Below are 56982 nucleotides of genomic sequence, written 5' to 3'. Positions count from 1 at the left end.
ATGCCGGGTACCAGGCGCAGCAGCTCAGGGATGTCACGGGCACCGCTGGCGCGGATCAGCTCGCTGTCGAGGACCGTCATGCTGCCCGGGACCGCCGCCGGGGATTGTTTCAGGCGTGTGGCGGTCAGAACCTGTGGCAGGTCGGACGTGTCGATGAACAGGTCGTCGGCCACGGCTGGGCCACCGAGCAGGGCAGTCAGTATGAGCAGGCGCGGGTACGGGGGCGTGCCAGGGAACACGGAGCAGCCTTGTATCAGAGTTGAAACAGGCATGGTAACTGACCTTGGCGTATTTGCCAGTGATCTGGGTTACCTGTACTGGTTCTGTAGCAGGCGAGCCGTATAATGGCGGGGTCGCCACTTAACTTTTGGCTTTAACGGATTGGATATGACTGAACAGCAACCTGTTGCAGTTCTGGGAGGCGGCAGCTTCGGCACCGCCGTGGCGAACCTGCTGGCGGAAAACGGTGTACCAGTGCGCCAATGGATGCGCGACCCGGCGCAGGCCGAGGCCATGCGCGTCAATCGCGAGAATCCGCGCTACCTCAAGGGCATCCGCCTGCACGATGGCGTCGAACCGGTCAACGACCTGCTCGCTACCCTGCAGGCCAGCGAGTTGGTCTTCGTGGCCCTGCCATCGAGCGCGTTGCGCAGCGTGCTGGCACCGCATGCCGAGTTGCTGCGCGGCAAGGGCCTGGTCAGCCTGACCAAAGGCATCGAAGCGCAAAGCTTCAAACTGATGAGCCAGATACTTGAAGAAATCGCCCCCCAGGCGCGTATTGGCGTGTTGTCGGGGCCCAACCTGGCGCGCGAGATCGCCGAACACGCACTGACTGCCACAGTGGTGGCCAGTGAAGACGAAAAGCTGTGCCAGCAGGTGCAGGCCGTGCTGCACGGGCGTACCTTCCGCGTCTACGCCAGTGCCGACCGTTTTGGCGTCGAACTGGGCGGGGCGCTGAAGAACGTCTACGCGATCATTGCCGGCATGGCCGTGGCCTTGGGGATGGGCGAGAACACCAAGAGCATGCTGATTACCCGGGCCTTGGCTGAAATGACGCGCTTTGCTGTCAGCCAAGGTGCCAACCCCATGACCTTCCTCGGCCTGGCCGGTGTCGGTGACCTGATCGTCACCTGCTCCTCGCCCAAGAGCCGCAACTATCAGGTTGGCTACGCGCTGGGCGAGGGGCACAGCCTGGAAGAGGCGGTCAACCGCCTGGGCGAAGTGGCCGAAGGGGTCAACACGCTCAAGGTGCTCAAGGCCAAGGCTCAGGAAGTGCAGGTGTACATGCCGCTGGTGGCTGGCCTGCATGCCATTCTGTTCGAAGGGCGCACCTTGAACCAAGTGATCGAGCACCTGATGCGTGCCGAGCCCAAAACCGATGTCGACTTCATTTCCATCAGCGGTTTCAACTGAGCCCTTGGTGGCTCTGACACAAGCAAGGAGCAACACATGAACGATACGCCCGAACGCGCCCAGCGCGAGTCGATCATCCTGCGGGTCCTGTGGATGCTGGTGTTCCTGGTGGTCTGGCAACTGGCCGAACTGCTGCTGGGTGGCCTGGTGCTGGTCCAGCTGATCTACCGTCTGGTGTACGGCGCGCCCAGTGCCAGCCTGATGAACTTCGGCGATAGCTTGAGCCAGTACCTGGCGCAAATCGGCCGTTTTGGCAGCTTCCACAGCGACCAGAAGCCCTGGCCGTTCGCGGACTGGCCGGCCCCGCGTGCGCCCGAAGGTGAAGCCGCCCATGCCGTGGCCCCGGCCCCACACCCGGTGCGTGACGAGGAACCCAAGCTGTGAAACTGTGGGTGCTGCGCCACGGGGAAGCGGAGCCACGGGCCAATACCGATGCCGAGCGCCGGCTGACCGCCCATGGCCGCGAGCAGGTGCTGCACAGCGCCGCTCGCCTGCTGGGGCAACCGTTGCAGGCCATCATCGCCAGCCCTTACGTGCGCGCACAGCAGACGGCGGTGCTGGTGCATGACACCCTGGGCTTCGCCGAGCCGGTGCGCACCGTGCCTTGGCTGACGCCCGAGAGTGATGTGCAGCAGGTCATCGGCGAGCTCGAACGCCTGGGGCTTGAGCATGTACTGCTGGTCAGCCACCAGCCGTTGGTGGGCACCTTGGTCGGAGTGCTGGAGCATGGTCACAAGCAGCAGCCGGCAGCCATGAGCACTGCCAGCCTGGCGGAGCTGGAAGGGGATTGGCCACTGGCAGGGCTCATGACGCTTCGGGTGATCAGCTCACCGGGTTGAGCTTGGTGTTGCACGGTGGCCCTGGCCATCAAGAAGGCAACTGGTATTTTTGCCAGTTGCCGCGCTTTATGGCCTCTTGCTAGCGTTGCTCAAAGTCAATCAGGCAGGGAGCAGCGAATGAGCGGTGTGATGCGGGAGCTATTGAGCTCCCTGGACCTGCAACCCACCATAGACCAGGTTGATCAGGGTACTTCGCTGGATTTCGCGCAATACAGCCTGCTGCGCGAATCGGCCGACGCCAAGCTTTACCACCTGATGCACACGGTAAACGGCAACCTCGAACTGGAACCTGCTGTCAGGCAGCAAAGCGAGCTGGACCTGCGCGCCCTGCAGGACGCCTGCATACGTGTCTCCCACCTGTTGCAAACCAGTTGCCTGGCCTTGCGCCGGCTGCAACTGGACTATCACGACCAGCGCCTGGCCCGCGAAGCGCTGGAGAGCCAACTGGCCTACATGCAAGCCTGCCTGCGCCGTTCGCTGAGCAGCTTCGACCGCTCGGCATGACCTGATAGCCCTCGCCGATGACCTTTACGGACATTGCCGAACCGCACCGGGATGCCGACAATAGGCCATCACTCCCGTGCGGACCTGGCGCCATGTCGCAGCAGATCTTCTTCGCCCATGCCAATGGTTTCCCCTCGGCCACCTACGGCAAGCTGTTCGCAGCGCTGGCGCCGGACTATCAGGTGCAGCACCTGGCCCAGCACGCGCATGATCCGCGTTTTCCGGTGGACGAAAACTGGCAAAGCCTGGTCGATGAGCTGTTGCATCACCTGGCGCAACAGGATCAGCCCATCTGGGGCGTCGGCCATTCGCTGGGTGGGGTGCTGCACCTGCACGCCGCCTTGCGCTGCCCCGAGTACTACCGTGGGGTGGTGATGCTCGATTCCCCCGTGCTCACCCGTGCCGACCAGTGGCTGCTGCGCACTGCCAAGCGCTTGGGCTTCATCGACCGAATCACCCCCGCCGGGCGCACCTTGGGGCGCCGCGAAACCTTCAAGGACCGTGACAGCGCCCGGGACTATTTCGCCCGCAAGTCACTGTTCCGCCATTTCGATCCCGACTGCCTCGACGCTTATGTAGAGCACGGCCTGCAGGCCGTGGAGCAGGGCCTGCAGTTGCGCTTCGACCCGGCTACGGAAATCAGCATCTACCGCAGCATCCCTCATACCAGCCCGGCCCCCGCACGGCAGTTGCAGGTGCCGCTGGCCATGGTGCGTGGCGACCGTAGCAATGTCATTCGCCGCCACCATACCCTGGCAGTGCGCGGCATGCTCAAAGGTGAATACCACAGCGTACCGGGTGGGCACATGTTCCCGCTGGAGCGCCCGGCCGACACCGCCAGCCTGATCAAGGGGCTGTTTGACCGCTGGAGCCAGGCATGAGCGCACAGGTCGAGGAAATCCGCCTGAGCCTGGGCCATATCGAACTGGCTGCGCACTTGTTCGGCCCTGAAGACGGGCTGCCAGTGATTGCCTTGCATGGCTGGTTGGACAACGCCAATAGCTTCGCCCGCCTGGCGCCGCGACTGAAAGGGCTGCGCATCGTCGCCCTGGACCTGGCCGGGCACGGTTACTCGGAGCACCGCCCGCTTGGCGCCGGTTACGCCCTGGCCGACTATGCCCATGATGTGCTGCGCGTTGCCGAGCAGTTGGGTTGGCAGCGTTTCGCCCTGCTGGGCCATTCGCTTGGCGCAATCATTTCGGTACAACTGGCCGGTGCCTTGCCCGACCGGGTCAGCCACCTGGCGTTGATCGACGGTGTCATCCCCCCGACCGGCGCCGAGCAGGATGCAGGCGAGCGCTTGGGGATGGCACTGCAGGCCCAGTTGCGGCTGGATGGCAAGCGCAAGTCGGTGTACGCGACACTGGAGGATGGTGTGCATGCTCGGATGAAAGGCATGGTCGCGGTCAGCCGTGAGGCGGCCGAGCTGCTGGCCCAGCGTGGCCTTATGCCGGTGCCCGGTGGCTACAGCTGGCGTAGCGACAGCCGCCTAACACTGCCATCACCGGTGCGCCTGAGTGAAGCACAGGCCATGGCCCATGTGCGTCGGGTGAGCTGCCCGGCGCAGTTGCTGGTGGCTGCCGACGGCATGCTGGCGCGCCACACGGCGCTACTGGAGCAGCTACCCTTTGAGCAGGTGACGCTGCCCGGCGGCCATCACCTGCACCTGAACGATGAGCAGGGCGCGGCCCTTGTCGCAGACTGTATCAATCGCTTCTTTGGCTTTGCTTGACTTGCACCGGACAAGTGTCGAGGCTTGGCGGGTTGAACAGGGAGACAACCATGCAACTGCCAGACATCCTGGAGCTTCTTTCCGGCGCTAAGCGCCGCCTGGTTCGCCAATGAGCGCGCCTGTTGCCATCCGTAACGCCATCACCGCCTGCCTGGCGTTCGCCAGCCCCCTATTGTGGGCCGGCGGCTTGCCGGTACCGCAGGACGCCAAGGTTGTCGACCAGCGTCCGGCCGTGGAGCAGGAGCGCGTCTACCCGATGGGCCCGCTACGCAAGATCAGTGGTCGCCTGCGGGTCGACGACAAGGTCGAGAGCCGTGGCCAAGTCAGCTCGGTGACCTACGAGTTGCCCGTCGAGCGTACTGCCCGCGAAGCCTTCACCAGTGCCCGCGAAGAACTGCAGCGCGACGGTGGCTACCCATTGTTCTGGTGCCAGGGGCGCGATTGCGGTGAGGCTAGCCTGTGGGCCAACGACGTGTTCGCCAATGCCCGCCTCAACGGTGGCGACGAGCAGCAGGCGTTCATCCTGCTACGCCGCTCCGCGGACGAGGCCGACACCCTGGTTGCGCTGTACAGCGTTACCCGTGGCAACCGCCGTGCCTACCTGCATGTGGAAGAGTTCGTCGCCGGCAGCCCGCTGGGCGAGCTGCTGCCTACCGCCGCCACGGTGCTGCGCGAAATGCGCGACACCGGCAAGCTCGACTACCCTGACCTTGCTGCGCCGCAAGACACCTGGGTGAACCTGCTGGCCCGCAGCCTGAACCTCGACAGCACCTTGCGCGCCAGCCTCAGCGGCGCCCAGGCCGAAGCCTGGCGCGAGGCGCTGATCAAGGCCGGGGTGCGCAATGGCCGTCTTGAAGTCGGCAGTGCGCCTACAGACGGCCTGCACCTTGAACTGATCCGTTGAACGAGCGCCACCATGGTTAACAATGATCGCCTGCTGGTCCAGATTCTGCTGCTGGCGTTGCTGGGTGCCGGCCTTTGGGTGATGGCGCCCTTCATTTCGGCGTTGCTGTGGGGGGCCATCCTGGCCTTTGCCAGTTGGCCGTTGATGCGCCTGCTGACGCGCTTGCTGGGCGGACGTGAGACGCTGGCGGCCAGCCTGCTGACCACGGCCTGGATCCTGATCGTGGCACTGCCGTTGGTGTGGCTAGGGTTCAACCTGGCCGATCATATTCGCGATGCCACGGCGTTTGTACGTGACGTGCAGGTCGACGGCTTGCCCGAAGCGCCGGCCTGGCTGGGAGGCATTCCGTTCGTCGGTGAGCGCCTGGTCAACTGGTGGCAATCGCTCGACCAACAGGGCGCGGCCTTGCTCGCTTCGGCCAAGCCATACTTCGGGCAGGTGGGCAACTGGTTGCTGGCGCGCAGCGCACAGATCGGCAGCGGTGTGCTGGAACTGACCCTGAGCCTGGTGTTCGTGTTCTTCTTCTACCGCGACGGGCCACGCCTGGCGGCCTTCGTATTGCGCTTGCTGCACCGGCTGATGGGCGAGCGTGCCGAGTATTACCTGCAACTGGTTGCCGGCACCGTGCAGCGGGTGGTCAACGGGGTGATCGGCACGGCGGCCGCACAGGGCCTGCTGGCGCTCATCGGCTTCCTGATCGCCGGGGTGCCCGGGGCGATCGTGCTGGGCCTGGTGACCTTCATGCTCAGCCTGATCCCCATGGGCCCGCCACTGGCCTGGATCCCGGCCACCGGTTGGCTGGTGTGGAAGGGCGAGTACGGCATGGCGGTGTTCCTGGGTATCTGGGGTACCTTCGTCATCAGCGGCGTGGACAACGTGCTCAAGCCCTACCTGATCAGCCGTGGCGGCAACCTGCCGCTGGTGATCGTGTTGCTGGGCGTGTTCGGTGGCTTGCTTGCCTTTGGCTTCATTGGCTTGTTCATCGGGCCGACCTTGCTGGCGGTCGGTTACAGCCTGCTGCTGGACTGGAGCCGTAACGCCGCACAGCAGCCACCCCAGCAGTAAGCTTGTACCGGCCCCTTCGTGGATAACCCCGCGAAGAGGCCGGTACAGGTAGCCCAAAGAAGCTGATCTTTACGCATTCTTTATACCCACCCTTACCCCTCGATCTCGCCCCTTTACACCCCTCCCACGGACAATTTCCCCAAAGCGGCCCAAGCCGCATACGGGGAGAACGACACATGAACATGCTCGACGGGCTGTCACTGCTGCTGGCGGTGGCATTGGCGTTTTACCTGCTGGTGGCGCTGCTGCGCGCCGATCGCAGCTAGGGAGCGGCCATGCACAGTTACGATTTCGCCTTGCTCCTGGCATTCTTCGCCATCGTGCTGCTACCGGCACCTTGGCTCGGGCGGTTCTACTTCAAGGTCATGGAAGGCCAGCGTACCTGGCTTTCGCCGCTGCTGGGCCCGGTCGAACAGGTCTGTTATCGGCTGGCGGGTGTGAACGCCAGCCAGGAGCAGAACTGGCGGCAGTACACCCTGGCCCTGCTGGTGTTCAACCTGGCCGGCTTCCTGCTGTTGTTCGCCGTGCTGCTGTTGCAGGGCTACCTGCCATTGAACCCGCAGCACCTGCCTGGCCAGGAATGGTCGTTGGCGTTCAACACCGCAGTCAGCTTCGTCACCAACACCAACTGGCAAGCCTACAGCGGTGAGGCGTCGGTCAGCTACTTGAGCCAGATGCTTGGCCTGACCGTGCAGAACTTCGTCAGTGCTGCCACCGGCCTGGCCGTGCTGGTTGCCTTGTGCCGTGGTATTGCCCGGCGCAGCGCAACGACGCTGGGCAATTTCTGGGTCGACATGACCCGCGCTACCCTGTACGGCTTGCTGCCGCTGTGCCTGCTGTTGGCGCTGTTGCTGGTATGGCAGGGCGTGCCACAGACCTTTGCCGATTACGCCCACGCGCTGACCTTGCAAGGTGCTGACCAGACCATTCCGTTGGGCCCTGCCGCCAGCCAGATCGCCATCAAGCAACTGGGCACCAATGGTGGCGGCTTCTTCGGTGTCAACTCGGCGCACCCCTTCGAGAACCCCACGGCCTGGAGCAACCTGTTCGAAGTGGCGTCGATCATCCTCATTCCGGTGGCCTTGGTGTTCACCTTCGGCCATTACGTGAAGGACCTGCGCCAAAGCCGTGCCATCCTCGCCTGCATGCTGGCGCTGTTTCTGATCGGCGGCGGCACGGCGCTGTGGTCCGAGCACCAACCCAACCCGGCGCTGGAAAGCGCCCAGGTGCAGCAGGCAGCACCCATGGAGGGTAAGGAAAGCCGCTTCGGCACCACCGGTTCGGTGTTGTGGACGGTAACCACCACCGCTGCCTCCAACGGCTCGGTCAACGCCATGCATGACAGCCTCAACCCGCTGACCGGCATGGTGGCCATGGTCAACATGATGGTTGGCGAGGTGATTTTCGGCGGTGTTGGCGCCGGGTTGTACGGCATGCTGCTGTTTGTGCTGATTGCAGTGTTTCTGGCCGGGCTGATGATTGGCCGTACCCCGGAGTACCTGGGCAAGAAGCTGCAGGCCCGTGAGGTGCAGTTGCTGGTGGCAACCCTGCTGGTGATGCCGGTCGGCGTGCTGGTGCTCGGCGCCATCGCCGCCAGCCTGCCTGGCCCTGCGGGGGCGGTCAGCAACCCAGGCGCGCATGGCTTCAGCCAGCTGCTGTATGCCTACACCTCGGGCACCGCCAACAACGGCTCGGCCTTCGCCGGCTTTGCTGCCAACACGGTGTACCACAACCTGATGATCGGCCTGGCCATGCTCATCGGCCGCTTTGGCTACATCCTGCCAATCCTGGCTTTGGCCGGCAGCCTGGCGGCGAAAAAAAGCGCGCCGCAGGGGCAGAACAGCTTCCCCACCCACGGCCCGCTGTTCACCGGCCTGCTGCTGGTGACCATCCTGCTGGTCGGTGGCCTGACCTTCCTGCCGACCCTGGCCCTTGGGCCAATCGCCGAACACCTGAGCCTGGGTTTTTGAGGACCGATCATGAACATGCCCATTCCTGAAGTGAACACCCGGCACAGTGCCAAGGACCAGACCCGCTTCGCCGCGCTATGGCGCCCGGCGCTGGTGCAGGCATTCGTCAAGCTCGACCCGCGCCAGCTAAAACGTTCGCCGGTGATGCTGGTGGTGGCCCTGACTGCGGTGCTGACCACCGTGCTGTGCTTCGCCCCCGGTGGTGGCGTGAGTACTGGCGTTGCCGTGCAGATCGCCCTGTGGTTGTGGTTTACCGTGCTGTTCGCCAACTTCGCCGAAGCCCTCGCCGAAGGCCGGGGCAAGGCCCGCGCTGACAGCCTCAAGGCTGGCAGCCAAGGCCTGACCGCTCAGCGACGCCAGCGTGATGGCAGCTTTGAGACGGTCGCTGCCAGCGCGCTGCGCAAGGACGACGTGGTACGTGTGGTAGCCGGCGAGATGATCCCCGGTGACGGCGAAGTGTTTGAAGGCATCGCGGCCGTCAACGAGGCCGCCATTACCGGCGAGTCCGCGCCCGTGATCCGCGAATCCGGCGGCGACCGCTCGGCGGTGACCGGCAATACGCGGCTGGTCTCCGACTGGCTGCTGATTCGCATCACCAGCAACCCGGGCGAGTCGACCCTGGACCGCATGATCGCCCTGGTCGAAGGCGCCAAGCGGCAGAAGACCCCGAACGAAATCGCCCTCGACATCCTGCTGATCGGCCTGACCCTGATCTTCCTGATCGTGGTGGTGACCTTGCAGCCGTTCGCTCACTTCGTGGGTGGCAGCCTGCCGCTGATCTTCCTGGCCGCGCTGCTGGTGACGCTGATCCCCACCACCATCGGCGGCCTGCTATCGGCCATCGGCATCGCCGGCATGGACCGGCTGGTGCGGCTGAACGTCATCGCCCGCTCGGGCCGCGCGGTCGAGGCGGCCGGTGACGTGCACACGCTGATGCTCGACAAGACCGGCACCATCACCTTCGGCAACCGCCGCTGCAGCGCATTGCATGCTGCACCGGGCATTACCGCCCGCGAGCTGGGGGAGGGCGCTTTGCTGGCCTCGCTGGCCGACGACACTGCCGAAGGCAAGTCGATTGTCGAATACCTGCGCCAGTTGCATGACTTTGTCGAACCGCCTGCCGGGCAGTTCGAAGCCGTGGCCTTCAGTGCCGAGACCCGCCTGTCGGGCATCGACTTCCAGCAGCATCGCTACCGCAAGGGCGCCGTCGATGCGGTGCTGGCATTCGTTGGCATGCAACGCCTGGAAATGCCCCCGGCGCTGGCCCGCGAAGTGGAGCGCATCGCCCAAAGCGGCGGTACGCCATTGCTGGTGTGCATCGATAAACGCCTGCTGGGTGTCATTCACCTCAAGGACGTGGTCAAGCCTGGTATCCGCGAGCGCTTCGCCGAGCTGCGCAAGCTGGGCATTCGCACGGTGATGGTGACAGGCGACAACCCGCTGACCGCCGCAGCCATCGCCGCCGAAGCGGGGGTGGATGATGTGTTGGCCGAGGCCACGCCCGAGAAGAAGCTGGCGCGCATTCGCCAGGAGCAGAATGACGGCCGCCTGGTGGCCATGTGCGGTGACGGCGCCAACGACGCCCCGGCACTGGCCCAGGCTGATGTCGGCATGGCCATGAACGATGGCACCCAGGCCGCGCGTGAGGCGGCGAACATGGTCGACCTGGACAGCGACCCGACCAAGCTGCTGGACGTGGTGCAGGTTGGCAAGGAGTTGCTGGTCACCCGTGGTGCGTTGACCACGTTCTCCATTGCCAACGACGTGGCCAAGTACTTCGCCATCCTACCGGCGCTGTTCGCTGCCATTTACCCACAGCTGGGCGTGCTCAACCTGATGCACCTGGCCAGCCCGCAGAGCGCGATCCTGTCGGCCATCGTGTTCAACGCACTGATCATCATCGTGCTGATTCCACTGGCGCTGCGAGGTGTGCGGGTGCAGGCCGCCAGTGCGGCGCACCTGCTGCGGCGCAACCTGCTGGTCTACGGGCTGGGCGGCATCGTGGTGCCGTTTGCCGGCATCAAGCTGATCGACCTGCTGCTCAATGCACTGAACCTGGTCTGAGGAGGCCGCCATGAATGCTTATGTTCGCCCGGCGTTGAGCTTGGCTTTGTTGATGACGTTGCTGACTGGCGTGCTGTATCCGCTGGCGGTGACGGGTGTTGCCCAGGTCGCCTTCCCGAACCAGGCCAACGGTAGCCTGGTGCGCGATGAGCATGGCCAGGTGCGGGGGTCGGCACTGATCGCCCAGGATTTCCAGGGCGATGGCTGGTTCCATTCGCGGCCTTCGGCAGGTGCTTACGCTACCGTCGCCAGCAGCGCCAGCAACTTGTCGCCAAGCAACCCGGCGCTGGCTGAGCGGGTGAAGGGCGATGCGGCTACGTTGTTCCAGGCACAGCAGGTGCCCGTGCCGCAGGCGCTGCTCACCACCTCGGGCAGCGGCCTTGATCCACACCTGCCGCCGGAGGCTGTGGCCTACCAGATCCCGCGTGTGGCGGCGGCACGGCAGCTGCCGGTGGAGCGCTTGCAAGCCTTGCAGGAAGAGGCCACCCTCCACCCATTGATCGGCCCGCCGGTGGTCAATGTGCTGGCGTTGAACCAGAAGATCGAGCAACTGAGCCACTGATAATTGGGCCGCTTTGCGGCCCGGTTTTGGTCGACTGTGGCAAATCCTGAAGGATGAAACATGAGTGATTCCGCCCGCGCAGACGCGCTGTTGGCTAACCTTGCGCGAACCGGCCGGGGCCGGCTGAAGGTGTTCCTTGGCGCCGCCCCCGGTGTCGGCAAGACGTTCGCCATGCTCCAGGCCGCACACGCCCAGCAGCGTCAGGGCGTGCAAGTGCTGGCTGGCGTTGTCGAAACCCACGGCCGCGCCGAAACCGAAGCGCTGCTTGCCGGCCTTCAGCAACAGCCCTTGCTGCGCAGCCAGTACCGTGGCGTCACCCTTGAGGAAATGGACCTCGACGGCCTGCTCCAAGCCTCACCGGCCTTGGCCCTGGTCGACGAACTGGCCCACACCAACGCCCCCGGCAGCCGCCACGCCAAGCGCTGGCAGGACGTGCAGGAGTTGCTGGCCGCCGGTATCGACGTGTACACCACGGTCAACGTCCAGCACCTGGAAAGCCTCAACGACAAGGTGCGCGACATTACGGGCGTGCAAGTGCGCGAAACGCTGCCGGACTGGGTGCTGCAGGAAGCCTTCGAGTTGGTGCTGATCGACCTGCCCCCGCGCGAGCTGCTCGAACGCCTGCGCGAAGGCAAGGTGTATGTGCCCGAGCAAGCGCGTGCGGCCATCGACGCGTACTTCTCGCAAACCAACCTTACCGCCCTGCGCGAACTGGCCATGCAGACCGCCGCTGCTCAGGTCGACGCTGACCTGGCCCACGGCTATCGCCAGCGCGGCCAGGAAGCCCCGGCCTTGCGCGGGCGGTTGCTGGTAGGCGTGGACGGCGATGACCAGGCCGAACGCCTGGTGCGTCATGCCAGCCGTGTGGCTCAGCGCCGCCACCTGCCCTGGAGCCTGGTGCATGTGGACAACGGCCGCCTGCGTGACGAAACCGCGCGGCATCGTTTGCAGGCCGCGCAGCAACTGGCCGAACGTCTGGGTGGGGAGGTGGTGCTGCTGCGTGCTGGCGAAGTGGCGCGCACGTTGATCCAGCATGCTGCCGAGCGGCGGGCCAGTCTGGTGCTGGTCGGGCAGTCCCGCGACCGCCTGCGTCGGCGGCTGTTCGGGGCCGGTGTGGCGGCGCGGCTGCTGCGTGAAAGCCATGGCCTGGAAATCAACGTGCTGGACCGCGACGTGCAGCCGCCAGCGCCGCGTTCGGCGGTGCGGCGGGTATGGGTGTGGCGCCATTACCTGCTGGCGCTGCTGGCCACCGTGATGGCGGCGGGCCTGGCCTGGGCAGTGTCGAGTGTGCTGGCGTTGCCCAACATCTCTCTGGTGTTCCTGGCGGCGGTGCTGCTGGTGGCGGTGCGCAGCAGCCTGGGGCCTGCATTGGCCTGCGCCGCGCTGTCGTTCCTGACGTACGATTTTCTGTTCATCCCGCCCAACTTCTCGTTCAGCATCCAGCGCGAAGAAGACGTGCTGACCTTGGTGTTTTTCCTGCTGATGGCCGCGCTCACCGGCAACCTGGCCGCGCGCCAGCGCCGCCAGCTGCAGGCATTGCGCGAGACCCAGGCGCAGACTGGCCAGTTGCTCGACCTGTCGCGTCGGCTGACGGTGGCCACCGATCGCCAAGCCGTGTTCAACGCCGCTGGCCAACATCTGGACGGTTGGCAGGACATGCAGGTGTGCCTGCTGGAGCGCAACGCCGAAGGCCAACTGCAAGTGGCCAGCGGCGAAGCCCACGCCTTCAGTGACACCGAACGGGCCGCCGCCGATTGGGCCTGGCAGCATGGCCAGGCCGCTGGCCACGGCAGCGACACCCTGCCCAATGGCCGCTGGTGGTGGTGGCCGCTGGCGGTGGACGAACAACCTCTGGCGCTGCTGGGCGTGCGCCCGCGCAACGGGCAGCCACCCAGCGACCCACGCCGGCGCCTGCTCACCGCCCTTGGCCAGCCACTGGCCCAGGCCCTGGCCCGCGCTCGCCTGGCCGAACAACTGGAAGCCGCGCGTCTGCACGGCGAAACCGAGCAACTGCGCAGCGCCTTGCTGGCCTCGGTATCCCATGACTTGCGTACACCGTTGACCGCCATGCGTGGCAGCATCGACAGCCTGCTGGCGTTGGGCGAGGCAATCCCGGCTGAAGACCGCCGCGAGCTGTTGGAAGGCACCCGTAACGAGGCCGAACGCCTTGACCGCTACATCCAGAACCTACTGGACATGACCCGCCTGGGCCACGGTGGCCTCAAGCTGGCCCGCGACTGGGTAGCCCCGGCGGACATCGTCGGTAGCGCGCTTAACCGCCTGCGCGTGGTGCTGGCACCGCTGCGGGTGCACACCGACGTACCGGCCGAGCTGCCGTTGCTGTTCGTACATGCGGCGCTGATCGAACAGGCGCTGGTCAACGTGCTGGAAAACGCCGCACGCTTCTCCCCGACCCAGGGTCGCCTAGAGCTGCAGGTGGCCGTGCAGGATGACCAGTTGCGCTTTATCGTCCGCGATCAGGGCCCCGGCATTCCCGTCGCCGACCGCGAGAAGATCTTCGACATGTTCTACACCGCTGCTCGGGGCGACCGGGGCGGGCAGGGCACCGGGCTGGGCCTGGCGATCTGTCAGGGCATGATCGGCGCACATGGCGGGCAGATTCTGGTGGGCGAAGGCATCGATGGCCAGGGCACCGGCATCACTCTATGCTTGCCGCTACCTCCTCAACCTGAAGCCGAAAGCGAAACCCCATGAGCCAGTCCGCCACGCTGTTGGTCATCGACGATGAACCGCAGATCCGCAAGTTCCTGCGCATCAGCCTGGCTTCGCAAGGCTACAAAGTGCTCGAAGCTGCTACCGGCGAGGAAGGGCTGGCCCAGGCAGCTTTGGGCAAGCCGGACCTGGTGGTGCTCGACCTTGGGCTGCCGGACATGGACGGCCAGCAGGTGCTGCGTGAGCTGCGCGAGTGGAGCGCGGTGCCGGTGATGGTGTTGTCGGTGCGTGCCAGTGAAGTGCAAAAGGTGGATGCGCTGGACGGCGGCGCCAATGACTATGTGACCAAGCCGTTCGGCATCCAGGAGTTTCTCGCGCGGGTACGGGCCTTGCTGCGCCAGGTGCCACAGGCCGGCGGCTCGGAGGTGGCGGCGAGCTTTGGGCCGCTGACCGTGGACTTCGCCTTTCGCCGGGTGACTATTGACGGTGTGGAAGTGGCGTTGACGCGCAAGGAGTATGCCTTGCTGGCGCTGTTGGCCGGGCACCCTGGGCGGGTGATCACCCAGCAGCAACTGCTCAAGGATATCTGGGGGCCGACGCATGTGGAGGACACTCATTACTTGCGGATCGTCGTAGGGCATTTACGGCAGAAGCTGGGGGATGACCCCACGGCGCCAAGGTTTATCATCACCGAAGCGGGAGTGGGGTACAGGTTGGTGGCGCCGACCGCATAAACCGAAATTATGCGGACAGTGCCAATTCAGGGCGCTGTTCTCGACTCCAGGGCCAAGGAGCGTCGGCTTCCTAACGAGTTGTAGGATATTTCGCTTTAGCACGAGGCAACCCCTGGCATGCGCTACCCGAACAACTCGTTCACCGCACGTGACGCTTCATCAATAGCCGCATGCGCATAGGCCTCCCAGGCCGCATCAGAGTTGGCTATGGCCACATTGCCGACCTTCTGGCGGGCGAGGTTCATCAGCTTTTCACTCTCTTCTTCGTCATCGAACAGGCTGTTGGCGAAGTACGAGTAACCGTGTGGCCAACGGTTGATGGTAATGGCCTGAACATCCTTGTGATAGTCAAAGCCGGCCGGCCCCAGCATGGCCTGTAGCTGGTCACGCACCATGCCCTCCATCTGCTCGAAGTTCATGGCGTACAGCTTGCTGCGGCCGACGCGGGCCTGGCTACGAGCATCCATGCTTGCGTTGGGCGTGGTCGGTACGTAGACCATGTGCAGGCCTATGGGCTGGTCGGGGTCGCGTGGATGGCTGTAGCCGCCGATGTCCACCGGATAATCCAGCTTGACGCGGCTGTAGGGCTGGTTCGGGGCGTAGATTTCGTGCACGCCCAATTTCATGAAGCTGTGCCAGTTGCGAATCACCACCTTGGTGTACACCAGCGGGAACTTCACGTTCTGCGCCAAGGCGTGGGCCTGCTCGGTGCAGAGGTCGCGCAGCAGGTAGGGGATCATCATGTTGTAGCAGGCCAGTATGCAGTGCTTGCCGTGTACCCGGTGCAGCTGGCCGGCCCGGCTGTAGCCGATGTCGACGCCACCGTTGCGGTTGCCGACGCTGACTGCGGTGCTGTTCAGGCGCAGGCGTACCGGGCTTTGTGCCACGTCCAGCCTGGCGTAATCGAAGGGCGCCAGGACAATGTCGTTCATGTCGTTGCCGGGTGCTACAGCGGGGATCAGGCTACGCACCAGTAGCCGTGCCAGCGAGGCGTTGCCGTCGGGGAAGTGATAGATGTAGGGCTCTTCCATTTCTGCTTTCAGCGCTTCGCTGACCGGCGCAAGGCCCAAGGCGGCAAAGCCGGGGAAGCCCACGCCATAGGCGTCGGCGGCGGCCACGGCATCGATGCTCAGCGCGGAAAAGTCGTTGGTGCGGCTGAGGAAGTAGCGCGCTGCCGCTTCGCTCAGGCCGACGTCTTTGCGCAGGAAGTCCTGATAGCTGGTCTTGGCCAGATAGGCCTCTTTCTGTTCCAGGGTTTTGCCCGCCAGGTAGTCTCTGGGTGCTTCGTGCAGATCGATCAATGCCTGGCGGTCGGCCTCGGGCAGTGGGAAGTCGCCAATGAACGCACGCCAGCTGCGCGCGTTGAGTTTGTCCGGGGCAATGTCGTCGGCGACCATGGGCGTCGGATCGCCACTGACCAGCTTCGCTTCGCCGAAGCCGGCCTTGTCGAAGAATACGCCACGAGACAAGCCGAGGTTGGGGTAAAAGTTGCGGTCGAAGGCGGTCTGGAAGCGGTCCACGTCCACGTTCAGTCGTTTGAGCAGGCCGTTCACCGTAGCGCTGTAAAGGTGCTTGGGCGACTGGAAGGCTTCGCTGCCGCCGTAGCCAAGGATCATCTGGCTTCCCGCCTGGAATTCGTTGCGCTTGGCATGGCCGCCGAAGTCGTCGTGGTTCTCGATGATCAGCACGCGCGCGGTTGGGTGCTGCTGCCGATAGAACCAGGCTGCGGACAAGCCGCTGATGCCCGCGCCGACCACCACCAGATCGTACTGCTCCTCAATCTTCAGGCTGCTGGTGTCGAATACTTTCTTTTCCCAGCCCATCTGGTGCGCAACTTCGAATGCACCGGGGTGGCTGCCGCGCAGCCCGGTGAGGGCGGGCGGGTAGTAGCGGCCGGAAGGCGCGGCCTGGAGTATTTGCAATGGGGTGAGCCCGGCACCGATGGTGAGGGCTACGCCATTGAGGAAGTCGCGTCGAGTGATGGTCATGTCAGTGTCCTTACTGGGTAACCTTTGGTTTGCTCGAAGCGTAGTCGGGTATGGCTCAGGACCTTGGGGATTCTGTTTCAAAGCATTGGCGCATGACGTCCAGGTAACGCCTGGCGCCCAGGCCCAACGGCCGCGACTTTATCCAGATGATGTCCACCCACAAGCGCAGGCGGCTGGCCATGTTGTCAAAGCGTACCTCGGCCAGTGCGCCCGAAGCGATCAGCGGTTCAACCAGTGGCTGCGGCAGGTAGGCCCAGCCCAGCCCTGACTGCACCAGGTCCAGCGTGGCCAGGTAGCTGTCGGTCAGCCAGATGCGCCGCGACAGCACCATGCGCGGGTCTGACCCGGTGGCCTTGCCCGAGGCCACGATGATCTGCCGTTGTTCGGCGAAGGCCTCTTCAGGCAGAGGCGTACCGCTGTTTTGCCCGGCAGGATGGCGCGGTGAGGCGACGGCCACCAGCAATTGGCTGCCGGCTTCGAGGAATGACTCGCGCTCGTCGATGCCGGGCCGTTCGAACACCAGCGCCAACTGCACACTGCCGTCATGCAGCAGGCGAATGGCTTCGGTCTGGGTGGCGGAGCGCACTTCGATTTCCAGGCTGGGGAATTCCTGGGCGAGGACTTCCAGCGGCTGGCTCCAGCGGCCGGTCTGCAACTCGGGCGCCATGGCGATGGTCAGGCGTTTTTCCAGGCCCTTGTGCAATTGCAGGGCTTGGGCGTCGAGCAGGTTGAGTTGGCAGATCACCTGCCTGGCTTGGGGTTCCAGTGCCAGGGCGGCACTGGTGGGTAAGGCTTTGCGTGTGGCGCGGTCGAACAATGGCAGGTCCAGCTCCGCTTCCAGCTGGGCGATCGCCATGCTCACGGCCGAAGGTACACGGCCCAATTTGCGGGCGGCGGCGGAGAACGAGCCGGCATCCAGCACCGCGAGGAATATTGCCAGGGAGTCGCTGCTAAAGGCCATTGTCAGTAAACCTGATGATGATCATCTTTTATTGCTAGAAATTATGAACATTAATGCACATTCAGGACAGTCCCCTCATGGAGAAGCGCGTGCACAGACCAACCGCTTGGCATGTCACTCACTGGAGTACAGACCCGTTCAGCCTCGGTGCCTACAGTGCCCTGTTGCCTGGGGGGACGCCGCAGCATCGGAGTGCCTTGGGCCAAGTGCTGAACGAGCGCTTGGTCATTGCCGGAGAAGCCTGTAACGCCACTGCGCCGGCGATGACACATGGCGCTTGGGATGATGGGCTGCGTGCCGCCGAGGCAGCCTTGAGGGCCGGCGCGCGCAAGGTGATCGTGATTGGTGCGGGCTGTGCAGGCCTGGCCGCCGCGCAACGCTTGCGGGCGTGGGGTATCGATTGCACGGTGCTGGAGGCACGTGGGCGAACAGGTGGGCGCACGCACACGGTCGAGTTGGGCGGCGTGAAAGCGGATGAAGGTGCGGCATGGCTTCAGCATTTCGCCGAGAATCCATTGGCCGCCGTTGCGCAGCAACATGGGTTGGCTTGTGTCGAGACCGACTTCAGTTTCCCGCTTGCAGCAGCAAGCGGTGGAGAGTTGCCGGATGTCGACGCGGCCTGGGACGCCTTGACCCAGCAGCTTGACCGGCGACTGCCTTTGTCTGAGGCGATCAACCGCTACATGGCCACACTCGACCCTGTGCACGCGCGCGCCGCTCAGTTCGCCATCGACGCCAACCTTGTACTGGAAGCATGTTTGCCCGTGGAGCAACTGTCGGTCAGTGCCCTGGACGAGGAGGGTGTCGGGCATGGCGATTGGATGCTGCCAGGTGGTTACAGCGAGCTTGTCGACTTGCTGGCGAAGGATCTGGATATCCGTCTGAACACGCCGGTCACGCAGATAGACTGGTCGAGCGCGCGCGTCAAGGTGAACGATGAGGTATGCGATTTCTGCATTTGCACAGTCCCTGTAGGGGTATTGAAAGCGTTGCATTTCATTCCCGCGCTACCTGTAACTCAGCGACAAGCGCTGGCTCATCTGGGGATGGGCATGCTGGAAAAGGTGATTTTGCAGTTCGAAGAGCGCTGGTGGCCATGCTCACCCTCCGGCTACCTGCGCTGGTACGACGTACCTGCCAGCTGGGGCGAATGGCTTGACCTGACCGATGCCGTGGGCAAGCCTGCCATTGCCGGGCTGATTGCCGCCGATGCGATCGAGCGGCAGTTCAGTGGGCGTACTGATGAGCAGATTGCCATTGCAGCAACTGAGGCGTTGCAGGCGTGGGCCGCGGCGATTCGGTCCACGCCTTGATACTTACAGCCCTTCGCCCAGCACCCTGTCGATGCAGTCGACAAAGTAGTCCACACTCGCTCGGCTGGTGCACATCGGTGGCTTGATCTTGAGAATGTTCAGGTAGTCGCCGGTCGGTTGCATGAAGATGCCAAGGTCACGCAGCCGATTGCACAGCGTCATGGTTTCTTCGGTGGCCGGTTCCAGGGTTGCGCGGTCGCGCACCAGCTCCAGTCCCAGGTAGAAACCCGAGCCATGTGCCGCGCCGGCCAGCGGGTACTTGTCGACCAGGGCCTGCAGACGGGCCTTGAAGTAGCTCCCGGTGTCGCGGGCGTTGTCCCACAGGCCTTCCTCCTGCATCACGTCCAGTACCGCCATGCCGATGCGGCAGCTGACCGGGCTGCCACCGGCCGAGGAGAAGAAGTAACCCTCGGCCTCCAGCGCCTCGGCGATTTCACGGCGGGTGATGACCACGCCCAGCGGCTGGCCGTTGCCCATGCCCTTGGCCATGGTAATGATGTCGGGCACCACGCCTTGTTCTTCGAACCCCCAGAAGTACTCGCCCAGGCGGCCATAGCCCACCTGCACTTCGTCGGCGATGCACACGCCACCTCGGGCGCGGACCTTGGCATAGGCGTCGCGCAGGTAGCCTGCGGGCAACGAGATGCCGCCGGCATTGCCGTACACCGGTTCGCAGATGATACCCGCCAACTGGCGGCCTCGGGCGTCCAGGGCAGCCAGCTTGGCGTCGACGTCCTGCAGGTAGTCGGCGGCGCTGTCGGCACCGCGGAAACGCCCCCGGAACGTGTTCGGCGCCTCGACCGGGTGTACCCAGTCCGGGCGGGTTTCCAGGGCTTGCGGGTTGTCGGCGATGGAGGTGGAAATGGCATCGGTGGCCACCGACCAGCCGTGGTAGGCCTCCAGTACGCTGAGCAGGTCACGCCCGCCGCTGTAGGCCCAGGCCAGGCGAATCGCCAGGTCGTTGGCTTCGGTGCCGCTGTTGACCATGAAGACCCTGTCGAAACCGTCGGGGGCCAGGTCCAGCAGGCGTTCGGAGAATTCGGTGATCGCCGCGTAGTGGAAGCGTGAGTTGGTGTTCAGCAGCGACCACTGCCGCGCCGACTCGGCGGCCATGCGCGGGTGGCCGTGGCCCAGTACCGCGACATTGTTGAGCATGTCCAGGTACGAGCGGCCCTGCATGTCGATCAAGTAGTTGCGCCAGCCGCGCTCGATGTGTGGAGGTTGCGCGTAGTAGTGCTTCTGCGAGCGGGCGAAGCTGGCATCGCGGCGGGCCAATAGTGCTTGTGGGTCGGGCAGCGGATCGGCATCGCAATCGAAGCCTAGCAGCGCGGCTGGCGACGGGCACAGGGCCAGCCAGGCAGCAGCTTGGGACGGCGTGGCGAAGAACGACGGCTGGACGCCGTTGTCCAGGCACAACTGCACGCTGAGGAAGCCACAACTGCGGCCCAGGGACTGGCCTTTTTCTACGGCCTGGCCGTCTGCCGGAGCGTCCTCCAGGCCCTGCAGCCACAAAGCCCAGTGCGTGGTGCGCAGGCAGCCACGGCCGTCGCCATGGCGCTGCCAGATGCCGGTTTCCGGCGCCTGCACCTGGGAGCCGTTGGCCACGTGCAGCTCAACGCCGAGGGCGCAGGTGGCGGGCTCTTCAGGGCGATCAATATGGGTTTGCGAAAGGCGATATTGCCCGTGCAGGCTGCAGGCCGGAGCGGCCTGCAACGTCAGCAGGTGCTGGTCGAAACCGGGTTGCTCCCAGTTTCCGGCCTCGCAATATGTGCTGAGCACCCCCAGGTCTACCCGTGTTACAGCCTGCCCGGCCAGTTCGGGGAGCAAGGGGGCGCAACCGCTCAAGTCCGGCGCCTTGGGTTGCAGGCCCGCAGCCTGCAGGATAGCGGCTTCCATCAGCGCGAAAGGCACAGCGGTGGCGGTGTCGAAGATTTCCCATTCATGGGCGACGTTGTCGCGGGTGTATTGGTTGCCCGGGTCCACGGCAAGTTGTTGCGCGCTGCTCAGCACCAGCACTGCGGCGCGATTGAGCACCAGTGGCCAGAGGGCACGTACTTCGGCTTCGGTCAGTGGGTTGAGCGCCTGGTAGGCACTGATTGCCGGCAGGATCCGCAGCGGGTCGCCTTCGGCGTGGTGCAGCAGCGCCGCGCAAGTCACCGACAGGTCGGCGATGCGCCAGGTACGCAGCAGGTCGCCGAAGTCGATCACCCCTTGCAACTGCCACTGGCGTTCGCCATCGCGGGCCCACACGGTGTTGTCGTCGGTGATGTCCAGGTGCACCGCCTGGCTTGGCAGTTGATTGACCAGGGGCGCCAGATGCTCGGCTGCCAGCTGGGTAGCCTGTTCGATGCGGGCGCGTTGCTCGGTATTCTGCAGCACGGGCAACAGGTGCTGGATCAGCGCCTGGGCATGTTGCGGGTCCCATTGCAGTGTGCGTGCAAGGCCGGGGTGGTCGAAGTCGACCAAGGCCTTGTCCAGCTTCGCGCAAAGCCCGCCCAGTTCAGCCATCAGACGTGGCGCCATGTGCTTGAGGCGGGTCAGCGGCTGACCTTCGATGTACTCGAGCAGGCGTATGCGCAGTGGTTGCCCGTCCAAGTCCAGTGTCAGCAACCCCTGGTCATCGAGGGCTGGGCGTACGGCCGGCACCGGCAAGCCCTGATTGCGCAGGAAGGCCAGGGCGGCGTGCTGCGCCTCCAGTTCCAGTTGCGCGTAGCTGCCATGGCAAGCCTTGAGTACAAAGCCGCCTTGTGGCGTGGTCACGCGGAAATTCAGGTCTTGCTGGCTGCCTAGCGCGGTCAGGTTGCCGGCAATGCCATAGTGCTTCTGTAGCACGGCGTGTGCCTGGGTTTCGCTGAGCGAAGGGCTGGGCAGGCCAGAACGCTGGATCAGCGTGGCCAGGGCAGGGGAGGCGGGCGGGTGCTGTGGGCTGGACATTAGGCTCTACCGTTGCTGCTGGGGGTTGACGGTGGAGAATTTATGCCCGATTCGGCTGACGATGGAAGACGATTGTTTTCAGAATTTCTGACAATTGGGGCTCAGCCAGTGACGCGCCTTAAGTCCGGCCCCGCCAACACGTCAGCTATTCAGGCGTTTGCGTGTTTCCTCATCGATTACTCGCCTCAACGAGGCCAGGAACGGTATGGCATCGGTATAGCGTCGGCCATACTCAAGATTGAACGCATAGTCGAAACCGGGCGGGTTATCGCCTTGGGTGTGTTGCAGCAGAGTCTCGATTTTGTCCAAGGCCTTGACCACTTTGGCCTCTGGCGTACTGGCCGCTTCGTACTCATCGAACAAGCCAACGATGCTGTCCTGCATCGAGGGTTCCAGCATAGAGGTCATGGCAACCAGGTCCTGCCGCTCATTCGTCCCTTTGTCTGGAACCGCATGCGCTTGCGGCGCAGGTACATCACCACTCAGCGCTTCCCCAAGGTCATGGACCAGGCATAGCTTGAGCACCTTGCAGATATCGACATCACCCAGTTCTTGTTCGAACACCAGCGCCAGCAACGCCAGCCGCCAACTGTGCTCGGCGGTGCTTTCACGCCGGCCTGTCGAGGTGTGGGCGCTGCGTGTCACGCTCTTGAGCTTTTCGGCTTGGCGCAGGAAGTCGAGTTTTCCATCAAGATTGTGGTTTGGCACGGCGGGTGACCTCTTGCTGATACAGAGGTGAATCTTCGGCTCACCGCAGGCCTGCGTCCACGCATTAAATATGCGCGAGGGTTTCGACCAGCCTGGCAGTTGAGCCATCCGACAGGGTGAACCGGGTCCAACGGCACAGGCTGTGCTGGATGGGCACCAGCGAAGAACCGTTCGTGCCGGTGGTGAACTCCAGCGCCGGCGAGGCCTGGTTGTCGTGCCAGCCGATGCCTGCCAAGCGCTGTTCCTGGCTGGCGATTTCCTCTGTCGCGAATGGCCACAGCGAGACACCCAGCAAATCACTGATGGGCACACTGAACTCAGCTTCGCGGGAAGGCGAGCAGGCCAGCAGGCGGTGGGTAAGGTCGCACACCAAGTGCACCGGTTGCGAGCTGCCCGACACAAGGCGCGCCAACGCGTGATCCGCGGCGCTGCTGAGCTTGGCTTTGAGCAAGGCTTCGATACGCGCCCGTTGCTCGGGCTCGGCGTCCTGCGCGCCTGACTCCCAGCGAGAAATGGTCGACTGGCACACCCCGAACATCTGCGCGGCGTGCAGCTGTTTGACCCGGTTCAACAGGCGCCAGTGCTTTAGCAGGGGGCCGATGGGGGTGCTGCGAAGTGAAGGTGAGGTATTCATTGCTACGAAGCCTCAACCTCCAGGAACGCCGCTTCCAGCAGCTGCCGCGTATACGGATGTTGCGGCGCATGGAATATCGCCTGCGCATCACCTTGTTCAACAACATGCCCATGTTTGATCACCATCAACTGGTGGCTCAGCGCCTTCACCACCGCCAGGTCATGGCTGATGAACAGGTACGTCAGGTTGTACTTCTGCTGCAGATTGCGTAGTAGCTCCACCACCTGCCGCTGCACCGTGCGGTCCAGCGCGGAGGTAGGCTCATCCAGCAGAATCAGCGCCGGCTTCAACACCAGCGCCCGGGCAATGGCAATACGCTGGCGCTGCCCACCGGAAAACTCATGCGGGTAGCGATGCCGAGTCCTTGGGTCTAGCCCCACTTCCTCCAGCGCCGCAATAATCGCCGTTTCCTGTTCCTGCGCGTTGCCAATACCGTGAATGCGCAGCCCTTCACCGACAATGTCCGCCACGCACATGCGCGGGCTAAGGCTGCCGAATGGGTCCTGGAACACCACCTGCATCTCACGCCGCAGCGGGCGCACGGCTTTCTGGTTCAGCCCTTCGAGGTTCTGCCCATGGAAGCGAATGCCGCCCTGGCTGGAAATCAGCCGCAAGATCGCCAGGCCCAACGTGGACTTGCCCGACCCGGACTCGCCGACAATGCCCAGTGTCTGCCCCTGCGGCAAGCTGAAGTTGACCCCGTCCACCGCCTTCACATGGTCGACCGTACGCCGCAAAAAGCCCTTTTTGATCGGGAACCATACCTTGAGGTCATCCACCTCCAGCAGCGGCGCCCCGACCGGGTTGTGCGCTGGCAGCCCGCTGGGCTCGGCATTGATCAGCATCTGCGTGTAGTGGTGCTGCGGGGCGCTGAACAGTGTGGCGCATTCAGCCTGTTCCACGATCTGCCCGCGCTGCATCACGCACACGCGGTGGGCGATGCGGCGTACCAGGTTCAGGTCATGGCTGATCAGTAGCAGAGCCATGCCCAGGCGTGCCTGCAGTTCCTTGAGCAGGTCGAGAATCTTCAACTGCACGGTCACATCCAGCGCCGTGGTCGGTTCGTCGGCAATCAGCAGCTCCGGCTCGTTGGCCAACGCCATGGCAATCATCACCCGCTGGCGCTGCCCGCCAGACAGTTCGTGGGGCAGGGCCTTGAGGCGCTTGCGCGGCTCGGGGATGCCGACCAGCTCCAGCAGCTCCAGGGTGCGGGCAGTCGCTTCCTTGCCGGTCAGGCCCTTGTGCAGCAGGAGGATTTCGTTGATCTGCTTCTCGATGCAATGCAGCGGGTTCAGCGAGGTCATCGGCTCTTGGAAGATCATCGCAATGCGGTTGCCGCGAATGCGCTGCAGGGTCTTCTCGTTTTGCTGCAGCAGGTCCTTGCCCTCGTAGCGGATGCTGCCGCTGGGGTGACGGGCCAGCGGGTAGGGCAGCAGGCGCAGGATCGAGTGCGCGGTGACCGATTTGCCCGAGCCACTCTCGCCCACCAGGGCCAGTGTCTCGCCCTTGCGGATGTCGAAGCTGATGCCGTCCACCACCCGGTTGACCTGGTCGCCGGTGACAAACTCCACCGCCAGATCGCGCACTTCGATCAGGTTCTGTTCACTCATGTCACTTCCTCGGGTCGAAGGCATCGCGGGCGGATTCACCAATGAACACCAGTAGGCTCAGCATCAACGCCAGCACGGCAAAGGCGCTGATGCCCAACCATGGGGCCTGCAGGTTGGATTTGCCCTGGGCCACCAGCTCGCCCAGCGAGGGCGAGCCCGCGGGCAGGCCGAAGCCGAGGAAATCCAGGGCGGTGAGGGTGCCGATGGCGCCGGTGAGAATGAACGGCATGAAGGTCATGGTCGAGATCATGGCATTGGGCAGGATGTGCCGGTACATGATCGCGCCGTTGCGCATGCCTAGCGCGCGGGCGGCGCGTACGTATTCCAGGTTGCGCCCGCGCAGGAACTCGGCGCGTACCACGTCCACCAGGCTCATCCACGAAAACAGCAGCATGATGCCCAGCAGCCACCAGAAGTTTGGTTGCACGAAGCTGGCCAGGATGATCAGCAGGTACAGCACCGGCAGGCCCGACCAGACTTCCAGGAAGCGCTGCCCGGCCAGGTCGACCCAGCCGCCATAGAAGCCTTGCAAGGCGCCGGCGATGACGCCGACGATGGAGCTGGCCACGGTCAGGGTGAGGGCGAACAGTACCGAAATGCGGAAGCCGTAGATCACTCGTGCCAGCACGTCGCGGCCCTGGTCGTCGGTGCCCAGCCAGTTGTCCGCCGAGGGCGGCGCCGGGGCAGGTACGCGCAGGTCGTAGTTGATGCTTTGGTAGCTGAACGGGATGGGCGCCCACAGCACGAAGCTGTCTTTCTTGGCCAACAGCTCGCGGATGTAGGGGCTCTTGTAGTTGGCTTCCAGCGGGAATTCGCCGCCGAAGGTGGTTTCCGGGTAGCGCTTGAATGCCGGGAAATACCATTCGCCGTCGTAGCGCACAGCAACCGGTTTGTCGTTGGCGATCAGCTCGGCGCCCAGGCTCAAGCCGAACAGGACCAGGAACAGCCACAGCGACCACCAGCCACGGCGGTTGGCCTTGAAGCGCTCGAAGCGCCGGCGGTTGAGGGGGGACAAGGCCATGTCAGTGCTCCCGGCTGGCGAAGTCGATGCGTGGATCGACCAGGGTGTAGGTCAGGTCGCCGATCAGTTTCACCACCAGCCCCAGCAGGGTGAAGATGAACAGGGTGCCGAAGACCACCGGGTAGTCGCGGTTGATGGCCGCCTCGAAACTCATCAGGCCCAGGCCGTCAAGGCTGAAGATCACCTCGATCAGCAAGGAGCCGGTGAAGAAGATGCCGATGAACGCCGAGGGGAAACCGGCGATCACCAACAGCATGGCGTTGCGGAACACGTGGCCGTACAGCACCCGTGACCGGCTTAGGCCCTTGGCCTTGGCGGTGACCACGTATTGTTTGTTGATTTCGTCGAGGAAGCTGTTCTTGGTCAGCAGGGTCATGGTGGCGAAGTTGCCAATGACTAGCGCGGTGATCGGCAACACCAGGTGCCAGAAGTAATCCAGTACTTTACCGGTGGTACTCAGCTCATCGAAATTGTTGGAGGTGAGGCCACGCAGCGGGAACCAGTCGAAGTAGCTGCCGCCGGCGAACAGCACGATCAGCAGGATGGCGAACAGGAACGCCGGGATGGCGTAGCCGACGATGATCGCCGAACTGGTCCACACGTCGAAGTGGCTGCCATGGCGCACCGCCTTGGCGATGCCCAGCGGGATCGACACCAGGTACATGATCAGCGTGCTCCACAGCCCTAGCGAGATCGACACTGGCATCTTCTCGATGATCAGGTCGATGACCTTGGCATCGCGGAAGAAGCTGTCGCCAAAGTCGAGCTGGGCGTAGTTCTTGATCATGATCCACAGGCGCTCGGGCGGCGACTTGTCGAAGCCGTACATGCGCTCGATTTCAGCGATCAGCGCCGGGTCCAGGCCCTGTGCACCGCGGTAGTTGGAACCGGCAACGGAAACCTCGGCGCCGCCACCGGCGATGCGGCTGGTCGCGCCTTCGAAGCCTTCGAGCTTGGCGATCATCTGCTCGACCGGGCCGCCGGGGGCGGCCTGAACGATGATGAAGTTGATGATGAGGATGCCGAATAGGGTCGGGATGATCAGCAGCAGGCGGCGCAGGATGTAGGCCAGCATCTTAGTTGGCCTCGTCCGCAGGGGCTTCGCTGACCGCCGGGGTTACCCCGGGCTTGATCCACCAGGTATCGATGCCGATGTCGTACTTGGGCGACACTTTCGGATGGCCGATGTGGTTCCAGTAGGCCACGCGCCAGGTTTTGATATGCCAGTTGGGTATCACGTAGTAGCCCCACAGCAACACACGGTCGAGGGCGCGGCAGTGGTCGACCAGGCTCTGGCGCGAGTCGGCGTTGATCAGCTCTTCCACCAACTGGTCGATGGCCGGGTCGCGCAGGCCGATGAAGTTGCGGCTTCCGGGGTTGTCGGCGGCGGCACTTGACCAGAACTCGCGTTGTTCATTGCCCGGCGAGTTGGACTGCGGGTAGCCGCCGACGATCATGTCGTAGTCCCGAGATCGCAGGCGGGTAATGTATTGCGAAACATCGACCCGGCGGATGTTCAGCTCGATACCGAGGTCGGCGAGGTTGCGCTTGAACGGCAGCAGGATGCGCTCGAACTCGGTCTGCGCCAATAGAAACTCGATGCTTACCGGCTTGCCTTGGGCGTCGACCATCTTGTCGTCGACGATTTTCCAGCCGGCTTCCTGTAGCAGCTTGTAGGCCTGGCGCTGCTGCTCGCGGATCATCCCGCTGCCGTCGCTGACCGGGTTGTGGAAGGCCTCGGTAAATACCTGCTCGGGCACTTTGCCGCGCAATGGTTCGAGGATTTTCAACTCGCTGGGGCTGGGTAGGCCGTGGGCGGCCATTTCCGAATTGTCGAAGTAGCTGCCGGTGCGGGTGTAGGCGCCGTTGAACAGCTGCTTGTTGGTCCATTCGTAGTCCAGCAGCAGGCTCAGTGCCTGGCGCACCCGCACATCCTGGAACACCGGGCGGCGGATATTGAAGATGAAACCCTGCATGCCGGTGGGGTTGCCGTTGGGCAGTTCTTCCTTGATCAGACGGCCGTCGCGCACGGCGGGCACGTTGTAGGCGGTGGCCCAGTTCTTGGCGCTGACTTCCAGGGCATAGTCGAACGCGCCGGCCTTGAGTGCTTCCAGGGCGACAGTGGTGTCCCGGTAAGAGTCAAAGGTCATGACATCGAAATTATAGAAGCCACGGTTGATCGGCAGGTCTTTGGCCCAGTAGTCCTTGACCCGCTCGTAGCGCACCGAGCGCCCGGCTTTGACCTCGGCGACCTTGTACGGGCCGCTACCCAGCGGGATCTCCAGGTTGCCGCGGTTGAACTCGCGGTTTTCGTACCAGTGTTTGGGCAGTACTGGCAACTGGCCGAGAATCAACGGCAGCTCGCGGTTGTTGGTGTGCTTGAACTTGAACAGCACCTTCAGCGGGTCCTCGGCGACCACTTCGGCAACGTCGGCGTAGTACTGCCGGTACAGTGGTGCGCCGTCTTTGATTAGGGCGTTGAAGGTGAACACCACGTCGTCGGCGCGCATCGGGTGGCCGTCATGGAAGCGTGCTTCGGGGCGCAGGTAGAAGCGCACCCAGCTGTTGTCCGGGGCCTTTTCGATCTTGCCGGCGACCAGGCCGTACTCGGTGAACGGCTCATCCTGGCTCTGGCGCATCAGGGTGTCGTAGATGCTACCGATGTTCTCGGCCGCCACGCCTTTGTTGATGAACGGGTTGAGGCTGTCGAAGCCGCCAAAGCTGGACTGGCGGAAGGTGCCGCCCTTGGGCGCGTCCGGGTTGACGTAGTCGAAGTGCTTGAAGTTGGCGGGGTACTTGGGTGGCTCATCGTACAAGGTAAGCGCGTGTTGCGGTGCGGCCAGGGCGGGAAGGCTCAGGCAGGCGAGCAACAGGCTACCTGCCAGCCGGCGCAGACGGTGCGTTGGCGTCATTGGGCTTTCTCCGAAGTCTTGATCCACCAGCTGTTCAGCCCAAGGGTGTAGGGCGGCGTGGTGACGAAGGCGAACCGGTTGCGGTAGGCCAGGCGGTGATTGTCGAGGTACCAGTTGGGGATCATGTAGTACTGCCATGAGAGCACGCGGTCCAGGGCACGGGCGGCGGCGACCTGGTCATCGCGGGTGCGGGCGGCGAGCAAGGTGTCGAGCAGGTGGTCGACCACCGGGTCCTTGACCCCAGCATAGTTCTTGCTGCCCTTGGTCGCGGCCTGGCTGGAATGGAAGTACAGCCATTGTTCGAGGCCGGGGCTCAGGGTTTGGTTCAGGGTCATCAGAATCATGTCGAAATCGAACTGGTCCAGGCGTTGTTTGTACTGGGCACGGTCCACGGTGCGCAAGCGCGCATCGATGCCGATGCTGGACAGATTTTCGACATAAGGTTGCAGGATGCGTTCAAGGTTGGGGTTTACCAGCAGCAGCTCCATGCGCAGTTGCTGGCCTTTGCTGTCGACCAGGCGCTGGCCGTTCAGCTTCCAGCCGGCCTCGGCGAGCAGGCCCAGGGCCTGGCGTAGGGTCTGGCGGCTGATGCCACGGCCATCGGTGTGGCTGACCTTGTAGGGTTCGCTGAACAGTTTGGCGGGCAACTGGTCCCGGAATGGCGCGAGCAGCAGCCACTCTTTGCCGGTGGGCAGGCCGCTGGCGGCGAATTCGCTGTTGGGGTAGTAGCTGGTTGAGCGGCGGTAGGCGCTGCTGAACAGTGCGCGGTTGGTCCATTCGAAGTCGAGCATCAGCCCCAACGCCTGGCGTACCCGCGGGTCGCTGAATGTGGCCCGGCGGCTGTTCATGAACAGGCCCTGGGTTTGCGTGGGGATGCTGTGCGGGATTTGTGCCTTGATCACCTCGCCACGGCGCACGGCCGGGAAGTTGTAACCGTTGGCCCAGTTTTTTGCCTGGTGCTCGATGTAGATGTCGAATTCACCAGCCTTGAACGCTTCGAAGGCCACGGTGGCGTCGCGGTAGAACTCGTATTCCACCCGCTTGAAATTGTACTTGCCACGGTTGACCGCCAGGTCCTTGCCCCAGTAGTTCTTCACCCGTTCGAACACCAGCCGGCGCCCGGGTTGTACCTGGGTGATGCGGTAGGGGCCGCTGCCCAGGGGGGGCTCGAAGGTGGTGGCCTTGAAGTCGCGCTTTTGCCAATAGTGCTTGGGTAGCACCGGCATTTCGCCCAGGCGCAGGATCAGCAGCGGGTTGCCGGCGCGTTTGAACACGAAGCGGATGCGCAGCGGGCCCAGGATGTCCACCCGTTGTACTTCCTGCAGGTTGGTGCGGTAGATCGGGTGGCCGTCCTTGAGCAGCGTGCGGTAGGAGAAGGCCACGTCGGCCGAGGTTATCGGCTGGCCGTCATGCCAGCGGGCTTCCGGGCGCAGGTTGAACACCACCCAGCTGCGGTCCTCGCTGTACTCCACCGAGCGGGCGATCAGACCATAACTGGAGGTGGGCTCGTCACCGGACGGGTCGTACAGGCCGGTGCCGACCATCAGCGGCTCGTTAAGCTCGCTGATGCCGTACTGCTGGAAATTGGGCGTGGTTATAGGGCTCGACCCCTTGAAGGTGTAGGGGTTGAGGGTGTCGAAGGTGCCAAAAGCCATGGCCCGCAAGGTGCCGCCCTTGGGCGCTTGCGGGTTGACCCAGTCGAAGTGGGTGAAGGTGGCTGGGTACTTGAGCGTGCCGAACTGCGCGTATCCGTGGCTTTCGCTCACCATCGCGGCTGCGGGAAAGCTCAAGGCCAGGCTGAGTGATAGCAGGAGGGGACGTATCAAGTCGGCATCCGATCCAGAGGCGTTGGGCTTTGATCGGGTACAGTAACAGCTTGGTGGGGTTGGAAAAAGAGAGGTTTTGAGGGAGGGGTTGGTGGTACAGGTCGGCGTGAGCGGCGTGGTACCTGTGGGAGCGGCCTTGTGTCGCGAAAGGGGCGCTTAGCGGCCCCAGGGTCTCAGCTTCGCAGCTTGCATTGCCGGGGCTGCTTCGCAGCCCTGTCGCGACACAAGGCCGCCCCACAGGGCCGCGCAATGGCCCTGAGCGTTATATCAATGCGAGAGGTAGACGGTCAGGGTTTGGCCCGGCTTGAGGGCGTGGCCGCTGCGTGGGTTCCAGCGTTTGAGGTGCTGCATTTCCACGTTGAAGCGCTTAGCCACCAGGTACAGCGAGTCGCCCTTGCGTACCTTGTACTGGGTGGAGCGCTTGCCGGCCGCCGCTACCCGGTTGCCGGCGGCGCTCGGTCCGCTGCCACCGCGAAGTGCCAGCACCTGGCCGGCACGCAGGTTGTTGCCGGACAGACGGTTCCAGCGTTTGATGTCATTGACCGAAACACGGTTGGCCTTGGCGATGGCGCCCAGGTTGTCGCCGCGTTTGACCCGGTAGCTGCGCGCGGCCACCGGTGCCTTGGCTTCGGCCACGGCGCGGGCGAACACGGCCTTGTTCGGTTGCAGGCTGACCAGCTGTTCTGGCTTGAGGTTGGACAGGCTGTCGCTCAGCAATTGCGCCTTGGCGGTCGGTACCAGCAACTGCTGCGGGCCGTCCACGGTCATGCGTTTCTTGAAGGCCGGGTTGAGTTGGATCAACTCGTCTTCGTCGATGTTGGCAAATGCCGCCACCCGCGACAGGTCGAGGCGGTCGTTGATGGCCACCGCTTCGAAATAGGGCTCGTTGGCGATCGGGTTCAGGTTCACGCCGTAGGCTTCAGGCGTGAGCACCACCTGCGACAGGGCCAGCAACTTGGGTACGTAGTCGCGGGTTTCCTGTGGCAGCGGCAGGTTCCAGTAGTCGGTTGGCAGCCCGAGCCGTTCGTTGCGTTCCATGGCGCGGCTGACCGTGCCTTCTCCGGCGTTGTAGGCGGCCAGGGCCAGCAGCCAGTCACCGTTGAACATGTCGTGCAGGCGGGTCAGGTAATCCAGCGCAGCGTTGGTCGACGCGGTGATGTCGCGGCGGCCATCGTAGAAGTTGGTCTGGCGCAGGTTGAAGTGACGGCCTGTGGCTGGCATGAACTGCCACATGCCGGCAGCACTGGCGCGTGAGTAGGCCATCGGGTTGTAGGCGCTTTCAATGGCGGGGAGCAGGGCCAGCTCCAGCGGCATGTCGCGTTCTTCAAGACGCTCGACGATGTAATGCAGGTAGAGGCTGCCACGCTCGCCAGCGCTTTCGATGAAGGTCGGGTTGCTGGCGAACCACAGGCGCTGTTGTTCGATGCGCGGGTTGACGTCGATGCTGTCCTGCAGGGCAAAGCCCTGGCGCATGCGCTCCCAGACATCCTGTGGTGCCTGCTCGGCCGGCTTGGCCAGCAGCGGTGAAGGTTTGTGCTTGATCCGCGCCTGGTAGTTGTGCGCGCGAACGCTTTCGGATTCGTCGAGCTGACGGGTGCTCTGGCAGCCCACCAAGGTGGCGGCCAGGGCCAGCGCACTGATTTGGGCCAGGCGCGTCAGGGCGACGGAATGAGAGGTTCTGCGGCTACGGGAAGACATCGGCTGACACAGGTATCCGGGCGAAAAATTTCGGCGATTCTAGAAACCGCTCCGGGCCTGGTCAACCTTTGACCATCACTTGCGATATATCTTGCGGTTATCAGAAGGTGTCCTTCCAAGACCTCAAGGCAGCAAAAACAGCGACATGCGAGGTGTTTGAATGTCCCTTCCATTCGTCTGCTTTTTGTTTAACTAATGTTTCAGAGGTACGTAAGAAGGGGTTGGTCAGACGCTCCAGGCCAATCGTTGAAGGCAAGCTGATGCGATTTTCGGCGCGTAAACGGGTAACGTCCTCGAAGCGTTGCTGAACGTGCGGATTGGTCGGCTCTACCGCCTTGGCGAAGCGCAGGTTGCTGAGGGTATATTCATGGGCGCAATACACTTCGGTCTGCTCTGGCAGTGCCGCCAGGCGGGCGAGGGCGGGCTGCATCTGTTCGGGTGTACCCTCGAACATGCGCCCGCAACCGGCGGCGAACAGCGTGTCGCCACTGAACAGAACGGGGGTTGTCGGCCCGTCGCTGAAGAAGGCAATGTGCCCCAGGGTGTGGCCGGGCACCGCCAGAACCTGGAAGGTCACGCCCAGCACGTCGACCTTGTCGCCTTCGTCCAGGGCCAGGTCGCGGGCGGGAATACGCTCGTTGGCGGGGCCGCAGACTCGCGCGCCGCTCAGTTGCTTCAGTCGTTCCACACCGCCGACGTGGTCGTTGTGGTGGTGGGTGACGAGGATGTCGCTCAGCACCCACTCCGGGTTGGCGGCCAGCCAGCGTTCCACCGGGGCGGCATCACCCGGATCGACCACCGCACAACGGCGTTTGGCAGTATCCTGTAACAACCAGATGTAGTTGTCGGAGAAAGCGGGGAGAGCATCGATCTGTATCATGGTGCGGATCCGATTCGCCTAGCGTGGCACATGAGGGCATCTTAGCCGCGATGGCGCGGTGGGAGAACCTTCGAGGGAGAGCGCAATGACCGACCAAGCCTTTGCCCAGGCCGACCCGGACTGGGTCGAGCTGATCAGCCTGGCCCGTGAGTGGTTCAATGGGCCACTCGGCCAGCTGATGCTCAAGGAGGAAGAAAAACTGCTGAAAGAAGAGCTTGGGCGCTTCTTCGGCGGTTACCTGGTGCACTACGGGCCTTGCGCCGAGCCGCCACCGAGCGCGCCCCAGGTGCAGCGCAATGTGCGCCTCGGCGCGCCGCTGCCTGGGGTGGAGATCGTCTGCGAGGAGCAGGCCTGGCCGCTGAGCGAGCATGCTGCCGACGTGGTCGTGCTGCAGCATGGCCTGGATTTCTGCCTGTCACCCCATGGCCTGCTGCGCGAGGCCGCCAGTGCCGTGCGCCCGGGCGGGCACCTGCTGATTGTCGGCATCAACCCGTGGAGCAGCTGGGGCATGCGCCATTTCTTCAGCCATGGCGCGCTGCGCAAGGCGCGCTGCATCTCGCCGTCGCGGGTGGGCGACTGGCTCAACCTGCTGGGCTTCGCACTGGAGAAACGCCGCTTCGGGTGCTATCGTCCGCCGCTTGCTTCACCGGCCTGGCAGCAACGCCTGGAGGGCTGGGAACGGCTGGCCGGCGGTTGGCAGGGCTCCGGTGGCGGGGTGTACCTGCTGGTGGCGCGCAAGATGGTGGTAGGGTTGCGGCCACTGCGCCCGGAGCGCCGCGAGCCGATGGGCAAATTGCTGCCGCTGCCACTGGCCAAGGTCAACCGCACGGCGGCCAACCCCGAAACTGACAAGCACTGAATTCAAGAGTGGTACATGAGCGATAGCGTCGAGATGTTTACTGATGGTGCCTGCAAGGGCAACCCAGGCCCTGGTGGCTGGGGCGTCCTGATGATCTACAAGGGCGTCGAGAAGGAACTGTGGGGCGGCGAACGTGAGACCACCAACAACCGCATGGAGCTGATGGCCGCGATTCAGGGCCTGATGTCGCTGAAGCGCGAATGCGAGGTGGTGCTGACCACCGACTCGCAGTACGTGATGAAGGGCATCAACGAGTGGATGGTGAACTGGAAGAAGCGCGGCTGGAAGACGGCGGCCAAGGAACCGGTGAAGAACGCCGACCTGTGGCAGCAGCTTGATGAGCAGGTCAACCGCCACAAGGTGACCTGGAAGTGGGTGCGCGGCCACATCGGCCACCCCGGCAACGAGCGCGCCGACCAGCTGGCCAACCGTGGGGTCGATGAGGTACGCGCCCAGCGTTGAGCTGGGGTACAATCGCGGCCTTCGTAACTGATGCAAGTTGGAGCGCCCCGCGTGGAGCAGCAGCAAGATAAACGGTTCGTCATTCTCGATACCGAAACCACGGGTATGCCAGTTGGCGAAGGCCACCGGATCATCGAGATCGGCTGTGTCGAGGTCATCGGCCGGCGTCTGACCGGGCGGCACTTCCACGTCTACCTGCAGCCAGACCGCGAGAGTGACGAGGGCGCGATCAACGTCCACGGTATCACCGATGCCTTCCTGGTCGGCAAGCCACGCTTTGGCGATGTCGCCGAGGAGTTCTTCGAATTCATCCAGGGCGCCACGCTGGTCATCCACAACGCGGCGTTCGACGTTGGCTTCATCAACAACGAATTTGCCTTGATTGGCCAGCAGGACCGCGCCGACGTTTCGCAGCACTGCACCATCCTCGATACCCTGCTGCTGGCACGTTCGCGCCATCCGGGGCAGCGCAACAGCCTGGATGCGCTGTGCAAACGCTACGACATCGACAACTCCGGCCGTGAACTGCACGGTGCGCTGCTCGACTCGGAACTGCTGGCAGACGTTTACCTGGCCATGACCGGTGGCCAGACCAGCCTGTCGTTGGCTGGGCATGGCGCAGACGCCGAGGGTGAAGGGAGTGAGGCTGGCGGCAGCGAGATCCGCCGTATTACCGGGCGTACGCCGGGGCGGGTGATCATGGCCAGTGCCGAGGAACTGGAGGCACATGCCGAGCGCCTGGCGGCCATCGCCAAGTCGGCGGGTGGGCCTTCGATGTGGCAGGCCTTGACCGAGACGCCAGCGGGCTGATCGTTCGGCTGCCCCGGTCTGTTCGCGGGCACTGACAACACAGGTTCTACTACCCTGAGAAGGACGCCATGTCCTTCGGAGGTAGCCACCTGATGTACAAGGACCTCAAGTTCCCGATCCTCATCGTCCACCGTGCTATCAAGGCTGACAGTGTCGCCGGGGAGCGCGTGCGGGGCATCGCCGAGGAACTGCGCCAGGACGGTTTCGCCATTCTGGCCGCCGCCGACCACGCCGAAGCGCGCCTGGTTGCCGCCACTCACCACGGCCTGGCCTGCATGCTGATTGCCGCCGAAGGAGTTGGCGAAAACACCCACCTGCTGCAGAACATGGCCGAGCTGATCCGCCTGGCGCGCATGCGCGCGCCCGACTTGCCGATCTTCGCCTTGGGCGAGCAGGTGACCCTGGAAAACGCCCCTGCCGAAGCCATGAGCGAGCTCAACCAGCTGCGTGGCATCCTTTACCTGTTCGAAGACACCGTGCCGTTTCTCGCCCGCCAGGTGGCGCGTGCCGCACACACCTACCTTGACGGTCTGCTGCCACCGTTCTTCAAGGCCCTGGTGCAGCATACCGCGCAGTCCAACTATTCCTGGCATACCCCGGGCCATGGCGGTGGCGTGGCCTATCATAAAAGCCCGGTAGGCCAGGCCTTCCACCAGTTCTTCGGGGAAAACACCCTGCGCTCGGACCTGTCTGTTTCAGTGCCGGAGCTGGGCTCGCTGCTCGACCACACAGGCCCCTTGGCCGAAGCCGAGGCCAGGGCGGCGCGCAACTTCGGTGCCGACCACACCTTCTTCGTCATCAATGGCACCTCCACAGCCAACAAGATTGTCTGGCACGCCATGGTCGGTCGCGACGACCTGGTGTTGGTGGACCGCAACTGCCATAAGTCAGTGGTGCACGCGATCATCATGACCGGCGCCATTCCGCTGTACCTGTGCCCAGAGCGCAACGAGCTGGGCATCATCGGCCCGATCCCGCTCAGCGAGTTCAGCCCCGAGGCAATCGAGGCGAAGATCCAGGCCAACCCCCTTGCCCATGGCCGTGGGCAACGTATCAAGCTGGCGGTAGTGACCAACTCCACCTATGACGGGCTGTGCTACCACGCCGGGATGATCAAGCAGGCCCTGGGTGCCAGCGTGGAAGTACTGCACTTCGACGAGGCCTGGTTCGCTTATGCGGCGTTTCACGGCTTCTTCACCGGGCGCTATGCCATGGGCACTGCCTGCGCAGCCGACAGCCCGCTGGTGTTCAGCACCCATTCCACCCACAAGCTGCTGGCGGCGTTCAGCCAGGCCTCGATGATCCATGTGCAGGACGGGGCCAGGCGGCAGCTGGACCGGGACCGCTTCAACGAAGCGTTCATGATGCATATCTCGACTTCGCCGCAGTACAGCATCCTTGCCTCGCTGGACGTGGCCTCGACCATGATGGAAGGGCAGGCCGGGCATTCGCTGTTGCAAGAAATGTTCGATGAGGCGCTGAGTTTTCGTCGTGCCCTGGCCAACCTGCGCGAGCACATTGCTGCGGATGACTGGTGGTTCAGTATTTGGCAGCCGCCCAGCACTGAAGGCATCCAGCCCTTGGCCGCGCAGGACTGGCTGCTGCAGCCGGGGGCGCAGTGGCATGGCTTTGGTGAGGTGGCGGACGGCTACGTGTTGCTCGACCCTCTGAAGGTGACCCTGGTAATGCCGGGGCTGAGTGCGGGCGGTGTGCTGGGTGAGCATGGCATCCCGGCGGCGGTGGTCAGCAAGTTTCTCTGGGAGCGCGGGCTGGTGGTGGAAAAAACCGGCTTGTACAGCTTCCTGGTGCTGTTTTCCATGGGCATCACCAAGGGCAAGTGGAGCACCTTGCTTACCGAACTGCTGGAGTTCAAGCGCCACTATGACGGCAATACACCGCTGAGCAGTTGCCTGCCGAGTGTGGGGGCTGCCGATGCCTCACGCTACCGGGGCATGGGCCTGCGCGACCTGTGTGAACAGTTGCATGACTGCTACCGTGCCAATGCCACGGCCAAGCAGCTGAAGCGGGTGTTCACGCGTTTGCCGGAGGTGGCCGTGAGCCCCGCTCGGGCTTATGACCAGATGGTACGTGGCGAGGTGGAAGCGGTGCCGATCGAAGCTTTGCTGGGCCGTGTGGCCGCGGTGATGCTGGTGCCGTACCCGCCCGGTATTCCGTTGATCATGCCGGGAGAGCGGTTCACCGAGGCGACCCGCTCGATACTTGACTACTTGGCCTTCGCCCGAGCCTTCAACCAAGGCTTTCCGGGGTTTGTCGCGGATGTTCACGGCCTGCAGAACGAAAATGGCCGCTACACCGTGGATTGCATCATGGAATGCGAGTGATCTCGACGCCGGAGCGCGCCAGTTCGAAACGGTTTTCGCCCAAGTGGTTGACCTTGTCGCCGATGGCAAGGCGGTAGGTGGTGATGGGGGCGCCCAGCGTGCTGCCGTCGAGTTGCAGGGTGGACTCCTGGAACTCGTGCACGGGGTAGATGCGGCCTTCGGCGTCACGGGCGTGGAATTGGCCGACCATTACTGCTGCCATTTGGGTGGAAACCTCTGAATTACGTAGGAAATGTCTAAAGGCATAGACCGTGAAACAGCCTCGGAAGTTTTCGCCCTGCGGAAAAAAAACCAAAGTGCCGAGGAACGGTCATCTATAACTACAACGTCTCTTTACCCCGCAAAGGTTGGAATTGCCATGAGCCAGGTGTATTCGGTAGCAGTCGTCGTTGGTAGCTTGCGCAAGGAGTCCTACAACCGCAAGGTCGCCCGCGCACTTTCAGAGCTGGCGCCGTCCAGCCTTGCCCTGAAAATCGTCGAGATTGGTGATTTGCCGTTGTACAACGAAGATGTCGAGGCCGATGCGCCGCCAGAGGCCTGGAAGCGTTTTCGCGAGGAGATCCGCCGCAGCGATGCGGTGCTGTTCGTCACGCCGGAATACAACCGCTCGGTGCCGGGCTGCCTGAAAAACGCCATCGATGTGGGCTCGCGCCCCTATGGGCAAAGCGCCTGGAGTGGCAAGCCGACAGCGGTGGTGAGTGTGTCGCCGGGGGCTATTGGTGGCTTTGGCGCCAACCATGCCGTGCGTCAGTCGCTGGTGTTTCTCGATATGCCTTGCATGCAGATGCCAGAGGCTTATATCGGCGGTGCGGCGAGCCTGTTCGAGGATTCGGGCAAGCTCAACGACAAGACCCGGCCATTCTTGCAGGCGTTTGTCGACAAGTTCGCTTCGTGGGTGAAGTTGAACAGGGCGGTCTGATCCGCAGTCGTTGGGTAGGTGCTTTGCAGGAGCAGCCTTGTGCTGCGAAGAGGCTGCTCCTACATAAAGCGTGCGCGGTGAGTTCTAGCGGAAGCTATAGGAAACCCCGGCGTATACGCCAAACCCTTCGCCCGGCGTCGAGCGGGCGTTGTCCTTGCCGGCGTCGTTGTAGGCCGGCGTCACCGTGGCCGCATAGCGCTTGTTGGTCAGGTTGCGCAAATCCAGCCAGGTTTGCCAGTCCTGCTTAGGTGAGTCCCAGCCCAGCCGCGCGCCGAGCAAGGCATATTCGTCGGCGTGGTAGCTATTGGCATAGTCCACTTGCACCTTCGACGCCATCTGCGTGTTGAGCCCGGCGTAGAAGCCGCTCGGCCAGTCATAGCGCAGCTCGGCCTGGTAGTAGTGCATAGGGATGCCAGGCAGGCGGTTATCACCGAACGTGTCGTCATCACGGTAGTGGAAATCGCTGAACGTGTAGGCCTGGCGCAGGCTCAGTTTGCCGGTACCGGCGCGTTCCCACAGGGTGCTGTCAAGGCCGGCTTCGACGCCCTGGTGCACGGTGGCACTGGCGTTGAATTCTGAGGTGAAGTTCGGCACTACCTCAACGGCCAGCAATTCGTGGCGCACCTGCGAGTAGTACCAGGCCAGGTCCCAGCGGCCAACCTCCGAATCGCCACGGGCACCCAGCTCCAGGGTGGTGGCGGTCTGGTTCTGCATTTCGATCGGCTGGATCTGCTTGCCGCCTGTGCTGGGGGCGCTCCAGATCAGTGACCACGGGTGCGGCGGTTCTACCGAGCGGCTCAGGTTACCGTACACCTGCAGGTCCGGGCGAATGTCGTAGCGCAGCCCCAGGCGTGGTGCATAGTCCCAGTCATGCATGCTCACCTTGCCGCCTTCGGCGGGGTAGGTCACGTCACTTTCCCGGCGGGTGTAAATCATTGCCAGGCCGGTGGTCAGCCACAGGTTGGGGGCCAGCTCCAGGTCGTTGCCGAGATGCAGTACGGTGTCCGAGCCCTGGTAGGTGAAGTCGCGGGTGCGCTCACCGAACACATCGCCAATGCGGGTAAATTGTGAGGCGCCGCTGTTGGGCAGGTGCTTGGTGGTGCGCCAGCCAATGGTGGTCTTGCTTTCGTGGCCAAGCAGCGTGTCGCGACGGAAATAGTTCAGCGTGCCGCTGACATCGGTGTAGGCGACCTTCAGGCGCATCGGGCCTTCACGCAGGTCCATCGGGTAATCGTGATAAACCAGGCCGGCTTCCAGGCGCGCATCGTCGTCGAGGTAGAAGGTGGTCTTGTTGCCCACCCAGGTGCTGCCTGGCTGCGGGCGGCTGTCGTCGCGGGCCAGATAGGCCGGGTTGGCCGCGCGCGGGTGGTGCTTGATCTGGTCTTTGGTCAGGCGCCCGGCCAGTTCGTTTTCGGTTTCCCGGTAACGCAGGTAGAAGCGGGTTTCCAGGTTCGGGTTGAAGCGGTAACCGACATTGGCGGCAACACCCTTGGCGCTGCCGCTGCTGTGCGTCTGGTAGCCGTCGTATTCCGAATCGGTCAGGGCCACGTAGTAGTCGAGGTTGCCCAGCACTTGGCCCGAGCTGATGTGCCGGTGCTGGTAACCACGGCTGCCAACCTCATAGCGTACTTGCAGCGGTGCGGCGTCGTAGCCAGTGTGCGTGACATAGTTGATCGCGCCACCCAAGGCCAGGGAGCCTTGGTCGAAGCCATTGGCGCCGCGCAACACCTCGGCTCGGCTGAGCCATAGCGGCTCGAACAGCTCGTAAGGGGTGCCGCCCGGGCCGGTCAGCGGCAGGCCGTCGAACATTGTGTACACCCCAGAGCCGTGCGCACCCGGCGCACGGTTGATGCCCGAGCCGCGGATCGACAGCTTGATGCCGTCGTTGCCTGCCGATTGGGCGAACACCCCAGGCTGGTAGGCCAGCACGTCCTGGTTGCTGGCCACTCGGCCTTGCCCCACGCGCTGCATGTCCACCAGGTTGCTGGCCCCCGGTATTTCACGCAGGCGCTCGCTGACTGCCGTCAGCTCGTTCTGCTCCTCGTCGGTGATCAGGACCTGGCCCAATTCGACCGAAGACGCCCCCAGGGCGGGCTGGCTGGCGGCCAAGGCAGCCAGCAGACCGAGGCAGGGCGAGAGGGGTAAATCGGCACGCATTGTACGACTCCAGGCGAAAGGCGAATGGACAACGGCGTTGAGACGAGCGAAATGCGGCTTGGAGCACGAGGAAGTAAGCAAATCTTTTGTAACCATCGTCAGACGGTTTTGTACGAAAGTTCTTTACAAGCCACGCAAGTGGAAGCGGATGGCCTGCGCTTCGTAAGGTGACTGCAGATCGGCAGCGATGCCTTGTTCAATCACCTGTGGAGTTCATACATGACTGACAACGCTCGATACTCGCAGCAACCCCCGGCGGACGCCCCGGTGCGTCTGACGCCTCGTGAACGGCAGGTCCTGTTGTGGTGTGCCTACGGCAAGAGTTCGTGGGAGATCGGCCGGATTCTTGACTGCAAGGAGTCGACGGTGAACTTCCACGTGTCCAACATCCTGCGCAAATTCGATGTGCCTACCCGCGTGGTAGCGGTGATCAAAGCCATTCGCTACGGCTTGCTGGCCGAGCAATGAGGGGGACGCATGACCAACGATCTGCGGTTACCGCGCTTTGCCGATTGCCATGACCCTTTCTGGCCACGGGTAGACCTGGACAGGTTGCGTGAGCGCCTGCAATTGCAGCGGTCTGTCAGTGAAGCTGTGCTGGAACTTGCCGCGCGCTGCGCCGCCATCGACGCAGCACGTGAATTCGCCCGTTGGCGGGCAGTATTACGAGACCGGGGTTACAAGCGCCTCGAGGATGTGGCCGGGCACGAGCATGGGCGCGCGTTACGGGTGTGCTACATCCGTTTTGTCGAGGCTGCTGTCATGCATAGCCTAGGTTCTACAGCCTACCTGCCAGTGTCGCGCCGAGGGCTTGCCCATGCCTGAGCAATTTGTTTTCGACCAATTGCCCGCGGCAATGGTGGCGTTGCTGGGTGTGGATGGCTATGTACTGTTCGCCGCGCTACTGGGGGCTTTGCTGGTGAGTGCCGCGCGCGACCGCTTGATCACCAACATGACCAAGCGCCTGAAACTGGGCAAGAAACTGTTGCTGGTCTTCGTGACCGTGGGAGTGGGCCACTTGTTCGAACCGCTGGTTTCGTCATTGGTGCCTTTGCTGACCCGGGGGATGGCTGGATTCGTCGCGGCAGTGGTGGTGATTCCCATCAGCCTCAAAGTCATGGTCCTGGTGGATACGCTGGACCCGCGAGAACTGCTGCAGCGTTGGCGTCGTCGGAGTTAACCATTGGCCACTGCACCAAGCGCATTCAGTTGCTGTTCCAGTTGCTGGATACGCTGCTTGTCCTTGACGAACAACAAGATGGCTTGACGATCGCAGGGCGATAACGTGCGCAGCCGTTCAAGCATATCGCACTCCCAGCCTGCGTCATCCGGGCCGGCGGTGTTGTGCTCGGCCTGGCCTAGCAATAGCCAGTCCAGTGAACACGCATGCTGCCGGGCAATTTCTATGCAAAGTGAGTATGGGACGCTGTCGCGAACCTTCCAACTGCTCAGTGTCTGTGGGCTGATGGACAGCGCGCGTGACAGCTCGGCATCTGTCTGGGCGCCAGTGAGAAGCTTAAGGCGCGTGAGCACCGCAGCAAGTACGTGAGTACTCATAACAAATATCCATGACTGGTTTATTAATATTCCATGGGCTTAAACTACTCGTTATGAATACAGCCCTGCGTTTTAAGGAGCATTCCTGAAATGAGACACATCGAGTTAAAGAATACACTAGCAGTTGCAGTCAATTCTGACAGAAAGGTTGGCCTGAGCAATGCTAGTAGGTACTTGCCGTGAGTACTTACAAATTGGTTTGCCCGCACTGCCACAGCCGGATGCGCATACGTACAAGTGAAGGGCGCCATATTTTCCTGCGAATTGCTTATTTGCAATGCACCACCGAAGCGTGTGGCTGGTCAGTGCGCGCCGAATTCGAAATGACCCATGAACTCTCCCCTAGCGGTATGCCCAACCCGGAAGTGTACCTGCCTTCGGCCAATGGTGATTTGCGCAAAGCCGCCCTGCCGGGCGCGGGCCAGGGCAGCCCGATTGATTAGGCACTCTTGGGTGCAGGCAGTAGAACGTGCAGATAAAAAAACACCCCGCCTAGGCGGGGTGTTTTGTTTTACCGAGGCTGCCGGGGCGATCAGCCGATCAGTTGCAGGCCCGCTTGCTGAACCAGTTCCAGCAGTGGCTGCGGGTATACGCCCAGCACGAAAGCAAGAATGGCGATGGCCAGCAGCATGACGCCGCCGGTGCGCTGTTCCCACTTCAGCGGGGCGTCGTGGCGACGCAGGTTCGGCTCGACCAGGTACAGGGTCACCATGACACGCAGGTAGTAGTAAACGCCGATGGCGCTACCGATCACCAGCGCACCGACCAGCCACCACAGGTGCGACTCGACGCCGGTGGCGATGATGTAGAACTTGCCGATGAAACCAGCGGTCAGCGGGATGCCCGCCAGCGACAGCATCATCACGGTCAGTACCGCGGTCAGGTACGGACGGCGCCAGAACAGGCCGCGGTACTCGTACAGTGCGTCGGCGTCACGGCCGCCGTAGGGCGAGGACATCAGGGTGATGACACCGAAGGCGCCCAGGCTGGTGATCACGTAGGTGACCAGGTACACGCCCATGGCTTCCAGGGCCAGGCCCTTGCTGGCGACCAGCGCGATGACCAGGTAACCGAAGTGGGCGATGGACGAGTAACCCAGCAGACGCTTGAGGTTGCTCTGGGTCAGCGCCAGCAGGTTACCAATCAGGATCGAGGCCACGGCGATCACCGCCAGCACGGTGCTCAACACGCCGCTGCTGGCAGCAGGGGAGAGCATGAACAGGCGCACGACCACGGCGAATACTGCCACCTTGCTGGCGGTTGCCAGGAACGCGGCGACAGGTGCCGGGGCGCCTTCGTATACGTCCGGGGTCCACAGGTGGAACGGTACCAGCGACAGCTTGAAGGCCAGGCCGACCAGCATCATGCCCAGGCCCAGTTGGGCCACCAGGCTTGGCATGCTGGTGGTAGCCAGGGCCTTGCCGATCTGGTCGAAGCTGAGGCTGCCGGCGTCGGCGTACAGCAGGGCCATGCCGAACAGCAGGAACGCCGAGCCTGCGGCCGACAGCACCATGTACTTGATGCCGGCTTCCAGCGAGCGTTTGTTGAAGAACGCATAGGCCACCAGGCCATAGACCGGTACCGACAGCAGCTCCAGGCCAATGAACAGGCCGGCCAGGTGGTTGGCGCTGACCAGCACCAGGCCACCGAGGGCCGACATCAGCAGCAGCAGGTACAGTTCTTCACGGTTGCCCGGGAAACCTTTGGAGCCTTCGCCGAGGTAGGCGTGAGCGAGGGTGACGCAGGCCAGCGTGGCGACCAGGATGATCGCCATGTACAAGCAGGCGAACTTGTCGATGGTGATCAGCGGGGTGACCGCCAGCGGCGCAACCTTCAGCGCCGGCAGGATCGACAGCAGGGCCAGGTTCAGGCCCACGGTGGACAGCAGGAAGGTCTGCGAGTGGTTGCGCTTCCAGGCGATCGCCAGCATCACCACCACCGTGGTGATGGTGGTGATCAGCATCGGCGCCAATGCGATGAAGTGTTGAGTGGTGAATTCCATAGCGCTCTTACCGGGCCGAAGCGAGTTGAGTGAAAGCGGAACCGAGCCACTGCTGCACACCACTCATGGTGGCGGCAGAGGTGTCGAGGAACGGCTGCGGATACACGCCCAGCAGGATCAGCAATACCGCCAGACCCAGGACCATGATCAGTTCGCGACCGTCCATGCCGGCCAGCACGGTATCGCTCTTGGCCGGGCCAAAGTAGGCGCGGTGGATCATGATCAGCGAGTACACCGAACCGAACACCAAACCTGTGGTGGCAATCACGGTGATCCACGGTACATGCACGAAGCTGCCGATCAGGATCAGGAACTCGCCGACGAAGTTACCGGTGCCAGGCAGGCCCAGCGATGCGGCGGCGAAGAACAGGCTGATAGCCGGCAGGTAAGCGATGCGGTGCCACAGGCCGCCCATTTGACGCATGTCACGGGTGTGCAGGCGCTCGTACAGCTGGCCGGACAGGATGAACAGCGCGGCAGCCGACAGGCCGTGGGCCAGCATCTGGATCACAGCGCCTTGCAGGGCCTGCTGGCTGCCGGAGTAGATGCCGATCAGCACGAAGCCCATGTGCGAGACGCTGGAGAACGCGATCAGGCGCTTGATGTCGGTTTGTGCGAAGGCCAGGAAAGCACCGTAGAAGATACCGATCAGGCCCAGGGTCATGGCGATGGGCGCAAACTCGGCCGAGGCATTCGGGAACAGCGGCAGGGCGAAGCGCAGCAGGCCGTAGGCCGCAGTCTTCAGCAAGATACCCGCCAGGTCCACGGAACCTGCGGTCGGTGCCTGGGCGTGAGCATCAGGCAGCCAGGAGTGAAACGGCACGACCGGCAGCTTCACCGCGAAGGCAATGAAGAAGCCCAGCATCAGCACGTACTCGACGCCGGCTGGTAGCTCGGCCTTCAGCAGGTCGCTGTAGTTGAACGTGAGCACGCCGGTGGTGTTGTAGTTGACCAGCACCAGGCCCAGGATCGCCACCAGCATGATCAGGCCGCTGGCCTGGGTGAAGATGAAGAACTTGGTCGCCGCGTAGATCCGGGTTTTCTTGCCGTCTGCCGAGCTGTGACCCCAGAGCGCGATGAGGAAGTACATCGGCACCAGCATCATTTCCCAGAAGAAGAAGAACAGGAACAGGTCCAGGGCCAGGAACACACCGACCACGCCGCCGAGGATCCACATCAGGTTGAGGTGGAAGAAGCCGACGTGGCGCTGGATCTCTTTCCAGGAACACAGTACCGACAGCACACCGAGCAGGCCGGTGAGCAGGATCATCAGCAGCGACAGGCCGTCGAGGGCCAAGTGGATGCTGATACCGAAGCGCTTGATCCACTCGACTTTGTATTCGAGTGCCCAGGCAGGTTCGGCGCCCGGAGCAGGGGCCAGGGTGTAGTCGCCGGTGCCCCACAGCCACAGGCCGATGCCAAGCAGCAGGGACATGGTCAGCAGCGCGATCCAGCGCGGCAGGGTGGCGCCGAAGCGCTCACCCAGCCAGCACAGGAAGCCGCCGATGAAGGGGATCAGGATCAGCCAAGGCAAAATCATGACGGGTTGGTTTCCTTTGGCAAAGTCGCAAGATTCAGAGTCATACCGCAGCCACTACCACAGCACCGAGCACCAGCACGGCACCCACGGCGATAGAGGCGGTGTACCAGCGCAGTTGGCCAGTCTCGGTCTTGCTCATGGCGACGTGGCCGCCACGCGCCATCCGAGGAATCAGGCCGATGGTGCGGTCAACCGGGTCCTTGCGCAGGATGTGGCTGATCAGCAGGTACGGTTTGACGAAAAGCTTGTCGTAGATCCAGTCGAAGCCCCAGGCGGCGAACCACCAGGCCGACAGGACGCGGCCGATGCCACTGTTGGCCACTGCGCTGACGAAGCGGCGCTTGCCCAGGAACAGCAGGGCCGACAACAGGATACCGGCAATGGCGATGGCACCCGAGGTGATCTCCAGCGCGTGCTTGGCTTCGCCACCGGCGTGGCCGGCACTTTCCGGCAGCACGCCTGCCAGTGGCGGGGTGATCCAGGCACCGACGAAGGTCGACAGCACGATCAGCACGCCCAGCGGCAGCCAGTGGCTGATGCCGTGGCCAGCATGGGCTTCGGTCTTGGCTTCGCCGTGGAAGGCGATGAAGATCAGGCGGAAGGTGTACAGCGAGGTCATGAACGCGCCCACCAGGCCAGCGTACAGCAAGCCGGTGTTGCCGCTGGCGAAGGCTTCCCAGAGGATCTCGTCCTTGGAGTAGAAGCCCACGGTCACGATCGGCAGGGCAGCCAGGGCTGCGCCACCGACCACGAAGCTGGCGTAGGCCAGTGGCAGTTTCTTCCACAGGCCACCCATCTTGAAGATGTTCTGCTCGTGGTGGCAGGCAACGATCACCGCACCGGAGGCAAGGAACAGCAGGGCCTTGAAGAAGGCGTGGGTCATCAGGTGGAAGATCGCCGCGTCCCAGGCACCTACGCCCAGGGCCAGGAACATGTAGCCGATCTGGCTCATGGTCGAGTAGGCGAGGATACGCTTGATGTCGGTTTGCACCAACGCGGCGAAGCCGGCCAGCACCAGGGTCACACCACCGACCACACCTACCAGGTGCAGGATGTCCGGTGCCAGCAGGAACAGGCCGTTGGTACGGGCGATCAGGTACACGCCCGCGGTCACCATGGTAGCGGCGTGGATCAGTGCCGAAACCGGGGTCGGGCCCGCCATCGCGTCGGCCAGCCAGGTCTGCAGTGGCAGCTGGGCCGATTTACCCACCGCACCACCCAGCAGCATCAGCGTTGCCAGCACCATCCAGGTGTCGCCAGCCTGGAACTTCTGTGGTGCCAGCACCAGCAGTTCCTGCACGTTCAGGGTACCCAGCTGGGCGAACAGGATGAACAGGCCGATGGCCATGAACACGTCGCCGATGCGGGTGACGATGAATGCCTTGAGTGCCGCGTTACCGTTGTTGCGGTTGCTGTAGTAGAAACCGATCAACAGGTACGAGCACAGGCCCACGCCTTCCCAGCCGAAGTAGATGAACAGCAGGTTGTCGCCAAGGATCAGGAACAGCATGCTGGCGATAAACAGGTTGGTGTACGAGAAGAAGCGCGAGTAGCCCGCTTCGCCGCGCATGTACCAGGACGCGAACAGGTGGATCAGGAAGCCGACACCGGTCACCACGCCGAGCATGGTGACCGACAGGCCGTCCAGGTACAGGGTGAAGTTCGGCGCGAAGCCGTCCACCGACATCCATTGCCACAGCAGCTGGCTGTAGGCGCCGCCTTCAGGCGGGGCAACGTTGAATTGCCAGATGACGTAGGCGGCGGTCGCGGCCGACAGGCCTACCGAGCCGACGCCGATCAGGGCGGACAGGTTCTCCGAGAACCGCCCGCGCGAGAACGACAGCAGCAGGAAGCCGACGAGGGGGAAGACGAAAGTCAGGAAGAGAAGGTTCATCCGCGCATCTCACTGGCAGCATCGATGTCGAGAGTGTGGAAGCGGCGATACAGCTGCAGCAGGATGGCCAGGCCAATACTGGCCTCGGCGGCTGCCAGGCTGATCACCAGAATGAACATCACCTGGCCGTCGGGCTGGACCCAACGGGCACCGGCGACGACGAACGCCAGGGCAGAGGCGTTCATCATGACTTCCAGGCTCATGAGCACGAAGAGGATGTTGCGGCGGACCATCAGGCCAACCAGACCTAAGCAGAACAGGATACCGGCGACCGCCAGACCATGCTCGAGAGGGATAGCACCCATGATTTACTCCTTCGCCTCGTTGCGGCCCAGGTGGAAGGCGGTGACGGCTGCAGCCAGCAGCAGCATCGAAGCCAGTTCGACCACCAGCAGGTACGGGCCGAACAGGCTGATGCCCACTTCTTTCGGGCCCACGGTGGTGCCACTGATGCCAGCGCCGCTCGGGGTGACGAACAGCACGTACAGCAGCTCTGCCAGCAGCAGGGCGCCCAGGATTACCGGCCCTGCCCAGATACCGGGCTTGAGCCAGCCGCGTTCCTGGGCGACCGAAGCCGGCCCGAGGTTGAGCATCATCACGACGAACACGAACAGCACCATGATGGCGCCGGCGTAGGCGATCACTTCCAGGGCGCCGGCGAACGGCGCACCCAGGGAGAAGAAGATCATGGCCACGGAAATCAGCGAAATGATCAGGTAAAGCAAGGCGTGCACGGGGTTGGTGCCGGTAACCACCCGAAGGGTGGAGACCACGGCGATCCCGGATGCGAAGTAGAAAGCGAATTCCATCTTTCTGTCCTTATGGGAGCAAGCTCTTCACGTTGATCGGCTCGGCTTCGTTCTGTGCAGAGCCCTTCGGCTTGCCAGCGATCGCCATACCCGCAACACGGTAGAAGTTGTAGTCAGGGTTCTTGCCGGGGCCGGAGATCAGCAGATCTTCTTTCTCGTACACCAGGTCCTGACGCTTGAACTCGGCCATTTCGAAATCCGGGGTCAGCTGGATCGCGGTGGTCGGGCACGCTTCTTCACACAGGCCGCAGAAAATGCAACGCGAGAAGTTGATGCGGAAGAACTCCGGGTACCAGCGGCCGTCCTCGGTCTCGGCCTTCTGCAGCGAAATGCAGCCAACCGGGCAGGCCACCGCGCAGAGGTTGCACGCTACGCAGCGCTCCTCGCCATCGGGGTCGCGGGTAAGGACGATGCGGCCGCGGTAGCGCGGCGGCAGGTACACGGGCTCTTCGGGGTACTGCAGGGTGTCGCGCTTGCGAAACCCGTGGGAGAACACCATGGCCAGGCTGCGCAGCTGTGTGCCGGTGCCCTTAACGATGTCGCCGATATACTTGAACATGGGTCAAATCCTCACTGGGCCGCGACGGCTGGCGTGTTGTAGAGCACGATCGCAGCGGTCACCAGCAAATTGATCAGGGTCAGCGGCAGGCAGAACTTCCAGCTGAAGTCCATCACCTGGTCATAGCGCGGGCGCGGGATCGAGGCGCGCAGCAGGATGAACAGCATGATGAAGAACGCGGTCTTCAAGGCGAACCACAGGAACGGCACTTGCGGCAGAATGCCGAACGGGCCGTGCCAGCCGCCGAAGAACAGGGTTACCAGCAGCGCCGAGATGAGGATGATGCCGATGTACTCACCGACGAAGAACATGCCCCATTTCATGCCGGCATACTCGATGTGGTAGCCGTCGGCCAGTTCCTGTTCTGCTTCTGGCTGGTCGAACGGGTGACGGTGAGTCACGGCGACGCCAGCGATGAAGAAGGTGCAGAAGCCGAAGAACTGCGGAATGATGAACCACAGGTTCTGCGCCTGGTACTCGACGATGTCGCGCATGTTGAAGGAGCCTACCTGTACCACCACGCCCATCAGCGCCAGGCCCAGGAACACTTCGTACGACACGGTCTGTGCCGAAGCACGCAAGCTGCCCAGCAGGGCGTACTTGTTGTTCGACGACCAGCCAGCGAACAGCACCGCGTAGACCGACAGGCCGGCCATGGCGAAGAAGAACAGCAGGCCGATGTTCAGGTCGGCAACGCCCCAGCCCGGTGTGATCGGGATGATCGAGAAGCCGATCAGCAGGGCGCTCATGGCCACGACCGGCGCCAGGGTGAAGATCATCTTGTCGACGAAGGGCGGGTTCCAGTCTTCCTTGAAGAACATCTTCAGCATGTCGGCGGCGATCTGGAACATGCCGAACGGGCCGACACGGTTCGGACCGTAACGGTCCTGCCACCAGCCCAGCAGACGGCGCTCGACGAAGCTGAGCAGGGCGCCGCAGACCACCACGGCCAGCAGCACCACGATAGCCTTGACGACCTGGATGATCACATCGATCACTTCGGGGGTGAACCAGCTCATTGTGCTGCCTCCTGCAGGCCTTCGACGGATGCACCGAAGATGGCAGGCGGGATGCCGGCCAGGCCTTTCGGCAACGCGACCAGGCCAGCGCCCAGCTCTTCATTGATACGCAGCGGCAGGCGCAGGGCCACACCGGCCACGTTCAGGCTCAGCATCGCGCCGTCGTTGACACCCAGGCGGTCGGCTTCGGACTTGGCCAGGGCCACGTAGGCAGCCGGGATGCGCTGTTGCACCGGGGCGGCGCGCGACGAGCTTTCTTCGCTGCCGAACAGGTGGAAGAACGGCACGGCAGTCCAGGTGCCACGGGCCGGGTTGAAAGCACCCGGAATGGCGTTGAACCAGTTCAGACGGTCGCCTTGCGATTCGATCAGGCGCACACCTGGGTCACCGGCGCGCAGGTGGCCACCGACTTCGTCCTGGAACTTGTTCCAGGCTTGCGGCGAGTTCCAGCCCGGCGACCAGGCGAACGGCACCTGCTGGCGCGGTTCGGCCGAGCCCGAGTAGCCTTCCATGGAGAAGGCGAACGCGGTGTCCTTGTCTTGCGGGGTACGTGGCTCGTGCACGCTGATGTTGGCGCGCATGGCGGTACGACCGGAGTAGCGCAGCGGCTCACGGGCCAGTTTCATGCCCTTGATGCGGAATGCGGCGCTTGGTGCGGCGTTGACGATGCCGGCCAGTTGCGGGGCGGCTTCGGCGCAGGCGCTGGTAACGTGGTCCAGCTGGGTCCAGTCGACCGGCTTGTTCAGCAGGGTGGCACGCAGGGCGTGCATCCAGCGCCAGCCTTCGTGGATCTGGATGCTGCTGTCCAGGTACTGCGGGTCGAACACCTGGAAGAAGCGCTGGGCACGGCCTTCCTGGCTGACCAGGGTGCCGTCGCCTTCGGCGAACGAGGCGGCCGGCAGCACCAGGTGGGCGCGGTCGACAGTCGGGGTTTTCGAGTGGTCGGCAACGATCACCACCTTGGCGGCAGCCAGGGCTGCGTCAACCTTGGCGGCCGGTACGCGGGCGTACAGGTCGTTTTCCAGCACGACGATGGCGTCGGCCTTGCCGCTGATGACCGCATCCAGGGCAGCATCGACGGACTCGCCACCAAGCATGGCCAGGCCGATGCTGTTGGCCTCAGGCACCACCAGGCTCAGCGAGCCGTTTTTCTCGCGCAGCTTCAGGGCCTTGGCGATGTTGGCGGCGGCTTCGATCAGCGCCGGGTCGGCCAGGGAAGTACCGGCAACCACCAGTGGGCGCTTGGCGGCCACCAGGGCGTCGGCGATGCGCTGGGCCAGGGCCTTGGCTTCGTCGTCCAGGCCGGCGACTGCCGGTGCGCTCGGGTCGATGGCGTGGGCCACGGCGAAACCGATGCGGGCGAGGTCGGCCGGGGCTGCGTGTACGCACTCTTCGGCGACGTCGTCGAGCTTGGTTTCTGCCAGGGAGGCGATGAACAGCGGGTACAGTGCGTGCTGGCCGATGTTCTTGACCGCAGCGTCGAGCCAAGGCTGGACCTTCATGGCTTCGGCCATGGCCTCGGCCTTGCCTTTGGTGGCCTGGCGCACGGCCAGGGCAACGCGGGCAGCGGTCTGGGTCAGGTCTTCACCGAGCACGAACACCGCGTCGTGATCTTCGATGTCGCGCAGGGTCGGTACTGGCAGCGGGCTGTTGTTCAGCACGTTCAGGGCCAGGCGTACGCGTGCCAGTTCGCCAGCTTCCATGCCGGAGTAGAAGTACTCGGCGCCGACCAGCTCACGCAGGCCGTAGTTGCTTTCGAGGCTGGCGCGTGGCGAGCCGATACCAACGATGGTGCGGCCGCGCAGCAGGTCGGCGGCTTTGTCCAGGGCGGCGTCCAGGCCCAGCTTGGTGCCATCGGCCAGGTGTGGCTGGCGTGGGCGGTCCTTGCGGTTGACATAGCCGTAGCCGAAGCGGCCACGGTCGCACAGGAAGTACTGGTTGACCGAGCCGTTGAAGCGGTTTTCGATACGGCGCAGCTCGCCGTAGCGTTCACCCGGGCTGATGTTGCAGCCGCTGGAGCAGCCATGGCAGATGCTTGGGGCGAACTGCATGTCCCACTTGCGGTTGTAGCGCTCGGAGTGGGTCTTGTCGGTGAACACGCCGGTTGGGCAGACCTCGGTCAGGTTGCCGGAGAATTCGCTTTCCAGCACGCCGTCTTCGACGCGGCCGAAGTACACGTTGTCGTGGGCGCCGTATACGCCCAGGTCGGTGCCACCGGCGTAGTCCTTGTAGTAGCGCACGCAGCGGTAGCAGGCGATGCAGCGGTTCATCTCATGGGCGATGAACGGGCCGAGGTCCTGGTTCTGGTGGGTACGCTTGGTGAAACGGTAGCGGCGCTCGTTGTGGCCGGTCATTACCGTCATGTCCTGCAGGTGGCAGTGACCGCCTTCCTCGCACACTGGGCAGTCGTGCGGGTGGTTGGTCATCAGCCATTCGACGACGCTGGCGCGAAACGCCTTGGATTCTTCGTCTTCGATGGAGATCCAGGTGCCGTCGGAAGCAGGGGTCATGCAGGACATGACGATACGACCACGGGTGTCGTTCTCGTCGGTGTACTGCTTGACCGCGCACTGCCGGCAGGCGCCAACGCTACCGAGCGCCGGGTGCCAGCAGAAATAAGGGATGTCGAGGCCTAGCGACAGACATGCCTGTAACAGGTTGTCTGCACCGTTGACTTCGAGCGCTTTGCCGTCTACGTGGATAGTGGCCATTGTTCAAAGTTCTTCGTTGGCCCGCGTGAGCGGGCGTGGCTAATGGAAATCGGTGAGCTTGCGACACGCCGCGAATGAATCGGGCCTGCCGGCAAGCTGGCGAGTGGCACGGACCACCCGCCTAATCATCTTGTTATGCGCCGACCACGATCGGCTTGGCCAGGTTAGGGCGCAGGGTGTCACCAGCGGAGGCTGGCGCGACACCGGCTTCGAACTCGGACCGGAAGTATTTGATGGCACTGCCCAGCGGCTCGACGGCACCTGGTGCGTGAGCACAGAAGGTACGGCCAGGGCCGAGGAAGTTGACCAGCCCCAGCAGTGTCTCGATGTCTTCGGCGCGGCCCTGACCTTTCTCCAGCGCACGCAGCATCTTCACGCTCCACGGCAGGCCGTCACGGCAGGGTGTGCACCAGCCGCACGACTCACGGGCGAAGAACTCTTCCATGTTGCGCAGCAGCGAAACCATGTTGATGCTGTCGTCCACCGCCATGGCCAAGCCAGTACCCATACGGGTGCCGACCTTGGCGATGCCGCCGGCGTACATTTGTGCGTCGAGGTGCTCGGGCAGCAGGAAACCAGTACCGGCGCCGCCTGGCTGCCAGCACTTGAGCTTGAAGCCGTCGCGCATGCCGCCGGCGTAGTCTTCGAACAACTCGCGAGCGGTGACGCCGAATGGCAATTCCCACAGGCCTGGGTTCTTCACCTTGCCGGAGAAGCCCATCAGCTTGGTACCGTGGTCTTCGCTGCCTTCACGGGCCAGCGACTTGTACCAGTCGTTGCCATTGGCGACGATGGCCGGCACGTTGCACAGGGTTTCGACGTTGTTCACGCACGTCGGCTTGCCCCATACGCCCACGGCGGCAGGGAAGGGCGGCTTGGAACGCGGGTTGGCGCGGCGGCCTTCCAGCGAGTTGATCAGCGCGGTTTCTTCACCGCAGATGTAGCGGCCGGCACCGGTGTGCACGAACAGCTCGAAATCGAAACCAGAGCCCAGGATGTTCTTGCCCAAGAGGCCTGCGGCCTTGGCTTCATCGATCGCACGGTTGAGGTTTTTCGCTGCGGTGGTGTATTCGCCACGCAGGAAGATGTAGCCACGGTAGGCCTTCAGGGCGCGGGCGCTGATCAGCATGCCCTCGACCAGCAGATGGGGCTGTTGCTCCATCAGCATGCGGTCCTTCCAGGTGTTGGGCTCCATTTCGTCCGCGTTGCACAGCAGGTAGCGGATGTTCATGGATTCGTCTTTGGGCATCAGGCCCCACTTCACACCCGTGGGGAAGCCTGCGCCACCACGGCCCTTGAGGCCGGAGTCCTTGACCGCTTGCACGATATCGTCCTGCGGCATCTGCGCCAGCGCCTTGCGGGCTGCGGCGTAGCCGTTTTTCGATTCGTACTCGGCCAGCCATACTGGCTCGCCATCGTCACGCAGGCGCCAGGTCAGCGGATGAGTTTCGGCCGAACGCGCGATGCGGTTGGCCGGGCCGAAGGAAGTGATGGTCATACGTAACCCTCCAGCAGTTTGGTGACGCCAGCGGGCTGCACGTCGCCAAAGGTGTCATCGTCGATCATCAGCGCCGGGGCCTTGTCGCAGTTGCCCAGGCAGCACACTGGCAGCAGGGTGAAGCGGCCGTCGGCGGTAGTCTGGCCGAGGCCGATGCCCAGCTCGCTCTGGATCTGGCTGACGACCGACTCGTGGCCGCCGATGTAGCAGACCATGCTGTCGCACACACGGATGATGTGGCGGCCGACCGGCTGGCGGAAGATCTGGCTGTAGAAGGTGGCCACGCCCTCGACGTCGCTGGCCGGGATGCCCAGCACTTCGCCGATGGCGTGGATGGCGCCGTCCGGCACCCAGCCACGTTCTTTCTGGACGATCTTCAGGGCTTCGATGGACGCCGCGCGCGGGTCCTCGTAGTGATGCATCTCGTGCTCGATGGCCGAGCGCTCTGTTTCGCTCAGGGCGAAACGGTCTGTCTGGATAAGCGTGCTGTTCATGCTTAGCGGTCCACGTCAGCCATAACGAAGTCGATACTGCCCAGGTACGCAATGAGGTCGGCGACCATGCTGCCTTTGATCACCGAAGGGATCTGCTGCAGGTGCGGGTAGCTCGGGGTACGGATCCGGGTGCGGTAGCTCATGGTGCCGCCATCGCTCGTCAGGTAGTAACTGTTGATGCCCTTGGTCGCCTCGATCATCTGGAACGACTCGTTGGCCGGCATGACCGGGCCCCACGAGACTTGCAGGAAGTGCGTGATCAAGGTTTCGATGTGCTGCAGGGTGCGCTCTTTCGGCGGCGGCGTGGTCAGCGGGTGATCCGCCTTGTACGGGCCTTCCGGCATGTTGCGCAGGCACTGGTCGATGATGCGGATACTCTGGCGCATCTCCTCGACACGGACCATGCAGCGATCGTAGGCATCGCCGTTGTGGGCCAGCGGTACTTCGAACTCGAAGTTCTCGTAGCCGGAGTACGGGCGGGCTTTACGCAGGTCGAAGTCGCAACCGGTGGAGCGCAGGCCGGCACCGGTGGTGCCCCATTCCAGCGCTTCTTTGGTGTTGTACGCGGCAACGCCAATGGTACGGCCCTTGAGGATGCTGTTCTGCAGGGCAGCCTTGGTGTATTCGTCGAGGCGCTTGGGCAGCCATTCGACGAAGTCCTTGACCAGCTTGTCCCAGCCGCGTGGCAGGTCGTGGGCGACGCCACCGATGCGGTACCAGGCCGGGTGCAGGCGGAAACCGGTGATCGCTTCGATCACGGTGTAGGCGCGCTGGCGGTCGGTGAAGGTGAAGAATACCGGGGTCATGGCGCCCACGTCCTGGATATAGGTACCCAGGAACAGCAGGTGGCTGGTGATGCGGAAGAACTCGGCGAGCATGATGCGAATCACGTCGACTTTTTGCGGCACTTTGATGCCGGCGAGTTTTTCCACTGCCAGTACGTACGGCAGGTTGTTCATCACCCCGCCGAGGTAGTCGATGCGGTCGGTGTAGGGGATGAAACTGTGCCAGGACTGGCGCTCGGCCATTTTCTCGGCGCCACGGTGGTGGTAGCCGATGTCCGGTACGCAGTCGACGATCTCTTCACCGTCCAGCTGCAGGACGATACGGAACGCACCGTGCGCCGAGGGGTGGTTGGGGCCGAGGTTGAGGAACATGTAGTCCTCGTTGGCGCCCTGACGCTTCATGCCCCAGGCTTCCGGGTTGAAACGCGCCGATTCCTCTTCAAGCTGCTGCTTGGCCAGGGTCAGGCTGTAGGGGTCGAACTCGGTGGCGCGGGCTGGGTAGTCCTTGCGCAGCGGGTGACCTTCCCAGGTCGGCGGCATCATGATGCGGCTGAGGTGCGGGTGGCCGGCAAAGTCGATGCCGAACATGTCCCACACTTCGCGCTCGTACCAGTTGGCGTTTGGCCAGATACCGGTCACGGTCGGCAGGTTCAGGTCGCCTTCGCTGAGCGACACCTTGATCATCACGTCGCTGTTACGCTCGACCGACAACAGGTGGTAGAACACGCTGAAGTCGGCGGCCGGCAGGCCACGGCGCTGGGTGCGCAGGCGTTCGTCCACGCCGTGCAGGTCGTACAGCATGCTGTAAGGCTTGGCGACACCGCGCAGGAAGCTGAGCACCTCTTTGAGCTGGGCGCGTTTGACCCACAGCACGGGCATGCCGGTGCGGGTTTCCTGGGCGACGAATGCTTCGGCGCCAAAACGGTTGTTCAGTTCGACGACCACATCTTGGTCGTCAGCCTTGTAGGGCGGAATGAAAATAGCGTTGTCCGCTGTCATGGTCTCGGTCGCTTTGGGTCAACGTTAAGAATGAAGCCAGGCCGCCGGCTCCCTCGGGAGCGGGCGGCAGGTCGCTGGATCAGACTTCGTCGGGGCTGCGCAGGTTGGTTACTGCAATGCGCTGCTCACGACGCAGGTCTTTCTGGGCTGGCATCTCGGCACGGTAAATACCTTGATCACCAACAACCCAGGAAAGCGGGCGTCGTTCTTGGCCGATCGACTCCTGCAACAGCATCAAGCCTTGCAGGAAAGCCTCAGGGCGTGGCGGGCAGCCAGGCACATAGACGTCCACGGGAAGGAACTTGTCGACCCCCTGAACGACCGAGTAGATGTCGTACATGCCGCCGGAGTTGGCGCACGAACCCATGGAGATGACCCACTTCGGCTCGAGCATCTGCTCATACAGGCGCTGAATGATCGGCGCCATTTTGACGAAGCAGGTACCGGCGATGACCATGAAGTCGGCCTGACGCGGCGAGGCCCGGATGACTTCGGCGCCGAAGCGGGCGATGTCGTGGGGTGCCGTGAAGGCCGTGGTCATTTCCACGTAGCAGCAGGACAGGCCGAAGTTGTACGGCCAGAGGGAGTTCTTGCGACCCCAGTTGACCGCGCCACGCAGCA

The 56982-nt window shown here is 63.4% G+C and carries 52 protein-coding genes (1 of these 52 only partly in view); 24 read left to right on the top strand and 28 right to left on the bottom strand.

All coding sequences use genetic code 11. The features are described 5' to 3' along the window. Positions 1-272: the start of a TonB-dependent receptor plug domain-containing protein gene (locus tag APH35_RS07055; RefSeq protein ID WP_012273337.1), read on the bottom strand. It extends 1876 nt beyond the left edge of the window; only the first 272 of its 2148 coding nucleotides appear in the window; it begins with the start codon at positions 270-272; its stop codon lies off the left edge, out of view. Positions 273-387: 115 nt separating this feature from the next. Between APH35_RS07055 and APH35_RS07050 the strand changes: the two genes are divergently transcribed. The 14 genes from APH35_RS07050 (at position 388) to APH35_RS06985 (ending at position 14460) form a co-directional block, all read left to right on the top strand. After that, complete coding sequence (locus APH35_RS07050; RefSeq protein ID WP_060493908.1) at positions 388-1413, top strand: NAD(P)H-dependent glycerol-3-phosphate dehydrogenase; 1026 nt, start codon at positions 388-390, stop codon at positions 1411-1413. Between the two features lie 36 nt (positions 1414-1449). After that, positions 1450-1797, top strand: coding sequence for a DUF4389 domain-containing protein (locus APH35_RS07045; protein WP_060514473.1), 348 nt, complete (start codon positions 1450-1452; stop codon positions 1795-1797). Next, positions 1794-2252, top strand: a complete 459-nt coding sequence (gene sixA / locus APH35_RS07040) for a phosphohistidine phosphatase SixA (protein ID WP_060514472.1) — start codon at positions 1794-1796, stop codon at positions 2250-2252. The genes APH35_RS07045 and sixA overlap by 4 nt, the downstream gene beginning before the upstream one ends. Positions 2253-2381: 129 nt before the next feature. After that, positions 2382-2756 carry a hypothetical protein gene (locus APH35_RS07035; RefSeq protein WP_041166758.1) on the top strand — a complete coding sequence of 125 codons (375 nt, stop codon included), beginning with the start codon at positions 2382-2384 and terminating at the stop codon, positions 2754-2756. A gap of 92 nt (positions 2757-2848) precedes the next feature. After that, a complete protein-coding gene (locus APH35_RS07030) occupies positions 2849-3637 on the top strand; it encodes an alpha/beta fold hydrolase (protein ID WP_012273332.1) in 789 nt (262 codons plus the stop codon). Beyond that, positions 3634-4488, top strand: a complete 855-nt coding sequence (locus tag APH35_RS07025; RefSeq protein ID WP_012273331.1) for an alpha/beta hydrolase — start codon at positions 3634-3636, stop codon at positions 4486-4488. The genes APH35_RS07030 and APH35_RS07025 overlap by 4 nt, the downstream gene beginning before the upstream one ends. Before the next feature lie 109 nt (positions 4489-4597). Further along, positions 4598-5392: a DUF4892 domain-containing protein gene (locus APH35_RS07020; RefSeq protein ID WP_012273330.1), complete on the top strand. Its 795-nt coding sequence runs from the start codon at positions 4598-4600 to the stop codon at positions 5390-5392. A 12-nt stretch (positions 5393-5404) separates the two neighbouring features. After that, positions 5405-6457, top strand: a complete 1053-nt coding sequence (locus APH35_RS07015) for an AI-2E family transporter (protein ID WP_012273329.1) — start codon at positions 5405-5407, stop codon at positions 6455-6457. A gap of 176 nt (positions 6458-6633) precedes the next feature. Next, complete coding sequence (kdpF, locus tag APH35_RS07010; RefSeq protein ID WP_003251485.1) at positions 6634-6723, top strand: K(+)-transporting ATPase subunit F; 90 nt, start codon at positions 6634-6636, stop codon at positions 6721-6723. Positions 6724-6732: 9 nt separating this feature from the next. Further along, the gene (gene kdpA / locus APH35_RS07005) at positions 6733-8427 is read left to right on the top strand and encodes a potassium-transporting ATPase subunit KdpA (RefSeq protein WP_012273328.1); all 1695 of its coding nucleotides are present in this window, start codon (positions 6733-6735) and stop codon (positions 8425-8427) included. A gap of 9 nt (positions 8428-8436) precedes the next feature. Continuing rightward, positions 8437-10491, top strand: a complete 2055-nt coding sequence (gene kdpB / locus APH35_RS07000; protein ID WP_060514471.1) for a potassium-transporting ATPase subunit KdpB — start codon at positions 8437-8439, stop codon at positions 10489-10491. A gap of 10 nt (positions 10492-10501) precedes the next feature. After that, a complete protein-coding gene (kdpC, locus tag APH35_RS06995; protein WP_060514470.1) occupies positions 10502-11053 on the top strand; it encodes a potassium-transporting ATPase subunit KdpC in 552 nt (183 codons plus the stop codon). Between the two features lie 60 nt (positions 11054-11113). After that, positions 11114-13768: a sensor histidine kinase gene (locus tag APH35_RS06990; RefSeq protein WP_060514469.1), complete on the top strand. Its 2655-nt coding sequence runs from the start codon at positions 11114-11116 to the stop codon at positions 13766-13768. Beyond that, complete coding sequence (locus tag APH35_RS06985) at positions 13765-14460, top strand: response regulator (RefSeq protein ID WP_012273324.1); 696 nt, start codon at positions 13765-13767, stop codon at positions 14458-14460. The genes APH35_RS06990 and APH35_RS06985 overlap by 4 nt, the downstream gene beginning before the upstream one ends. A gap of 122 nt (positions 14461-14582) precedes the next feature. On the opposite strand, the gene APH35_RS06980 is transcribed toward APH35_RS06985, so the two are convergent. Together APH35_RS06980 and APH35_RS06975 are read right to left on the bottom strand one after the other, a co-directional pair. Next, entirely contained in the window at positions 14583-16448 is a 1866-nt protein-coding gene (locus tag APH35_RS06980; protein WP_060514468.1) for an NAD(P)/FAD-dependent oxidoreductase, read from the bottom strand. Positions 16449-16503: 55 nt separating this feature from the next. Then, positions 16504-17409 (bottom strand): LysR family transcriptional regulator, encoded by a 906-nt coding sequence (locus tag APH35_RS06975; RefSeq protein WP_012273322.1) that lies wholly within the window; start codon positions 17407-17409, stop codon positions 16504-16506. Between the two features lie 77 nt (positions 17410-17486). On the opposite strand from APH35_RS06975, the gene APH35_RS06970 reads away from it, so the two are divergent. Further along, positions 17487-18722 carry a flavin monoamine oxidase family protein gene (locus tag APH35_RS06970; protein ID WP_060493899.1) on the top strand — a complete coding sequence of 412 codons (1236 nt, stop codon included), beginning with the start codon at positions 17487-17489 and terminating at the stop codon, positions 18720-18722. Positions 18723-18725: 3 nt separating this feature from the next. Here APH35_RS06970 and APH35_RS06965 read toward each other — a convergent pair whose 3' ends face one another. From APH35_RS06965 to gloB, 10 genes are all read right to left on the bottom strand, one after another. Continuing rightward, positions 18726-21656, bottom strand: a complete 2931-nt coding sequence (locus APH35_RS06965) for an aminotransferase (protein WP_060493898.1) — start codon at positions 21654-21656, stop codon at positions 18726-18728. Between the two features lie 141 nt (positions 21657-21797). Continuing rightward, a complete protein-coding gene (locus APH35_RS06960; RefSeq protein WP_012273319.1) occupies positions 21798-22364 on the bottom strand; it encodes an HD domain-containing protein in 567 nt (188 codons plus the stop codon). A 64-nt stretch (positions 22365-22428) separates the two neighbouring features. Continuing rightward, complete coding sequence (locus APH35_RS06955) at positions 22429-22998, bottom strand: helix-turn-helix domain-containing protein (RefSeq protein ID WP_060514467.1); 570 nt, start codon at positions 22996-22998, stop codon at positions 22429-22431. A gap of 2 nt (positions 22999-23000) precedes the next feature. After that, positions 23001-24608, bottom strand: coding sequence for an ABC transporter ATP-binding protein (locus APH35_RS06950; protein ID WP_012273317.1), 1608 nt, complete (start codon positions 24606-24608; stop codon positions 23001-23003). A 1-nt stretch (position 24609) separates the two neighbouring features. Further along, positions 24610-25629, bottom strand: a complete 1020-nt coding sequence (locus APH35_RS06945) for an ABC transporter permease (RefSeq protein ID WP_012273316.1) — start codon at positions 25627-25629, stop codon at positions 24610-24612. Position 25630: 1 nt separating this feature from the next. Then, entirely contained in the window at positions 25631-26704 is a 1074-nt protein-coding gene (locus tag APH35_RS06940; protein ID WP_060514466.1) for a microcin C ABC transporter permease YejB, read from the bottom strand. A gap of 1 nt (position 26705) precedes the next feature. Beyond that, positions 26706-28541: an extracellular solute-binding protein gene (locus APH35_RS06935; RefSeq protein ID WP_060514465.1), complete on the bottom strand. Its 1836-nt coding sequence runs from the start codon at positions 28539-28541 to the stop codon at positions 26706-26708. Next, positions 28538-30367, bottom strand: coding sequence for an extracellular solute-binding protein (locus APH35_RS06930; protein ID WP_209976227.1), 1830 nt, complete (start codon positions 30365-30367; stop codon positions 28538-28540). The genes APH35_RS06935 and APH35_RS06930 overlap by 4 nt, the downstream gene beginning before the upstream one ends. Positions 30368-30634: 267 nt before the next feature. Continuing rightward, positions 30635-32065 (bottom strand): lytic transglycosylase domain-containing protein, encoded by a 1431-nt coding sequence (locus APH35_RS06925; protein ID WP_060514464.1) that lies wholly within the window; start codon positions 32063-32065, stop codon positions 30635-30637. 100 nt (positions 32066-32165) lie between these two features. Beyond that, complete coding sequence (gloB, locus tag APH35_RS06920; RefSeq protein WP_060514463.1) at positions 32166-32945, bottom strand: hydroxyacylglutathione hydrolase; 780 nt, start codon at positions 32943-32945, stop codon at positions 32166-32168. Between the two features lie 85 nt (positions 32946-33030). On the opposite strand from gloB, the gene APH35_RS06915 reads away from it, so the two are divergent. From APH35_RS06915 to APH35_RS06900, 4 genes are all read left to right on the top strand, one after another. Beyond that, entirely contained in the window at positions 33031-33804 is a 774-nt protein-coding gene (locus tag APH35_RS06915; protein WP_012273310.1) for a class I SAM-dependent methyltransferase, read from the top strand. Positions 33805-33819: 15 nt separating this feature from the next. After that, positions 33820-34266: a ribonuclease HI gene (gene rnhA, locus APH35_RS06910; protein ID WP_003251460.1), complete on the top strand. Its 447-nt coding sequence runs from the start codon at positions 33820-33822 to the stop codon at positions 34264-34266. Between the two features lie 51 nt (positions 34267-34317). Beyond that, the gene (gene dnaQ, locus APH35_RS06905) at positions 34318-35076 is read left to right on the top strand and encodes a DNA polymerase III subunit epsilon (RefSeq protein WP_012273309.1); all 759 of its coding nucleotides are present in this window, start codon (positions 34318-34320) and stop codon (positions 35074-35076) included. Positions 35077-35168: 92 nt separating this feature from the next. After that, positions 35169-37418, top strand: coding sequence for an Orn/Lys/Arg decarboxylase N-terminal domain-containing protein (locus tag APH35_RS06900; protein ID WP_060514462.1), 2250 nt, complete (start codon positions 35169-35171; stop codon positions 37416-37418). Here APH35_RS06900 and APH35_RS06895 read toward each other — a convergent pair. Then, complete coding sequence (locus tag APH35_RS06895; RefSeq protein ID WP_010954911.1) at positions 37402-37620, bottom strand: hypothetical protein; 219 nt, start codon at positions 37618-37620, stop codon at positions 37402-37404. The genes APH35_RS06900 and APH35_RS06895 overlap by 17 nt on opposite strands. A gap of 156 nt (positions 37621-37776) precedes the next feature. Here APH35_RS06895 and chrR point away from each other — a divergent pair, with 156 nt between their 5' ends. Further along, positions 37777-38337, top strand: a complete 561-nt coding sequence (chrR, locus tag APH35_RS06890) for a class I chromate reductase ChrR (protein ID WP_012273307.1) — start codon at positions 37777-37779, stop codon at positions 38335-38337. An 84-nt stretch (positions 38338-38421) separates the two neighbouring features. Here chrR and APH35_RS06885 read toward each other — a convergent pair whose 3' ends face one another. Continuing rightward, the gene (locus APH35_RS06885; protein ID WP_060514461.1) at positions 38422-40494 is read right to left on the bottom strand and encodes a TonB-dependent receptor family protein; all 2073 of its coding nucleotides are present in this window, start codon (positions 40492-40494) and stop codon (positions 38422-38424) included. A gap of 219 nt (positions 40495-40713) precedes the next feature. Here APH35_RS06885 and APH35_RS06880 point away from each other — a divergent pair, with 219 nt between their 5' ends. The 3 genes from APH35_RS06880 to APH35_RS06870 are packed head-to-tail and all read left to right on the top strand — an operon-like array spanning position 40714 to position 41674. Continuing rightward, positions 40714-40962 carry a LuxR family transcriptional regulator gene (locus APH35_RS06880; protein WP_012273306.1) on the top strand — a complete coding sequence of 83 codons (249 nt, stop codon included), beginning with the start codon at positions 40714-40716 and terminating at the stop codon, positions 40960-40962. Between the two features lie 9 nt (positions 40963-40971). Beyond that, positions 40972-41319: a head completion/stabilization protein gene (locus tag APH35_RS06875; protein ID WP_060514460.1), complete on the top strand. Its 348-nt coding sequence runs from the start codon at positions 40972-40974 to the stop codon at positions 41317-41319. Further along, positions 41312-41674, top strand: a complete 363-nt coding sequence (locus tag APH35_RS06870; RefSeq protein WP_060514459.1) for a hypothetical protein — start codon at positions 41312-41314, stop codon at positions 41672-41674. Before APH35_RS06875 ends, APH35_RS06870 begins: the two co-directional genes overlap by 8 nt. Here APH35_RS06870 and APH35_RS06865 read toward each other — a convergent pair. Beyond that, positions 41671-42051, bottom strand: a complete 381-nt coding sequence (locus tag APH35_RS06865; protein WP_012273303.1) for a helix-turn-helix domain-containing protein — start codon at positions 42049-42051, stop codon at positions 41671-41673. The genes APH35_RS06870 and APH35_RS06865 overlap by 4 nt on opposite strands. 179 nt (positions 42052-42230) lie before the next feature. On the opposite strand from APH35_RS06865, the gene APH35_RS06860 reads away from it, so the two are divergent. Beyond that, on the top strand, positions 42231-42494 hold the full coding sequence (locus APH35_RS06860; RefSeq protein ID WP_012273302.1) for an ogr/Delta-like zinc finger family protein: 264 nt from the start codon (positions 42231-42233) through the stop codon (positions 42492-42494). A gap of 89 nt (positions 42495-42583) precedes the next feature. On the opposite strand, the gene nuoN is transcribed toward APH35_RS06860, so the two are convergent. From nuoN to APH35_RS06800, 12 genes are all read right to left on the bottom strand, one after another. Then, positions 42584-44053: an NADH-quinone oxidoreductase subunit NuoN gene (nuoN, locus tag APH35_RS06855; RefSeq protein WP_012273301.1), complete on the bottom strand. Its 1470-nt coding sequence runs from the start codon at positions 44051-44053 to the stop codon at positions 42584-42586. Between the two features lie 7 nt (positions 44054-44060). Beyond that, entirely contained in the window at positions 44061-45593 is a 1533-nt protein-coding gene (gene nuoM, locus APH35_RS06850; RefSeq protein ID WP_012273300.1) for an NADH-quinone oxidoreductase subunit M, read from the bottom strand. Between the two features lie 40 nt (positions 45594-45633). Further along, positions 45634-47487: an NADH-quinone oxidoreductase subunit L gene (gene nuoL, locus APH35_RS06845; protein ID WP_060514458.1), complete on the bottom strand. Its 1854-nt coding sequence runs from the start codon at positions 47485-47487 to the stop codon at positions 45634-45636. Continuing rightward, positions 47484-47792: an NADH-quinone oxidoreductase subunit NuoK gene (gene nuoK / locus APH35_RS06840; RefSeq protein ID WP_003251446.1), complete on the bottom strand. Its 309-nt coding sequence runs from the start codon at positions 47790-47792 to the stop codon at positions 47484-47486. Before nuoK ends, nuoL begins: the two co-directional genes overlap by 4 nt. Before the next feature lie 3 nt (positions 47793-47795). Further along, positions 47796-48296, bottom strand: a complete 501-nt coding sequence (gene nuoJ, locus APH35_RS06835) for an NADH-quinone oxidoreductase subunit J (RefSeq protein ID WP_060494616.1) — start codon at positions 48294-48296, stop codon at positions 47796-47798. A gap of 10 nt (positions 48297-48306) precedes the next feature. Beyond that, positions 48307-48855 (bottom strand): NADH-quinone oxidoreductase subunit NuoI, encoded by a 549-nt coding sequence (gene nuoI, locus APH35_RS06830; protein ID WP_003251442.1) that lies wholly within the window; start codon positions 48853-48855, stop codon positions 48307-48309. An 11-nt stretch (positions 48856-48866) separates the two neighbouring features. Continuing rightward, complete coding sequence (gene nuoH / locus APH35_RS06825) at positions 48867-49874, bottom strand: NADH-quinone oxidoreductase subunit NuoH (RefSeq protein WP_012273297.1); 1008 nt, start codon at positions 49872-49874, stop codon at positions 48867-48869. Continuing rightward, positions 49871-52585 (bottom strand): NADH-quinone oxidoreductase subunit NuoG, encoded by a 2715-nt coding sequence (gene nuoG / locus APH35_RS06820; RefSeq protein WP_012273296.1) that lies wholly within the window; start codon positions 52583-52585, stop codon positions 49871-49873. Before nuoG ends, nuoH begins: the two co-directional genes overlap by 4 nt. 133 nt (positions 52586-52718) lie before the next feature. Continuing rightward, positions 52719-54083 (bottom strand): NADH-quinone oxidoreductase subunit NuoF, encoded by a 1365-nt coding sequence (nuoF, locus tag APH35_RS06815; RefSeq protein ID WP_060514457.1) that lies wholly within the window; start codon positions 54081-54083, stop codon positions 52719-52721. Beyond that, positions 54080-54577 (bottom strand): NADH-quinone oxidoreductase subunit NuoE, encoded by a 498-nt coding sequence (gene nuoE / locus APH35_RS06810; protein WP_012273294.1) that lies wholly within the window; start codon positions 54575-54577, stop codon positions 54080-54082. Before nuoE ends, nuoF begins: the two co-directional genes overlap by 4 nt. Positions 54578-54579: 2 nt before the next feature. Continuing rightward, entirely contained in the window at positions 54580-56361 is a 1782-nt protein-coding gene (gene nuoC, locus APH35_RS06805) for an NADH-quinone oxidoreductase subunit C/D (protein WP_012273293.1), read from the bottom strand. A gap of 79 nt (positions 56362-56440) precedes the next feature. Then, positions 56441-56982 (bottom strand): NADH-quinone oxidoreductase subunit B (locus tag APH35_RS06800; protein ID WP_060514456.1); only part of this gene is annotated, 542 nt, incomplete at its 5' end.

Origin of the sequence: Pseudomonas sp. NBRC 111132, from assembly GCF_001320565.1 — a bacterium.
GTDB classification, from domain to species: domain Bacteria; phylum Pseudomonadota; class Gammaproteobacteria; order Pseudomonadales; family Pseudomonadaceae; genus Aquipseudomonas; species Aquipseudomonas putida_P.
The sequence above is the reverse complement of the archived record's forward strand: the minus strand, read 5'-3'. Positions and strand labels throughout refer to the sequence as shown.

Bases quoted from the DNA above. Each gene is read 5' to 3' on its own strand.
- APH35_RS07050 (WP_060493908.1), top strand. From the start codon at position 388: ATGACTGAACAGCAACCTGTTGCAGTTCTGGGAGGCGGCAGCTTCGGC.
- APH35_RS07045 (WP_060514473.1), top strand. From the start codon at position 1,450: ATGAACGATACGCCCGAACGCGCCCAGCGCGAGTCGATCATCCTGCGG.
- APH35_RS07035 (WP_041166758.1), top strand. From the start codon at position 2,382: ATGCGGGAGCTATTGAGCTCCCTGGACCTGCAACCCACCATAGACCAG.
- APH35_RS07030 (WP_012273332.1), top strand. From the start codon at position 2,849: ATGTCGCAGCAGATCTTCTTCGCCCATGCCAATGGTTTCCCCTCGGCC.
- APH35_RS07025 (WP_012273331.1), top strand. From the start codon at position 3,634: ATGAGCGCACAGGTCGAGGAAATCCGCCTGAGCCTGGGCCATATCGAA.
- APH35_RS07020 (WP_012273330.1), top strand. From the start codon at position 4,598: ATGAGCGCGCCTGTTGCCATCCGTAACGCCATCACCGCCTGCCTGGCG.
- APH35_RS07015 (WP_012273329.1), top strand. From the start codon at position 5,405: ATGGTTAACAATGATCGCCTGCTGGTCCAGATTCTGCTGCTGGCGTTG.
- kdpF (WP_003251485.1), top strand. From the start codon at position 6,634: ATGAACATGCTCGACGGGCTGTCACTGCTGCTGGCGGTGGCATTGGCG.
- kdpA (WP_012273328.1), top strand. From the start codon at position 6,733: ATGCACAGTTACGATTTCGCCTTGCTCCTGGCATTCTTCGCCATCGTG.
- kdpB (WP_060514471.1), top strand. From the start codon at position 8,437: ATGAACATGCCCATTCCTGAAGTGAACACCCGGCACAGTGCCAAGGAC.
- kdpC (WP_060514470.1), top strand. From the start codon at position 10,502: ATGAATGCTTATGTTCGCCCGGCGTTGAGCTTGGCTTTGTTGATGACG.
- APH35_RS06990 (WP_060514469.1), top strand. From the start codon at position 11,114: ATGAGTGATTCCGCCCGCGCAGACGCGCTGTTGGCTAACCTTGCGCGA.
- APH35_RS06985 (WP_012273324.1), top strand. From the start codon at position 13,765: ATGAGCCAGTCCGCCACGCTGTTGGTCATCGACGATGAACCGCAGATC.
- APH35_RS06980 (WP_060514468.1), bottom strand. From the start codon at position 16,448: ATGACCATCACTCGACGCGACTTCCTCAATGGCGTAGCCCTCACCATC.
- APH35_RS06975 (WP_012273322.1), bottom strand. From the start codon at position 17,409: ATGGCCTTTAGCAGCGACTCCCTGGCAATATTCCTCGCGGTGCTGGAT.
- APH35_RS06970 (WP_060493899.1), top strand. From the start codon at position 17,487: ATGGAGAAGCGCGTGCACAGACCAACCGCTTGGCATGTCACTCACTGG.
- APH35_RS06965 (WP_060493898.1), bottom strand. From the start codon at position 21,656: ATGTCCAGCCCACAGCACCCGCCCGCCTCCCCTGCCCTGGCCACGCTG.
- APH35_RS06955 (WP_060514467.1), bottom strand. From the start codon at position 22,998: ATGAATACCTCACCTTCACTTCGCAGCACCCCCATCGGCCCCCTGCTA.
- APH35_RS06950 (WP_012273317.1), bottom strand. From the start codon at position 24,608: ATGAGTGAACAGAACCTGATCGAAGTGCGCGATCTGGCGGTGGAGTTT.
- APH35_RS06945 (WP_012273316.1), bottom strand. From the start codon at position 25,629: ATGGCCTTGTCCCCCCTCAACCGCCGGCGCTTCGAGCGCTTCAAGGCC.
- APH35_RS06940 (WP_060514466.1), bottom strand. From the start codon at position 26,704: ATGCTGGCCTACATCCTGCGCCGCCTGCTGCTGATCATCCCGACCCTA.
- APH35_RS06935 (WP_060514465.1), bottom strand. From the start codon at position 28,541: ATGACGCCAACGCACCGTCTGCGCCGGCTGGCAGGTAGCCTGTTGCTC.
- APH35_RS06925 (WP_060514464.1), bottom strand. From the start codon at position 32,065: ATGTCTTCCCGTAGCCGCAGAACCTCTCATTCCGTCGCCCTGACGCGC.
- gloB (WP_060514463.1), bottom strand. From the start codon at position 32,945: ATGATACAGATCGATGCTCTCCCCGCTTTCTCCGACAACTACATCTGG.
- APH35_RS06915 (WP_012273310.1), top strand. From the start codon at position 33,031: ATGACCGACCAAGCCTTTGCCCAGGCCGACCCGGACTGGGTCGAGCTG.
- rnhA (WP_003251460.1), top strand. From the start codon at position 33,820: ATGAGCGATAGCGTCGAGATGTTTACTGATGGTGCCTGCAAGGGCAAC.
- APH35_RS06900 (WP_060514462.1), top strand. From the start codon at position 35,169: ATGTACAAGGACCTCAAGTTCCCGATCCTCATCGTCCACCGTGCTATC.
- APH35_RS06895 (WP_010954911.1), bottom strand. From the start codon at position 37,620: ATGGCAGCAGTAATGGTCGGCCAATTCCACGCCCGTGACGCCGAAGGC.
- chrR (WP_012273307.1), top strand. From the start codon at position 37,777: ATGAGCCAGGTGTATTCGGTAGCAGTCGTCGTTGGTAGCTTGCGCAAG.
- APH35_RS06885 (WP_060514461.1), bottom strand. From the start codon at position 40,494: ATGCGTGCCGATTTACCCCTCTCGCCCTGCCTCGGTCTGCTGGCTGCC.
- APH35_RS06880 (WP_012273306.1), top strand. From the start codon at position 40,714: ATGACTGACAACGCTCGATACTCGCAGCAACCCCCGGCGGACGCCCCG.
- APH35_RS06875 (WP_060514460.1), top strand. From the start codon at position 40,972: ATGACCAACGATCTGCGGTTACCGCGCTTTGCCGATTGCCATGACCCT.
- APH35_RS06870 (WP_060514459.1), top strand. From the start codon at position 41,312: ATGCCTGAGCAATTTGTTTTCGACCAATTGCCCGCGGCAATGGTGGCG.
- APH35_RS06865 (WP_012273303.1), bottom strand. From the start codon at position 42,051: ATGAGTACTCACGTACTTGCTGCGGTGCTCACGCGCCTTAAGCTTCTC.
- nuoN (WP_012273301.1), bottom strand. From the start codon at position 44,053: ATGGAATTCACCACTCAACACTTCATCGCATTGGCGCCGATGCTGATC.
- nuoM (WP_012273300.1), bottom strand. From the start codon at position 45,593: ATGATTTTGCCTTGGCTGATCCTGATCCCCTTCATCGGCGGCTTCCTG.
- nuoL (WP_060514458.1), bottom strand. From the start codon at position 47,487: ATGAACCTTCTCTTCCTGACTTTCGTCTTCCCCCTCGTCGGCTTCCTG.
- nuoK (WP_003251446.1), bottom strand. From the start codon at position 47,792: ATGGGTGCTATCCCTCTCGAGCATGGTCTGGCGGTCGCCGGTATCCTG.
- nuoJ (WP_060494616.1), bottom strand. From the start codon at position 48,296: ATGGAATTCGCTTTCTACTTCGCATCCGGGATCGCCGTGGTCTCCACC.
- nuoI (WP_003251442.1), bottom strand. From the start codon at position 48,855: ATGTTCAAGTATATCGGCGACATCGTTAAGGGCACCGGCACACAGCTG.
- nuoH (WP_012273297.1), bottom strand. From the start codon at position 49,874: ATGAGCTGGTTCACCCCCGAAGTGATCGATGTGATCATCCAGGTCGTC.
- nuoG (WP_012273296.1), bottom strand. From the start codon at position 52,585: ATGGCCACTATCCACGTAGACGGCAAAGCGCTCGAAGTCAACGGTGCA.
- nuoF (WP_060514457.1), bottom strand. From the start codon at position 54,083: ATGACCATCACTTCCTTCGGCCCGGCCAACCGCATCGCGCGTTCGGCC.
- nuoE (WP_012273294.1), bottom strand. From the start codon at position 54,577: ATGAACAGCACGCTTATCCAGACAGACCGTTTCGCCCTGAGCGAAACA.
- nuoC (WP_012273293.1), bottom strand. From the start codon at position 56,361: ATGACAGCGGACAACGCTATTTTCATTCCGCCCTACAAGGCTGACGAC.